The following is a 57,671-nucleotide window of genomic DNA, read 5'->3' on the forward strand; positions in this document are numbered from 1 at the left end:
TTTATCGGTTAAAGTCAAAAATACCTAGCCTCCGTTGAGGAAATGCTTGGGAATGTTCATCCAATCCTACGCACCCACGAAGTGACGAGCGGCGCTGCGCCTTGAAATAGATTGACTTTAGTGGGCTTTACTTTATAATCTTGCCTTCCGTTGCCCACGTGGCGGAATTGGTAGACGCGCATGGTTCAGGTCCATGTGCCTTCGGGTGTGGGGGTTCGAGTCCCTCCGTGGGCACCAGCAATTCAATAAAAAAGCCGTTGAGAAATCAGCGGCTTTTTTATTTATACCTGCCTCACACACCTCACCCCTGTTCAGATCTAGGTGTCTAGCCAGGATAACTGATCATCACAATGAATTTCATACGGTAAATTCCTCGTTCAGAGGAGCACCACCAACAAAAACTGTTGGTGGCCGATTTACTTATTTTGCCTTCAGTTCAGCAATTGTCAACGAATCATACACTTCAAACGGCTGATGAATCCAAGGAGAACCCTCAACGTAGTCAACGTAGTAATCAGGCATTAATTGTGAAACACTTTTTGCCCATAAGCTCGCCGACTTCATTTCGGTAATTCCTACATAGCGCTGACGCAAGCATTTATCGACTTCAACGAAAGTCAAACCGGAATCAGCAAGATCATCAAGCAATAATACTTTACCGCTCAACTCACCACTAAGTCCTGAAATATGACTACCGATCATTAGCTGCTGGTGATCCTGCCCAGTCTCACCACGATAGGAGCTCACCGTCAAAATGTTCAGCGATTTTTTGAACAGGCGAGAAAAAACATCGCCTATTCGCAATCCACCGCGCGCCAAACAAACCATATGATCGAACTGCCATCCTGAATCATGCACCTGAATGGCAAGTCGTTCGATTAATGCGTGATACTCATCCCACGACACCCACAAATCACTTGGCGTATTTTTTTGCATCAACTCACTCACAATGAATTACAGAAATGGGTGACGCAAAACGATTGTTTCTTCACGATCAGGACCAGTTGATACCATATCAATAGGCACGCCAACCAACTCCTCAATACGTTTGATGTAATTGCGTGCATTGACTGGCAATGCATCCATTGATTGTGCGCCAACGGTAGATTCAGACCAACCTGGCATCTCTTCATAAACTGCAACACAACGTGCAGCCTCTTCTGCGCCAACTGGGAAGATATCAACAGCTTTACCATCGATCGTATAACCAGTGCAGAGTTTCAAAGATTCGAGGCCATCTAACACGTCTAACTTAGTCAAACACATACCAGAAACGCCATTGATTTGAACAGAACGTTTCAACAAAGCAGCATCAAACCAACCACAACGACGGGCACGACCAGTCACCGTACCAAACTCGTGTCCCACACTCGCCAAGTGTTTACCAACGCCTTGGTCCGTCGGCAACTCTGATGGAAAAGGGCCAGAACCGACACGTGTCGTGTAGGCTTTCGTGATGCCTAAGATGTAGTGCAACATGCCTGGACCGACACCCGAACCCGCTGCAGCATTACCAGCAACGCAATTGCTCGATGTAACGAATGGATAGGTGCCATGATCGATATCCAGCAAACTGCCTTGTGCACCTTCAAACAGCAAGCTCGCGCCTGCTTTATAAGCAGTGTGTAAAGCTGTTGAAACGTCGGCCACCATAGGACGAATGCGCTCTACATCGCGCATTGCATCATCATAGGTTTTTTGGAAATCAACCGGTTCTGCCTTCAAGTAATTAACCAGAACATAGTTGTGATATTCCAAGTTCTCTTTCAATTTTTCAGCAAAGCGAACTGGATTGAGCAAGTCGGCAACACGAATCGCACGACGAGCCACTTTATCTTCGTAGGCTGGGCCAATGCCCTTGCCTGTTGTACCAATCTTCGCGGCACCGCGTGCAGCTTCACGCGCCGCATCCAAAGCTGTGTGATATGGCAAAATCACTGGACAAGCTTCGGAGATTTTCAAACGGGAACAAACCTCAACACCGTTTGCTTGCAACTTATCGATCTCACGTAACAAATCAGGCACAGACAACACAACTCCATTACCGATATAGCATGCAGTACCAGCACGCATAATCCCAGATGGAATCAACTGCAATGCCGTCTTTTGACCACCAATAACCAAAGTATGGCCCGCATTATGGCCACCCTGGAAGCGCACCACGCCTTGTGCGTGATCCGTCAACCAATCGACAATTTTTCCCTTACCCTCGTCGCCCCATTGTGTACCAATTACTACGACATTTTTTGCTGGTTTATTTTGTGACATCGCTCATCAACCTACAGTTTTTAAAATCCATTGACTACCATCGAAAACGACTGCCCGCGTGCATTCGAATTCGTCCTGTTCATTCTCATGGCCTGGCAAATTCTGGATAACCACTTCTCCAGCCAGGCGTAATTCATTGATCTTTTTACGCAAAGCAGGATCCTGACTCCATGGAGCCAAGATCGCATCTTTTCTTTCCGCTAAAGGCATTAGACGTGCCAACTCCCGCAGATCAAGCGAAAAGCCTGTTGCGGGACGTGCACGCCCAAATGCTTCACCCACGTGATCATAACGACCACCGCGAGCCACTGCGTTTGGCAAGCCAGGAACAAAGGCATTAAACATCACACCGCTATGGTAGTGATAGCCACGCAAATCAGCCAGATCCACAGTTACCTTAGCCGTGCCCGCCAAATCAACCAAATAAGACAACTCATCCAATGCTATCGCAATCCCATCCAGTTGGGGCAAAATTTCACGCGCTTTTTGAATAATCCCTTTGTCGCCATATAAATTTGGCAAATCCAGTAGAGCTTGACGGATCTCAGGTTGAAAGTCTTTTGTCAACACTTTCAACGCTGGCAAGTCTTTTGACTCCAGCAAGGCAAATAATTGCGCTTCATGTGCTTTCGCAGATGGATCAGAATTCAATAAGGCGCGAAGAACTCCGACGTGGCACAGATCCAGACGCACTTCGGAAATATTTGCAAGCGCCAAAGACGCCAACACCAACTCTTGGATCTCTGCATCAGCCTCCAAACCTGCGTGACCATATATTTCACCACCAATCTGTAAGGGCTCACGCGTCGCATGTAAGCCAGATGGGCGGGTATGTAAAACGCTGCCGGCATAACACAAACGGGTAACTGATTTTCGATTTAATAAGTGCGCATCGATACGCGCCACTTGTGTCGTCATATCGGCTCGAACACCCATTGTTCGACCAGAAATCTGATCTACCAATTTAAATGTTCGCAAGTCCATATCTTGACCTGCACCGGTCAACAATGACTCAATGTATTCCAGCAAGGGAGGCATCACTAGCTCGTAGCCATAGCAACGAAAATTATCTAGCAGCACACGACGTAATTCTTCAATCTTGCGCGCTTCCGAAGGCAATACGTCGGCAATATTCTCAGGTAAAAGCCAATTTGGCATGGGAATCCAACAATTCTGAAAGAGGGTAATTTATCGATCAGGCAAAAATCACAAAGACTGCAAGCCGCTAGGCGTGCAGTCTAAGAACCTACCCGGATTTTATATAACTATTTTTTTGCTGGTGCTGTCGCCGCAGCACCTGGTGCTTTGAAGTATTTAAAGAATTCAGAGTTTTGATCGACGATCATTACGTCGCTCTTAGTTTTGAAACTTGCTCTGTATGCTTCCAAGCTGCGATAGAACTTATAGAACTCTGCATTTTGGCTAAACGCTTGCGAATAAATTTTCGCTGCTTCAGCATCACCTGCACCACGAATCGTTTCAGCCTCTTTGTAGGCTTCAGCTAAAACAACAATACGTTGACGGTCGGCATCAGCGCGAATTTTCTCGGAATCAGCAAAACCTGTAGAGCGTAATTCATTAGCAACACGACTACGTTCAGACTTCATTCGATCAAAAACAGAATCGATATTTTCATTGACATACTCGACACGCTTCAAACGCACATCAACAATCTCAACCCCGATCTGCTTCGCTTCTTCTGTCACTTTCGTGCGAATCGCTTGCATAACTTTATCGCGTTCACCGGAAATTACATCACGCACGGAACGCTTGGTGATTTCTTCGTTCAAAGCCGCCTTTACGATTTGCGTGAGACGATCTCCAGCACGGGATTCAACACCACCAAAACTGACGTAGTAAAGTTTTGGATCGATAATGTGCCATTTCACGAATGTATCAACAAGAATGTTTTTCTTTTCGGCTGTAATAAACCGATCTGCCTCAGGCGACTCAATCGTCAATATGCGTTTATCCAAAAATATGACATTTTGGAATGGCGCGGGTAGCTTGAAGTGCAAGCCAGGCTCACTAATCACCGATTTCACTTCACCAAATGCAAATACAATTGCGTGTGATTTTTGATCGACGACAAAGGTTGTGGAGTTCAATGCAAACAAAGCGATCGCTATCGTAAGCAATGTTGAGAGTAATTTATTCATTAGCGCCCCTCTCTATCACGAGAATCACGGACTCGATTTTCTTTATTCGCACGCACTTCGACCGACGGAATGGCATCAACCGGCGTTACATTATTTGACACAGCTGGCGCACGATTCTGCGCAGCGTCAACTTGCCCCATAATTTTATCCAACGGCAAATACATCATATTGTTGGCGCTTTTTGCATCAATCATTAGCTTAGTGGTGCTGCTAAAAATTTGCTGCATAGTCTCGAGGTACATGCGATCACGAGTCACAGCAGGTGCTTTTTGATATTCGGCTAGAACTTGTTTGAAACGGGCTGTATTACCTTCAGCATTTGCAATCACACGTGAACGGTAACCCTCAGCATCCTGCAACATGCGAGAAGCCTCACCACGTGCTTTGGGAATCACGTCATTCGCATATGCTTGACCTTCGTTTTTCTGGCGTTCTTTGTCTTGCCCTGCTTTCACCGCATCGTCAAACGCTGCCTGAACTTGTTCCGGAGGTTGCACCGCCTGCATCGTTACGTTCGTGACTTGTACGCCAGAGTTATAACGGTCCAAAACCTGCTGCATCAACAGATTCACATCAAGAGCGACTTTTTCTCGACCTTCGTATAAAACAAAATCCATTTTACTCTTGCCGACGATCTCACGAATCGCAGTTTCCGCAACCTGAAGAACCATATCTTCTTTATTGCTATTGTTGTACAACCATTTCGCAGCATCTTTCAATTTATATTGAACAGCGAATTGAATATCGATGATATTTTCATCATCGGTCAACATTAAGGATTCCTTGGCAAGCTTATTCTTGGGACTATTACGGTAACCAATCTCGACTGTACGAACCTGCTGCACGTCAACGATCTCGTGACTTTGAATTGGAGAGGGCCAACGCCAATTAAAACCAGATCCCGTTTGATAGCTATACTTTCCGAACGTTGTAACAACTCCAGTCTGACCTTCTTGAACAATAAAGAAACCACTAATCATCCAAAAAAAACCAAGAACGGAGAGTAGAACAACAATGCCTAACTTCGCCATATCAGCGCCAGAACCACCTGGTCCAGAAGGGCCTCCGCCGCCTTGATCATTCTTGCCAAACATACGAGCAAGTGATTGATTAAAGTCTCGCCACAACTGGTCCAACTCCGGAGGACCATCGTCGTTTTTTTTATCATCACGTTTGCCATCCTTGGACCCGCGACCCCATTCCGGGTCATTTAGCGATAGCAATGGCTTAAATTTCTTTAAAAAGGGAATTCGCATTCGTTCATTACCCACAAGGTTATTGAATTGCTACAAACAACACCTGCTTTTAACAACAGCAGATAAGGATTCATCAGACAACAACTTGCACTGTTCACTGCAAAACTGATGGAAGACCATGAGTTTCATCATCAATTTCAGAAGTGTACGCAGCACTGTCCTGCATTAATTCAACAATTGCTGATCGCAAAATATCTAAACCAACACCAGTTTTGGCGCTCAAAAATACTCTTTCGATTTTACCATATTCGTCTCTGTCTAGCCCGGGGTCAAGAACTGTCTGATCGATCTTATTCCACACTAAGAGCTGTGGAATATGATCTGCACCAATTTCCTTCAAGACATGATTGACCTGTTCAATTTGATCATTTCTCACTGAACTACCAGCATCCACGACATGGAGTAGCAAATCGGCATGAATCGTTTCTTCCAGCGTCGCCCTGAATGATGCTACCAATTGATGTGGCAAATCACGAATAAAGCCAACTGTATCGGACACAACAATATTACCAACCCCCTCTAGATATAGGCGACGTGACGTTGTATCAAGGGTGGCAAACAATTGATTTGCAGCATAACTACCTGCTTTCGTTAGCGTGTTGAATAGCGTCGACTTTCCTGCGTTGGTATACCCAACCAAAGAGACGGAAAAAGTCTTATTACGCCCTCTGGCGCGACGCTGTGTTTCTCGCTGCTTATGCAACTTCTCCATCTTTGCCTTGAGCATCTTGACTCGCTCACCAAGGAGGCGTCGATCAGTTTCCAATTGGGTTTCACCTGGGCCGCGAAGGCCAATACCACCTTTTTGGCGCTCAAGATGAGTCCAACCTCTTACAAGACGAGTAGCTAAATGCTGGAGTTGAGCAAGTTCGACCTGAACTTTACCCTCATGACTCTTCGCCCTTTGCGCGAAAATATCCAAGATAAGACTTGTACGGTCAACCACACGAACTTTTAAATGCCTCTCCAAGTTACGCTGCTGAGCGGGTGATAAGGCATGATTGAAAATAATGATATCGAGAGCCAGATCGATCACTGCATGAGCTATCTCATCAGCTTTTCCTGACCCAACGAAAAGCGCCGCATCGGGACTGGAGCGCTTGCAGGCGATGCTTGTGATTGTCTCAGCTCCCGCTGTAAGCGCGAGCTGAGAAAGCTCATCTAAACTTGCAGCAAAATCACCTTTGCCGAAGTCCACGCCAACTAAACCGGCGCGCATATGAACCAACAATTACTAAAGCGATAAAAATTCAAACAAATTACTCAGTTTCAGAATCAGAGTTAATACTAACGGCACGAGCCGGAACAACGGTGGAGATCGCGTGCTTATAGACCATTTGTGTCACGGTGTTACGCAACAAGACCACATATTGATCGAAAGATTCAACATGCCCTTGGAGTTTGATGCCATTCACCAAATAGATAGAGACAGGAATATGCTCTTTCCGCAGTGCGTTTAAGAATGGGTCTTGTAACAATTGCCCTTTGTTGCTCATAACAGCTCCATTATGTTGTTGTGATTAGGAGTTGGGGACGCCTAAGTTTATTTCAAGTGTTCTAAAGATAATAACAATACCACGAGAAAACATTTTTTTAAATACTGCAACACAATTTAACGAACTAAAAAGTGCACTGAACTGAAAATTACTTAGCTTCTTTAGTGAAAGGATTTTTGCCAGAGCGAAATTCAATGCGAAGTGGCGTACCAGTTAAAGAAAAAGTCTCACGGAAATGTTTTTCCAAGTAACGTTTATACACATCACCAATCGCCTCCAAAGCATTACCGTGAATGACAATAATCGGAGGATTTTGACCACCTTGATGCGCATAACGCATCTTCGGACGAATCGAACCTTTACGCTTTGGCTGTTGATGCTCAACTGCCTCAATCAAAGCTCGAGTCAATTTTGGCGTAGACAAATTCACCATCGCGGCTTCATAAGCTGCATCGATCGACTTCATCAATGGACTAATCCCAGTCGATTTTAGCGCCGAAATAAAATGGAACTTGGCAAATGTCAAAAAGTTTAATTTACGTTCGATGTCCATCTTAATTTCATCGCGACGATCACTTTGGAGACCGTCCCACTTATTGACACCGACGACCAAGGCTCGACCCGATTCCAAAATAAACCCAGCGATATGCGCATCTTGTTCGGAGATATCTTGTTGGGCGTCAAGCAACAATAAGACGACGTTGGCCTCAGAGACCGATTGCAAAGTCTTGACCACAGAGAATTTCTCGATTGCTTCAAACACCTTACCGCGTCGACGAATACCTGCGGTATCAATCAAAGTATATTGTTGCCCGTCGCGTTCAAAAGGAATTTCAATGGAATCGCGAGTTGTACCTGGCATATCAAATGCGATTACCCGCTCTTCACCGAGTAAAGTATTGACCAAGGTTGATTTTCCGACATTCGGACGACCCACAATTGCGATCTTAATTCCCTTATTATTGTTTTCAGGCTCATTCAGTTCATCTGGACGGGACGCAAATGCAATATCCAACGCTTCTTCAACCAAATCCGCCACGCCATCACCATGAGCAGATGAGATTACGTAAGGATCTCCCAAACCAAGCTCATAAAAATCAGCTGTGACACTGGTATAACGCATACCTTCCGCTTTATTTACGACCAGCATTACCGAACGTCCAGATTTACGCAAAAAATCAGTGATCGTCTTGTCATGCGGCGTTAAACCTTGACGTCCATCGACCAAAAAAATGACAACGTCAGCTTCAGCCACTGCTTGCTTAGTTTGCTTCGCCATTTCGTGCATGATGCCTTCTTTGGCAACAGGCTCGAAACCACCAGTATCGATCACTAAAAATGGTCGCTCGCCGACTCGCCCCTCGCCATAATGGCGATCGCGAGTCAGACCAGGAAGATCTGCCACTAAAGCATCACGCGTACGCGTCAAGCGATTAAATAAAGTGGACTTGCCGACATTGGGTCGACCGATTAAAGCAATAACTGGTTTCATTAACTTATTCCGTCGCAAATGCGACAACAGCGCCCGATTTTGTCTGAACAATCAGATTATTACCAACGACCAAGGGAGTAGAAATAATCTTACTTCCATCAGTTGGCATACGAGCTATAAAAACACCATCTTCTCGAGACAAGAAGTGGACAAATCCAAAACGATCACCGACCGCGACAGCGCGACCAAAAGATGTCGGCGCAGACAAATCACGACGTGTTAATTTGTCATTCTTCCAAACATTTGCGCCGCCACTTAATGCGTAACCGGAAACTGCACCTTGATTGTCAGCCGCAAAAACAAACCGTTCATCAGCAGAGATCCCAACTTCGCTGGAAATCTCTTTATTCCATCGATTGGTCCCATTGGAGATATCAAAACATCCGACACGACCTTGGTAAGTCACGGCACAGACATTGTTATTGACGATAACTGGCGCGCCCGACATATCAACTACTCGCTCCAACTCAGTGGCCCCCTTTGGCTCCGCTGCATTCACTTCCCAACGCAAGCCGCCGTTCTGCAGCGCAACAGCGATCAATTTGCCGCCCGGGGTTGAAATATATGCCACCTGCTCCTTAACCGCGATACCCGTTGCAACGCGCAGAGTTAACAATGGCAATGGACGCTCGAGAGTCCACTTATTTACACCGGTCATTGCATCGTAAGCAGCGACTCGATTGTCGATGGTATGCACAAGAACTAAATTTCCAGCGACAACCGGTGAAGCAAGAATTTCAGAAGATGCTTGTACTTTCCATAGGGATTTCCCTTGTGCATCAAATGCAAACAACATCCCTTTTTGTCCACCAACAGCCACAAGCTTTTCACTTGCACCTATACCTGCAGTTAAGTTTGTGTCTGCACGCACTTTCCACTGGACCTGACCATTTAGCGAGTTAATCTTAACAATGGTGCCGTCAGCTGACGCCGCATAAACATTGGAACCAACGTTGACAGGGCTAAACATGTATTCGCCAGCACCGCCAACATTCACTGTCCATGCAGCTTTAACAGCCATTGTGGAACTAAAATTTTGCAACTCAGCTGGTGCGGTTTTCGGATCAGGCTTTGAGAAAGGATTCCAAGACCAAGTAGAACACCCACTGAGCAAAGTCAAAGCAAGTAACGCGGAGGTTGAAGCACGTAAAAACATATTCAGTCCCAGATTATTTTTTAGCAGGCGTAGTGTCGACTTTTGCTTCGAGCGGACCACCGATGGCATCCAACTTAATTTGCACCAGTTGTCGCCCCGTATGTTTTTCCGCCATTTTATCTAGCGCTGCCTTGTAAGAGGAGCGAGCATCGTTTATTTTATTTTGAGCTACAAAAAGATCTGCTTTACGATCCAATACGTCGGCAGCAAACTCAGAAGGAAATTCAGCATTCAAGAGCTTGAAACCTTCATCGTAATTCTTTTCATCGAGAGCAATCGCGGCAAGTCGTAAACGTGCGATTGCTTTGAATTCAGCCGAACTTCCTTTATCGGCCACCCAGTTCAACTTATCTTTCGCAACCTTAATGTCATTCACATCGTATGCACTCTTTGCCGCGGCCAAAGTCGCCATCGTCGCATAGCTAGTGCTACCGAACTTATCAACGACAAGTGCAGAAGCGGCTTGAACTTTAGAATTATCGTTCAATGACACCGCTCTTTGCACTTCATCGTACAAGGTAGATGCTTCTAGTGATTGCTTTCTCTGGTAGCTGTTATAAGCTGTCCACGCTGCAAATGCTGAGAGTGCGGCGATTGCCAACCACGTTACCAAGTTACCGTATTGCTTCCACCACGCTTTTAGGGTGTCTATCTGTTCTTGCTCTTCGAGATCGTATGCCATTTTTTAGTTCTTAATGATGAATGTGAATATGATTTGGATTATTACATTGCCCCTCTTCTTCGCCACCCGAGACAATCTGGTCGACCAGAAAGTCTACCGCAGCACTAAAAGGAACACTAACTTGATTATTTTCAAAATCTTCAGAACGCAAAGACTTTACGCTGACGGTTTCAGCTTTTGCCTCATCCTCTCCAATAATGACAGCAAAAGCAGCACCACTAGCGTCAGCCTTCTTCATCTGAGATTTGAAACTTCCAACACCAGTCGCAGATGCGCAATGTAACACAACATCTAGCCCAGCATCACGCAAACGCTCGCCTAAAACGAAGGATTGCATCCGCGCATCTTCACCTTGATGCACAAGATAAACATCGCATAGACTAGCAACGTTACCATCACCGTTCGCTTTCATAAGTTCAAGTAAACGTTCAACCCCCATGGCGAATCCACATGCAGGTGTTGGTTTACCGCCAAAGATACTGAACAATGAATCGTAACGACCACCGCCGCACACTGTACCTTGAGAGCCTAGTTCATCGGTCACCCATTCAAACACAGTGCGATTGTAATAATCCATGCCCCGCACCAATCGCGGATTGATTGTGAATGGAATGCTATTGTGGCGCAGAATTTTTTGTAGCCCCTCAAAGTGAGCCCGCGATTCTTCTCCTAAAAAATCTAAGAGTTTCGGCGCATTAGTGGCTATTTCTTGCAGCGCGGGGTTCTTCGTATCAAGAATACGCAAAGGGTTCGTGTACAGACGACGCTTTGCCTCTTCATCGAGCAGAGCCTGATGCTGTTCAAAGTAAGCAATTAATTCTGCCCTGTGCGCTTTACGCTCCTCAGCATCGCCGATGGAGTTTAGCTCCAAACGAATGTTTTGCAAGCCAAGATCGTCCCAAAGACGTTGACACATGACAATCAACTCAGCATCAATATCAGGTCCAGAGAATCCTAGCGCCTCAGCACCGACCTGATGGAATTGACGATAACGTCCGCGTTGTGGCTTCTCGTGGCGGAACATTGGACCGTTATACCAAACACGTTTTGGACCTTCATAAGTCAAATTATGTTCGATCGCGGATCGGACAATTCCCGCCGTATTCTCAGGGCGCAAGGTAAGTTTATCGCCATTCATTGAGTCCTCAAAAGAGTACATCTCTTTTTCGACGATATCAGTCACCTCACCCAAACCGCGTGCGAACAAAGGAGTTGCCTCGACAATCGGTGTTCTCATCTGTTGAAAACCGTAGCTTTTGAGTACAGATTGCACCGTATTTTCGAATAATTCCCACAGTGCCGACTGCTCTGGGAGAATGTCATTCATCCCTTTGATGCCAACAATCTTCTCAATTTTCTTTTCTTGAGCCATGCTCGAACTTCCATTTCTTTTTTCGATAACTACATGCAGCTAAATTCAAATCGCGAGTCAATTCTGATTATTTCGTCGAATAATGACTTTGGACATAGTCCAATACAATTTTTTGAAAATCTTTCGCAATATTCTCGCCACGCAGCGTCATCGCTTTAACTCCATCGATAAAAACTGGCGCCGCAGGCGATTCGCCGGTACCTGGCAGACTGATGCCGATATTTGCATGCTTAGACTCACCAGGGCCATTCACGATACAGCCCATCACGGCAACGTTCATGCTTTCGACTCCGGGGTATTCCGACTTCCACACTGGCATTTGCTCACGCAAATAGCTTTGAATTTGATCAGCAAGCTCTTGAAATACAGTCGACGTCGTACGACCACAACCAGGGCAAGCAATTACCATAGGCATGAATTTACGCAAGCCCATCGTCTGTAAAATCTCTTGGGCAACAAACACTTCCTTACATCGATCGCCACCAGGCTCCGGCGTTAAGGAAATACGGATTGTGTCACCAATTCCCTCTTGCATCAAAACAGACAAAGCTGCAGTCGAGGCGACAATTCCCTTACTACCCATACCAGCTTCAGTCAATCCTAAGTGCAAAGGATAATGGCAACGGGTTGCGAGTTCCCTGTAGACTGCGATCAAATCTTGAACACCAGAGACTTTACAGGACAAAATAATCTTATCGCCCGCCAAACCCAACTCTTCCGCACGTTGAGCACTTTCAATTGCCGATGTAATCAAGGCTTGATACATGACTGTTTGAGCACTTAAGGGCTGAGCGCGGCTGGCATTTTCATCCATTACTCTAGCGAGCAAGCTCTGATCAAGACTTCCCCAATTAACACCAATCCGAACTGGCTTATCATAGCGACAGGCCAACTCAATCATTTGAGCAAACTGAGTGTCACGTTTCGCTCCCTGTCCAACATTACCAGGATTAATTCTATACTTTGATAAGGCTTCTGCACATGCGGGATATTCACTTAAAAGAGTGTGCCCGTTGTAATGAAAGTCGCCAACTAGTGGCACGTCCACGCCCATCTTATCAAGTTGTTCGCGAATCTCAGGGACAGCTTTGGCAGCCTCAGGATTATTCACTGTTAAACGCACGATCTCAGAACCAGCGCGAGCCAATTCTTTAATCTGAATTGCCGTTCCAATAACATCTGCGGTATCAGTATTCGTCATCGACTGCACCACAACGGGTGCGTCACCACCGATTCTCACAATTCGACTGCCATGCACCACCGAGACGGTTTTCGTGAGACGCCTCAAAAGCGCTCCAGTGCGAATTTCGTTCAATTCAAATCCCATGTTATTTCACACTAACATTTGCGACTTTACTGTCTCGTTCTGGGGTAATGGCAAAGGGCTTTCCACGCAAGATTACCTCAACTCCGGCAGCATTTCCGATTTTCATGAATATGCCCTGCTTAACAGCAAAAGTTTCTTCTGTGCCTGCCTTTGCCAGATGCGAACTCAGGACTGCACCGCCATCTGCTTTAACAAAGATCCAAGAATCCTGCTTAAATCTCAAAGTGAGTGAATCATTTACATCCAGTTTTGCATCCGTTGCCGATGCCGCAGATGCGCCTGCAATGGGCACTGATGCCGTCGATTGCACTACTCGTTCAGCACCAACGACCGCAGATGCTGGCGCGGCGACCACTGGAGATGTTGTAACTCCCGGTTCCGCGCTCATGACATCTTGTTGCTGCGCAGTCGATGCGGCACTTCCTACTGCATCAAGCGGTGCGCTCGCGCCACCTTGAATCGCGTCGCTAGGTGGATTTACTGGACTCACCGGAACCTCAATTGATGGCGCTCCCGAAATACTTGATGAAGCCTTCACTCCTCCACCAAAAATCCAAGTTTGAAGACTCTGCCCGTAATCCGTTCGCTGAAAAAATAGAATTACTGCAACCACGAACAACAAGACTAGCATGCCGACCATGTATCTTCGGTTATTTTCTTGATGGCCTGACAACGAAGCTCGCGACTCGATAAATGGTGTTGAGAGTGCAGGACGTAATGAAGCCTCTAGGTGCACGGGCTCTGAGTCTTGAGGCAATAAGCTCATTAAAGGTTCAGCATCGATTCGCAGTAGTTTCGAATACGCTCTTACAAAACCACGCACTATTACAAGCTTTGGTAACTTATCTAACTGGTCCGACTCCAGCGCTAAGATTTGCGTTTGCGACAATTTCAATTGTTCAGCAACATATTGCACGGTCCAACCGCGCTGCTCCCTTGCCTGAGCCAAACGCCCGCCGACTGAGTTCACATTCATAATCAATGGCACTTGCGCATCGCTAGTTGCCTGCCCCATCGACTGACTTTCCGAAACCTCATTCATTAAATGCACCCTTCTGAAACAATGCGTACTCTTTTGAATTGGGATGACGTCGGCGTAATTGGGTCCCCAAATTCGCCACAGAACTTTGATCACCAAGCTTAGAATCAATCTTGATCGCTAACCACAAAACATCAGCCGCAAAAATCTCATCTTTGATCACACGTTGGATGTAAAATCGAGCCTTTTCAAATTGAGCACGATCGAAAAAAATCTTGGCCAAATTCGCGTTGATTGAAGGGTTGCCGGGTTGTATTTGGTACCCCATCATGAAATATCGCTCTGCGTTTTTAATATCCTTCAAACGCAAACTACAAACACCCGCATTAATCATTGCTTTTTCTGGCGTTGCATACATGCGATCCGCCATCACTTTTTCAAACAACGCGACAGATTCTCGTTCGCGGTTTGTCTGGCACAAGAACCAGCCATAATTATTGGTAATATCGGAATTTCGAGGCTCCAATTTCATCGCATATTGAAAGTTCTGCTCAGCATGCTCAACATCATTTAAGTCCATTTGAATCAAGGCACGCAAACTATATGCATTCGCAGTATTTGGTGCCGCCAAAAGAACCTGACGCACTTCTTCCAATGCAGACTGCAGCTGCCCAGCTTGGTAGTACTCGATTGCCAATTGCATGCGAAGACTGACTCGACGACGAAGTTCAGGACTATCAGCTGCAGCGCGGGCATCACTTTCACTCACAAAACGCTGACTTGAACAGCCAGTCGAGAGCAAAAGCAAAGCAGAGAAAGCCAAACAAAACAACAATCGCACGTATGTCATTTTTTGATCTCCACAATTTTCCCAAAATTTGGACCAAACTTCTTCTGATACTCCGCCATCTGCTGCATACGCTCTTGCACACGCGTTCGATCTTGCACCTCGCCAGCCAATTGTCCACATGCCGCATCAATATCATCACCACGCGTCTTACGAACCGTGGTCACAATTCCAGCATCCATCAAGATCTGAGCAAATACTTTAATACGAGCGTTATTAGAACGCTTCAAACCAGATTCTGGGAAAGGATTAAATGGTATTAAGTTGAACTTGCACGGCACCGTCTTGACCAAGTTCACCAATTCACGGGCATGCTGATCGGTGTCATTGACACCATCCAACATGCAGTATTCAAAAGTAATGAAATCACGTGGCGCGTAGTCCAAATAGCGGCGACAAGCATCCATCAATTCATGTAAAGGATATTTCTTATTGAGCGGCACCAAACCATCACGCAAAGCATCGTTCGACGCGTGCAAAGATACCGCCAACGCAACTGGACACTCTTTCGACAGCTTATCAATCATGGGCACAACGCCACTCGTTGACAAAGTAACGCGACGGCGCGACAAACCATAGGCATTGTCGTCGAGCATCAACTTCAATGCCGTCACTGTCGGCTCAAAATTGAGTAGTGGCTCCCCCATACCCATCATCACCACATTCGTGATTTGACGTTCGCCTTTAGGGCCGGGCTCTATGCCTTTAGTACGACGCAACTCAAACTCAGCCATCCATAATTGGCCGATAATTTCACCCACACTTAAGTTGCGATTAAATCCTTGTTTTCCGGTTGAGCAAAAGCGGCAATTTACCGCACAACCAGCCTGCGTCGACACACACAAAGTGCCACGATTTTCTTCAGGAATAAAAACGGTTTCAACGGCATTGCCGTTACCAACATCAACCAACCACTTACGTGTACCATCGGTTGACGTGTGATCACTGATAATGGCGGGTGCAGCGATGTGCGCACGTCCAGCCAACTTTTCGCGCAAAGACTTCGCTAGATCAGTCATCTCATCAAAATTACTCGCGCCGAATTGGTGAATCCAGCGCTGCAATTGCTTGGCACGAAACGGCTTCTCACCCAACTCGCCGCAATATGCAACCAGTTGAGCAGGATCAAAATCCAACAAATTAGTGAGAGCCGTCATGTCAATTATTCTTTCATGCCCAACCTAATCTAGGTCAGGCATTATTATTACCAAATCAGTTTTTCTCAGATTAACGTGAGTACACGTTCAAAGCTGGGAAGAAGTAAGCGATTTCAACTGCAGCTGTTTCAGCAGCATCAGAACCGTGAACCGCATTTGCATCGATAGATTCAGCGAAATCAGCGCGAATTGTGCCTTTTTCTGCTTTCTTTGGATCAGTTGCACCCATCAAGTCACGATTTTTCAAAATCGCGCCTTCGCCTTCCAATACTTGTACAAATACTGGACCAGAAATCATGAAGTCGACCAAATCTTTGAAGAATGGGCGAGCAGCGTGCACAGCGTAGAAGCCTTCTGCTTCAGCGCGGGACAATTGTGTCAAGCGAGCAGCAACAACTTTCAAGCCAGCGCCTTCAAAGCGACTGACGATTTGACCGATAACATTTTTTGCAACTGCGTCAGGTTTAATAATAGATAATGTACGTTCGATAGCCATCTAAAAACTCCAATAAAAAGAAAGGGTTAAGACAAAAAACTCAAGAATTCATCTAACCTTAGATTTTACCATGAAACCCCTTCCTCTAGGGAACATGTCAATAATCATAATGAATTGAAGAGAAAATTAAAATAAAAACATGAAAAATCATCTTATAACTCGGCTTCGAGGCGAATACACGCTAATTTCATAGAGATTCGTCAGAGCAACTGGTAGACTTCGCCCATTCCCTACTGCGCAAGCCGATTATGTCTAACCCAGCACTGTTTTCCAATCTTCCAATCAATCCAAGCCTACTTGAGAGTGTTACATCACTCGGTTACCTAGAAATGACAGCAATTCAGGCGGAAAGTATTCCTGTTATGCTGGAACATAAAGATTTAATCGCCCAAGCGAAAACAGGAAGTGGAAAAACTGCAGCTTTCGGCATAGGAATATTAAACAAGCTGAATCCAGCTTATTTTGCCACCCAGGCTTTGGTCATTTGCCCAACCCGCGAATTAGCTGACCAAGTATCAAATGAATTAAGACGTCTCGCTCGTGCTATCCCGAATATCAAAATACTCACCTTGTGTGGCGGCACCCCCATGCGCCCACAAATTGCGTCGCTCGAACACGGTGCACATATCGTCGTTGGCACCCCAGGGCGCTTACTCGATCATATCGGGCGCAGCTCCATCCGTCTCAGCACAATTCAAACTCTTGTGCTCGATGAAGCGGACCGCATGGTCGATATGGGCTTCTACGACGACATTGTAGGTATCGTCGCAGCCTGCTCGCCGCGCCGTCAAACTCTACTCTTTTCAGCCACTTATCCTGATGACATTCGTCAAGCCAGCCAGGGCTTTCTGCGAGATCCAGTAGAAATCAAAGTAGAGAGCCAACACGCGGACCAGCAAATCGAACAATATTTTTTTGAAGTTTCGTCTGAAGGACGCAACTCGGCGGTCGCTCAATTGTTACTACACTACCAACCGAAATCCAGTATTGTGTTTTGCAATACTAAAATACATTGTGACGAGCTTGCCTATGAACTACAACAGCAAGGCATTACTGCGCTAGCTCTCCACGGAGACCTCGAACAACGGGATCGAGATGAAATTCTCGTTTTGTTTGCTAATCAAAGTTGCTCCGTCCTAGTTGCTACCGATGTCGCTGCACGTGGGATCGATATTCAGTCATTGGGCGCAGTAATTAATGCTGATGTTTCAAAAGACACCGAAGTTCACATTCACCGCATTGGTCGCACTGGCCGTGCTGGGGAACGTGGTCTTGCCCTGACCTTGGCAGCGACGAACGAAAAAAAATGGGTTCGACTCATCGAAGAGTATCAAAATCGTGAAGCTACATGGAAGTCACTCGACGCACTCGATACAAACTCTGAACACCTAATCGCACCTAACATCAGCATCTGCATATCTGGCGGCAAGAAGGATAAACTGCGACCAGGTGATTTACTTGGCGCCTTGACTGGCGATGTGGGCTTACGCAAAGATCAAGTAGGAAAGATCAACGTATTCGAATTTAACAGCTATGTCGCTATCGAACGCAGTGTGGCTGACCATGCCCTAGAAAAATTAAGTCACTGCAAAATAAAAGGTCGACAATTTAAAGTTCGCGAGATCACTTAAATTTCATCGCCGATAGAAAAATTATAGAAACACAAACAAAAATCAGCACGCCTTAAAACAAATAGAAAATTATGATTCGAATCCTGATTGCAGACGACCATACCATCATGCGCGAAGGGCTTAAGCGCATTCTTGATGGGATCGAAGATATTCAAGTAATAGGTGAAGCAATCGATGGTCATGACACCATTACCAAGGTACGCTCTGAAAGCTTCGACGTTCTTCTACTCGACCTCTCTATGCCTGGACGTAGCGGCGTAGACTTAATTCACCAAATTAAAGATGAGTTTCCTAAGTTGCCCATCTTGATCTTGACCATGCATGAAGAGGAACAGTATGCGGTGAGAGCCATTCGCGCAGGAGCGAACGGCTATCTCACGAAAGAAAGCGCAGGCACACAATTAGTAACGGCCCTGCGCAAAGTAGCTTCTGGTCGCCCTTACATAAGCATGGAAGTCGCAGAACAATTGGCGATGTCCGCAATGCCTGCGAGCGGTGATGCTTCGCATACGTCACTCTCTGATCGTGAGTTTGAAGTTTTTTGCCATCTTGCCAAAGGCAAGTCGATTACAGAAATTGGCGACATGCTGCATCTGAGCGTCAAGACAGTAAGCACCCATAAGACAAGGATCATGCAAAAAATGGGTTTAAACTCAATCTCTGATCTAGTGCAATACGCCATTGCACATCATTTACTAAATTAAATCAGTGAAAAACTCTGCATTCCACCATCTCTATGACCTACAACGTCCAGCGTTGTAGGAATATTCCTAACACCCCCGCAGCAAACTCCCACACTTCAAATCAGGGAACCCTGATTTAAATCAACAACGCGACTGATCATAATGAACACATGCAAACAATGCTGTGTTCAATCAAATCAAACGCGCCATGAACCTGTTTATCATCGAAGACTCGCTGCTCATCCAAAACCGCTTAGTACGGTTCATCGAAGAATTGCCCGATGTCAGCATCGTCGGTGTTTCAGCGGAAATCGCTGGTGCCTACGACAAAATCGTCGATACGCATGCTGATGCCATGATCTTGGATATCCAACTCAGCGACGGCAACGGCTTGGGCTTACTCAAAAAAATAAAATCCTCGATCCCGGAAGTACGCGTAGTCGTCTTAACCAACCATTCGAATGAAGCCAATCGCATGCAGGCACTGCGTGCTGGTGCGGATAGCTTTCTCGATAAATCTACCGATTTCGAACAAATACCAAATATTTTGCAACGTTGGCAGACACATGGCCCAGCGCATTAAATTCCAGAGTTCTTATTTTTAATATTGTTTTAGTGTTTCAATTTCATCTTACAGAGGAAACATCATGTCGAATTTATCTATGCTCTCCCAACCAAAACGCAATGCAGATGTCGTTTCCCATACCGATACTCCATGGCGCCAACAGGGAAGTCTCTGGTCTAATCTTCGTCAAGTATGTGAGTTACTGACCATCCCTGCGCCAGTCACGGCCGATGAAGAAGATACACTGTTCCAACATGTACGCTACAAAGCTGGTCATCGCATCCACCGTATTGGCCAGGCATTCGACACCCTCTACATCGTCAATTCTGGTTTCGTAAAAACGATCCATATCGATGAATTCGGCAACGAACAAGTCTTGAGTTTTCCAATGAAAGGTGACATTCTCGGCATCGATGGTATCCACAAACAACATCACGCGTCTGAAGCGATTGCACTGACTGATTGTGACATGATTTTAGTACCATACAAAACCTTCGCAGCCTTAGGACGCATCCATGTTGAACTCGAACAAGCAATGTTCAGTGTGATGAGTCGTGAGATTGTGCGCGAGCAAATGATGATCAGTATGTTGAGCGCACTCAGCGCCGAAGCCAAAGTAGCCCGATTCCTGACCAACTTAGGTGAGCGTTTTAGCCAAATGGGTTACTCAGGTCGCAGCTTCAACTTACGTATGACACGTCAAGAAATTGGCAGTTATTTGGGCCTTACACTGGAAACGGTAAGCCGCACACTCTCAGCGCTAAACGAACTCGGTATGATTTCAGTCGAGCAGCGCGAGATTAATTTACTTGATACAGCTGCCTTAAAAACATTACGACGCTTGCCACCAGCTAAAGCAAAAATCAAGGTTGCCGAAAAAGTCTCCGCACTCGTCAACAAAAATTTGCTTCCACAGTGGAATTCTGAATTAAGTACAGCAATGAACTAAGCAAAAAAGCTTAACGGCACATTGGGGAGAGCAGAATGACCTACAAGAGCATACTCGTTCACGTCGAAGACTCTAAACATGCAACGCAACGCACGATTGTCGCGCATGAACTGGCAAAACAATTTGATTCTCATCTAATTGGTTTGGCTGTCACCGGTATTTCACGTTACGTCTTCGAAGGAAGCGACTTTAGCATTAGTGACCCCAATATTGGCCTACACCTCAATGACTTGCACAAACGTGCTGAGCGAGCAATCGAGCGCTTCAACTATGACTGCAATAGTTTAGGTGGCAATCAATTCGAAGCGAACATCGCAAATGATGAAGCCAATGGAGGCTTAGGCTTACGTGCCAGATACTGTGATTTAATTGTTATCGGGCAATCCAATCCTCACGAGCCCTCCCCTTCAGTGATGTCCGACTTTCCTGAGTTCATGGTGGTCAACGCTGGCCGTCCGACTTTGATCATCCCATACGCTGGGGCGCACACGAACATCAGCCGACGTGTTGTAATTGCGTGGGATGGCAGCCGTGAAGCGGCGCGTGCAGTCACTGACTCGATCCCTGTATTAAAAAAAGCAAACTCCGTTCAGATTTTAATTCTCAATCCCGGTGCAAATGCAGAAGCACACGGTGATGAACCAGGTGCAGACATTGCTTTGTATTTAGCGAGACATGGCATCAAAGTTGAAGTTTGCGTTCGTTTCAGTAAAAACGATATCGGCGACGCGATCCTGCAAATTTCCAAAGAACTTGACGCAAGTCTATTGGTCATGGGCGCTTACGGGCACTCGCGTTTTCGCGAGATGGTAATGGGCGGTGTCACTCGCCACATACTTGAAAATATGAACCTACCAGTGCTTATGTCGCACTAAGGCGAACTCGAAGAAAAGGCCATCAGTCAAATCCCAACAAAACACTGGTACTTCACGCAAGTGCCAGTTTTCGTTTACCAGTAAAACCATCGCTGCTCCTTTTTAAACTAAAGTGACCAAAAGCACACAGACCATTGTCTGATACAGCGTTGAATAACAAAACTAGGTAAAATCGAGTGTCGTCTTTTTTGCCAAATGCATATGCTACATCACACCTCTATTAGCAGTCGGGACTTCAAACTCTTAGGCTTAGCCAGCGTATTTCTGTGCATCGTTTCAGTGATGTTATGGTTAAACCACGCCTCCCTCGCCAGCATTAAAATTAGTAATGCGCTTGCTTTTCATACTGCACTTGAAACAACCACCATCGTTCTGTTCATTTCGGTTTTCATTGTTTGCTGGAACGCTTTCGGTGAACGACGTAATCGCAGTAGCCTGATACTCGCCGTTTCTTTTTTGTGTGCAGCCATCCTAGGCTTCTTTCATGCGCTCTCGTTTCAAGGAATGCCTGGCTTCTTGCATGCGATAGACATGCATAAGTCACTGAGTTTCTGGCTCATATCCCGTCTCATCATTACCCTCACATTACTTGGACTTGCTCTGCGTCCGAGCGACAAACTAGTCAGCAATATCCGCTCAAATATTAGTGTCGCGATTGGCCTTACTGCCACAGTCGCATCTACCGTCTTAATTTTTAAATACCCAGAAATTCTGCCTACGACTTATCTTGAACAAAGTGGGCAAACAACTTTTAAGATAGCGTGCGAGATTGTTTTGGTTTTACTCAATATTTGCAGTGCTTATTATTTTTATCGTCAGATCAAAACTGTTAATCCGGATCGGCTAAACGATTTACTCGAAATCAATCGCGGCTATTTATGTTTCGCTAGCCTAATGTTGGCAGCATCAGAGGTGTATTTTTCGCTATATCGTTTTGCTGATGAAATCTTTGTGTTGATAGGCCACAGCTTTCAGTTAATGGCCGCGATCGCCATTTATCGTGGCATGGTAGCAATTAACATCCATGCGCCATACGCCTATCTCATCAAAAGTACGCGAACACTGCAAGAAACAGCGAACGAACTTCTCATTAACAAACAGAGGTTAGTTGGTGTCATTGAGACCGCAATGGATGGCATTCTGACGATTGACGATCAATATAAAATTGTTCTGGTGAATCCTGCTGCGGCAAAAGTATTCGGCTATGAAGTTGAACAAATGCTTGGACAGCCAATCGACGTGGTCATTCCTATGCGCCATCGCCATGTGCACTCGAAGCATGTAGAGACATTCGGTCAACATGGAACCACACGCCGACAAATGGGAACCAGTTTCGAAGATTTCTATGTCACCGGCCTACATGCGAACGGCAGTGAATTTCCAATCGAAGCTTCCATTTCTAGCCTAGTCGAAAATGGGAGACGCTTTTATACGGTGATCTTTCGCGATATCAATGAACGCAAGATTGCTAAAGAAAAATTAGCGCAGTATCACACGCAACTAAGCCAACTTTCTTCTGCTTTACAGAGCATACGTGAAGAAGAACGCAAACACATCGCACGTGAATTACATGATGACCTTGGCCAGCTACTCGCCGCATTACGGATGGATTTATCGCTTTTACAACGTGACCAATCCATGACTGAGAAGTCAAGAATGACGCTGAGTAGTATGGATCAGCTATTACTGACGTCGATCACCACGCTACGTCGTATCGCCACCGATTTACGGCCGAGAGCTTTGGATGAAGGCGGCTTGTTCTTTGCATTACAAACCTTGCAGAAAGAGTTTTCACAACGTCACGGTGTTCATTGCGATCTGATCGCTGATGAGGAACAACTGATTCTCAATGATGAGAAAAGCACAGCTATCTTCCGTATCGTTCAAGAGTCGCTCACGAATGTTGCTCGCCATGCGAAAGCGAATCATGTGAAAATAAGCTTTGAGCGCGACGACAATAGTCTCTATCTTCGCATCAAAGATGATGGCCGAGGCATTGAAGAAGGCGCCATGAATAAAACGCGCTCTTTCGGCTTAGTTGGCATGCGTGAACGAATCAAGGCACTCAATGGTAGCTTCCAACTTGAATCTGCCGTTGGTAAAGGCACGCAGATCGATGTCAAAATACCAGTAAATGATGCAAGCTGATTAATATTCACCCCATCAAACTTCATTGAGCACAATTAACGTGATTAAAATTTGTGCAGAGCGTATCGAAAAGGGCTATGCTAACTATATGTGACGATCTGTGGCTCACGGTGAAAGGAGATTTTTATCATGGCAATTTCTGCACTTAATTCGGGGATCTCAGGGATGCGTGCATTCGAAAGTGCACTTGAAAGCTCTGCGCACAATGTTGCCAATGCCAGCACGTCCAATTTTCAACCGCAAGTAAATAGCTTTCAAGAAGGTGTGAATGGCGGCGTAATTGTGAACATTAGCCAAGCAAGCAAAGCCTTATCCGCGCAAGTCAATGGCGAGACATCAAATCAAGCTAGCGGCACTGATCTCAGCACGGAAATCACTAACTCCATCCAATACAAATTTGGTTTCCAAATGGCGGCCAAATTGGTCAAAACCAGCGACGAGATTCTCGATACATTGATTAATATGAAGAAATGACTAAGGACGCACCGGCGTAATGCATAAAAACGCTGGCATGGACTGCATGTCATAGAAAACTAAGCCCAGTATAGCTAGACCAATCAATACCAATCCCACAACGATACGTAAAACGTAAGTCACTGCAGAAGCTCTAATCTGCTGTGACACAAGTTGTGTCACTAGTAAGTGGGGCAATGCAGCGAGACCAAAAATCAACATCAAGATCGCACCTGACCAAGCTTGTCCTGAGAGAATTGCGAATGGTGCAACGGCATAAGTCAAGCCACATGGAAGCGCGCCCCAAGCTAAACCCAATAAGATTGGATGTCGACTTCCTTTTCGCATAGATGGCATTAAAGCTTGTGAAATCGAAGCAAAAATCCGATTACCAGACCTCGGCCACGGCAAACTCACGCCAACTAACCTCAGACCAAGCAAAAGCAAGAGTATATTGGCGAAGAAAAACAAATACGGTGTTGCCCCCCTCATCCAAGTCCAAGACATCGTGACTGCGCCCACTCCACCGAATACGGCGCCAATTAAACAATATGTTGTGATACGGCCTGCATGCAAGAAAACAAGATACGCAATCTGTTTGCTAGGGTTCGGGCTGCGATGTGCTTGAATTGGGATTATGTGTTGCGCCGTTAATTGCACGGCAGATTTTTCTGAAGGAAAGCTTGGCAACTTCGCTAAGAGGTGGGAGATACCACCACACATACCAACGCAATGAAAGCCGCCGATCAAGCCGGCGGAGATCACCGCAAAAAGCATAGGCCAAGTTAGCATGAAAGCGTGCTCGGATCAGATAAGTTTTGAATACTTCGCTTCGGTCTGGCGAGATAAGTATTGATCAAATACCATACTAAAGGCCCGTACAAACATCCGTCCCTTAGAGTTAACACGAACAGAATTATCATCAATACTGATTAACTCTTCTTCAGTGTAAAACTGAAGGCGATCTAACTCGGAAGAAAAATAGTCTTTAAAACGAATTTGATGTTTGGCTTCTATATCTGCCATATTGAGCGTGCTACTGCACATCAAATCCATAATGATTTCACGTCGCATTAAATCGTCTTCGTTAAGATCAAAGCCTTTTTCGACAGGAAGTATGCCTTGATCTAAGGCTCCATAATATTCATCCAACGTACGGAAGTTTTGACCATAGGATGCCCCTATTTTGCCAATCGACGACAAACCTAAAGCGATCAGATCGCAATCTGCGCGTGTCGTATAGCCCTGGAAGTTACGATGCAAGCTTCTATCTTTCATCGCTAAAGCCAAGCTATCATCAGGTTTTGCGAAATGATCGAGCCCGATGTAGACATAGCCAGCATCGAGTAGGCGACGTATCGACATCAAAAAAATCTGGAGACGTTGTTCAGCCGAAGGTAAATCGATTTCGTTAATTCGACGCTGCGGTTTAAAGCGGGTCGGTAGATGTGCGTAGTTATACAACGCTATACGTGCAGGCGACAGTTCGATTACTTGATCTAAAGTTTTCGAAAAACTCGTAAGATCTTGTTTAGGCAAGCCATATATCAAATCGAAGTTAATAGATTGGAACCCTGCTGCCCTACTCTCCTTAATGCATTTCTCGACCATCTCATACGGCTGAATACGATGCACAGCGATCTGCACTTGCTCATCAAAATCTTGCACCCCAAGACTGGTTCGATTGAATCCAAGTTCCGCAAGAAGATTTAAGTATTCCGTCGTCACGGTACGCGGGTCTATCTCAATCGAGATTTCTGCGTCTGCAGAAAAAGTAAAATGCGAATGCAGCATTATCATTAGTTGCCGCATTTCGACTTCGCTTAAGAATGTTGGTGTGCCACCGCCTAGGTGTAACTGTGACACCGTTTCTGGTGTGGTCAAATGCTGCTTAATGAGTTGCAGCTCTTTTTCCAAATAAGTCAAATATGTCGCGGATTTACTTCTATCTTTGGTAATAACCTTATTGCATGCACAGTAGTAACAGAGCGACGCACAAAAAGGGATGTGAATATAGAGGGACAAAGGTGGACGATTCGCGTTGCTACTACGCTGTTCCAAATATCGAATATAAGATTGCGCTGTAAAATCCGCGTGAAAACGATCCGCAGTTGGGTAAGACGTATAACGAGGCCCCAATGAATCAAAACGACGAATCAACTCTTCCGAAATTTCTAAATTATCACTACGCGTCACGACTCTTGTATCCATGTAATTACCGTATTTTTTGTAAGAGAAAAGTCGTAATCCAACTGGAAAGGCAACCCAAAGCCCAAAACATCAAAAATCCGATGGTATAGGCGCCAAGCATGTGTACCTGAACTTTCTCGTCGAGAATGATTAACTCCATCGGATCAACCAAGCTGAAGAAAATACCAGTGGCCACACATGCCATCAAGAAACCAGGCCACAATACGACCATCAGTTTCATACCTAGTGAAAATCTTTCTTCTTTTTTAATGCGATTTTCCAAACCTATCTCCTCTTTTTGTACTAACTTTTGAAGCACTCACCTGAGGATTACGTGCTCTTAGTTTGCCACAGACAAAACTAAATTTCTTTGCAGTGGATCATACCAATCGCCTGTTAGACGCCAGTCATTTGTCTCAAGTTTGACATGCAACAATTTTACTGCACTTGTATCAAGTGCGTTCTTCCCTTTCATCGCATCACGTAAATCTGCCTGATACTTTCCAGCACCAACAAGTTTTAATGGAACCCGACGCACAATTTCCTCGACCGAACCATTTACCGCTCCCGAGGTGGCGATACTGAGTTGAACGGTCTCTGGTAAATCGGCGCGGGATTGCAGATCTAACTGTATTGATTGTGATTGCACGTTCAATTGCATTTTTGCGTTTAAATGAAGTTCGCGAGCCTTAGCATCGCGTTGCAAGTTGGTATTGATCATCAGACCTTGCTTATAATAGTCTTTGGCAACGACTTGATCGGCCCCGCGCATAGCAATGAAACCCGTAAAAAGACTAGCACATACGACGATCAAAGGGCCACCGACTACCAGCAATAACCAAGGCTCTTTGTACCACGCATCTTTTTTCAGCGGTTGAGTAAGGATTCCTGAATTCATATTCATTCCAATTATCTAGGTACAATAAACACGGCTTTTTCGGTCACCGTGACATTCGCTTTTTCTTTATCGGTAATCGTAAACTTAATACGATTCGATCCCGTACTTGCTGATCCTGCTGGCACCCTCACCCTCACTGGAAAAGCCTTAGAACTGGCCGATGGAATCGCCACACTATTTTCATTAACGATCTCAGCTCCGACCAAACCTTTAACAGAAATAATATACCCACGCGGAGATTCTTGGGTATTCATTATTTGCAAGCGATAGACGTTCTCAACACCACCTGTCTCAGTAATTTTAGGCATTGCTCTATCCCGCAACACGTCGACCTTCAACGGTACACGATAAGCCAAGGACGCTGCTGCCACCAAAATAATGAGACACAAAATTCCGGTATAAACCAATGTACGCAAACGAAACACGCGTTTCCACATCGCTTCGCTATTCATTTTGCGTTTGAGTGCATGTTCAGTGGTATAACGTACCAAACCTCGTTCGTAACCCATCTTATCCATGACTTGGTCGCAGCCATCAATACAGGCGCCGCAGGCGATACACTCATATTGCAAACCATTGCGAATATCAATTCCGGTTGGGCATACCTGGACACAGATACCACAATCAACGCAGGCACCAAGTCCCTGCTCTTTATAATCGACCTTCTTATTGCGAGAACCGCGTGGTTCACCACGTTCGGTATCGTAAGTCACAATTAAAGTGTCTTTATCAAACATCGCACTTTGGAAGCGCGCGTAAGGACACATGTATTTGCAGACTTGCTCGCGCATAAAACCAGCGTTACCGTAAGTTGCGAACGCATAGAATAATAACCAAAAGGTTTCCCATGGCCCCAAACTAACATCGATCACCTCGTGGGCGAGAGTACGGATTGGGGTAAAGTATCCAACAAATGTAAATCCTGTCCACAGCGCGATTGCGATCCATGCGCTATGTTTGATAGATTTTAAGCGTAGCTTTCGTGCCGACATCGGAGCTTCATCAAGCTTCATACGAGCACCACGATCACCCTCAACCTTTGCCTCGATCCAAAGAAAAATTTCTGTGTAAACAGTTTGTGGACAAGCATATCCACAGAATAGCCGCCCTGCGATAGCGGTAAAGAGAAAAAGAGACAGCGCAGAAATAACTAAGAGCACTGCCAAATAGATGAAATCCTGTGGCCACAGAACCAGCCCGAAGATGTAAAACTTACGATTGACCAAATCAAACAATATCGCTTGACGATCATTCCAGTTCAACCAAGCTGCACCATAAAAAAGGACTTGCGTAAAAAATACCAACACCCAGCGCCACGACTGGAACCATCCTTTTTGTGTACGCGGATAGATCTTTTTCCGCTCCTCAAATAAAGCGAGTTCAGCTTCTTCAATGGCAACTGGAATGATTGGTATTTTCTTCATAAACTAATCCTAGATACTGCCTTTTTGTTGGCATCTCTCGATGCCAACTTTGAAATTACTTTGATGCTGCGGTGCTCTCTGTCGCACTTTCAATTTGCTTCAGTGCACCAGCATCTGCAGCGGAAACAGTGTTGCTACCGCTATTTGACAAACCCCAAACATAAGCAGTCAACAAATGTACTTTTGCATCGGACAACAAAGTCTTATGCGCTGGCATTTGGTTTGCACGGCCTTTGTTGATCGTCTCCATGATGGTGTCAATACCACCACCATACAACCAAACTTTGTCTGTCAAATTAGGTGAGCCCAAGGCTTGGTTGCCTTTACCATCTGCACCATGGCACGCCGCACAAACGCCAAACTTCGATTTACCCAATGCAGCTTTGATTGGATCATGCGCTGTGCCGGATAAACTCAAGACATAGTTGGCGACGTTGCGTACATCGTCATCCGAGCCCAAGGCCGCGCCCATTGGAGGCATTTGACCTTGACGACCTTCCATGATCGTAGTCTTGATAGTTTGTGGATCGCCACCATACAACCAGTCACTGTCAGTCAAATTTGGATAACCTTTGCCGCCTTGGGCATCAGATCCATGACATTGTGCGCAAGTATTGAGAAACAAACGCTGACCAATTTCATGCGCTTGTGGATCCTTTGCAACCAGAGCGACGTCGGTGTTCAGAAACTTGTTGAACAATGGGCCATACTGCGCTTCACCGTCCTTCATTTCCTTATCATAGGCGCCTGTTTGAGACCAACCGAACTTCCCTTGATATGCGCCGAAACCTGGATAAACAACAAGGTATCCAATGCTGTAAATTAAAGTTAGGTAGAACAACCACATCCACCATTTTGGTAATGGATTATTCTGTTCCATCAGCGTCTCATCCCAGACGTGACCGGTAGTTTCAGCTGGCAAAGGCTTGCCATCAGAACCAATTTTCACTTTTACTTTTGATTGGGACCACAACAATATCGCACATACCAAGATACTGATTGCAGTGACAACTGCAATCGCTGTGCCCCACCATTCGCTAATAAAATCTGCCATGGCTATTTTCCATTCTCTTCATCTTGTGGCAACTTCGCCAATTCTTCGAAACGGGCTTTATTGTTAGAACTAAAAGCCCAGTACAGGATGCCAATGAATGCAATCATGCTGATCAAGGTCATCACACTACTGACGATAGTAAAGTTCATACTAAGTTCCTTTCACAAAAGACCTAGTTCTTGTTTTTGATCGCAGTACCCAACACTTGCAAATAAGCGATGAGTGCATCCATTTCAGTTTTGCCAGTCACATCGGCTGCGGAGCTGCTGATCTCCTCTTCTGTATATGGCACACCGAGAGTGCGCATTGCACGCATTCTTGGCGCAATGCCTTGAGCATCAACATTTGCTTTCGCCAACCATGAGTACGATGGCATATTCGATTCCGGTACCACAGCGCGTGGATCCATTAAATGATCACGGTGCCAGGTATCACTGTAACGACCTCCAACACGTGCCAGGTCAGGACCTGTACGTTTACTACCCCATTGGAATGGATGATCATAGACAGATTCACCCGCTACAGAATAGTGACCATAACGTTCAGTCTCTGCACGGAAAGGACGAATCATTTGTGAATGGCAGCCATAGCAACCTTCACGCAGATACACATCACGTCCCGCCAATTGCAGAGCTGAGTAAGGCTTAACACCTTGCACTGCTTGTGTCGTCGATTTTTGGAAGAACAAAGGAACGATCTCAACTAGGCCACCGACACTAATTGTTAAGATCACCAACACTAACATCAGACCGATATTTCTTTCGATCAAATCGTGAGTAAATTTACGCATTCTATTTCTCCTAATGGCGTCTTAAATTAAGCGTGCGCCGCTTGCGCTGGCAATGCAGGAATCGCATCGTTTGCAGGCTTCGCCATCATGATCGTTTTCGCCACGTTATAAACCATCAATAACATGCCGCTTAAGTACAACAAGCCACCAGTTAAACGAATCACATAGTACGGATAGGTTGCTTTTACAGACTCAACGAAGGTATAAGTCAGAGTACCGTCTTCGTTCACTGCGCGCCACATCAAACCTTGCATCACACCTGCAATCCACATTGCAGCGATATACAAAACGATACCGATCGTCGCAATCCAGAAATGCATCTCGATCAAACGTTTGCTATACATTTCTGTTTGACCAAACAAACGTGGCACTAAGTAGTACAAGCTACCAATAGAGATGAAACCAACCCAGCCTAGAGCACCAGAGTGAACGTGACCTACTGTCCAGTCTGTGTAGTGCGACAAGGCATTGACTGTTTTGATCGCCATCATTGGGCCTTCAAAGGTAGACATACCATAGAAAGACAATGAAACGATCAAGAAGCGCAAAATAGGATCAGAGCGCAATTTGCTCCACGCGCCAGACAAAGTCATGATGCCGTTGACCATACCGCCCCAAGATGGCGCTAGCAAAATCAGCGAGAACAACATACCTAATGATTGCGCCCAATCAGGCAATGCGGTGTAGTGCAGATGATGTGGGCCCGCCCACATGTAAGTGAAAATCAATGCCCAGAAGTGAACGATGGACAAGCGATAAGAATAAACTGGACGACCAATTTGTTTTGGTACGAAGTAGTACATCATACCCAAGAAACCTGCGGTCAAGAAGAAACCCACTGCATTATGGCCATACCACCATTGCACCATTGCATCTTGCACGCCAGAATACGCAGAGTAGGATTTCATGAAGTTGACAGGCATTGCAGCGCTATTCACGATGTGCAGCACTGCAACCGCGACGATGAATGCACCGAAGAACCAGTTTGCAACGTAAATATGCTCAACTTTGCGCTTAACCAGCGTACCAAAGAACACGACCGCATATGCAACCCAAACCAAGGCGATCAAAATATCGATTGGCCATTCCAGTTCCGCATATTCTTTACCTTGTGTAAAACCAAGAGGTAAAGTGACCGCAGCAGCAACAATCACCAATTGCCAGCCCCAAAACACAAAATCAATCAAGGGACCACCGAACAAGCGAGCATTCGTTGTACGCTGCACCACGTAGAAAGAGGTCGCAAACAGTGAACAACCACCAAACGCGAAAATCACCGCGTTAGTATGCAAAGGACGCAGACGTCCATAACTTAGCCAGGGAATACCACTAATCAAATCAGGCCAGGCTAGCTGAGCAGCAATCAACACGCCAACTAGCATGCCGACCACTCCCCAAACTACGGCCATGACAGAAAATTGGCGAACAACTCTATAGTTGTAGGTGTTTTCATTGTTTATTGTCATGATCTCACTCGGTTAAAAAAAGATACAGATGCAGGATAACAACCGTTGTTACTACTCACATTGATACAAATCAAAGACTACATTTATTGCAAAGCAACTTTTACGAGTTTAGAGAGATTTATCCAAAGCACTCTCGAAGTCGACCTAAAAACAACTGTTTAGACGAAAAAAAAGACAGCTACTTGAGCTGTCTTTTTATTTGAAGGTGATTAGATCTCACCAAAATCACTTTACTGAACTGGTGTATCTGTCGATGCTTTGCTATTCAGAACCGATTGATTTACAACCACTTTCGCGCGCTGCTTCAATGCCTCAATATAGCTAAACACCTCCTGCTGAGCGATTGCGTTTTCGAGTTGTTTAACCTCGTTAGCGCGACGAGCCAAATCAGGTGTGCCTGCAGCAACTTTAGCAATACGGTATACCTCATAACCAACACCCGGCGTCTCTACTCCGACGAATGCGGGCAATTTTTGCGTATCCGCCTTCATGACGGCAACAAAAGCTTCAGGTGCAATTTCGGCTTTTTTGGCGCGCGATACTGTCTTCAAAGTGGAGAATCCTACACTCGAATCAGCAAGCTTAAGCGCCTCAATTTTCGCTTCGCCAGCTTTCTTCGCGAGGGCTTGGGATTCTGTTTGCACCAATTGCATTTGGATACCAGCTTTTACTTCATCAAAAGCACGTTTGCTCTTTGGTTTGTAGTCCAAAACGCGCGCAGACACCAAGGTGCTTGCTGCTACTTCTGTCGGGTCTATATTGTGCTTCTTCTTCAAAGACTCATCTGAATAAATCGCCTTCAAGAACTTGGCATTATTAGTCACCAGTGATGGTGGCAACGCGGGGTTCGGCTGGCGAGATAGATTATTGACCTTCTCGAGCTTTAGCTTCAATTTATCGGCGACCGTTTGCAAATTATCAGACTGTTCTACCAAATTTGTAAATGTTTCCGCGGCCTCAGCAAAAGCCTTTGACGCTTTTTGCGTTTTAATATCCGCCATTAGTTCGCCCTTTACTTCTTCAAGTGGCTTGACAGAAATTGGCTTAATTGCAGTAAGTTGAATGATATGGATACCATATTCACTTTGAACCAATCCGCTTATTTCGCCTTCTTTGAGTTTAAATGCAGCGTCATCAAAGGCTTGCACCATCGCGCCACGGGCGAAAAAGTCGAGATCGCCGCCGCGCTCTGCAGATCCTAGATCTTGTGAATTTTCTTTCGCCAACTTGGCGAATTGTTCCGGTGATTTACGCACTTGTGCCAACAAAGCTTCTGCTTTCGCCTGCACAGCTTTCTTTTCTGCATCGCTAGCATCTTTCTTCAAGTTCAGCAAAATATGGCTCGCACGACGTTGTTCTTTAGTCGTATAACGATCTTTATTCTGATCATAATACGCCGCAACATCTGCGTCAGATACAGTAATTTGTTCTGTTAATGCGTCTGCGCTCAAAACGACATATTCAGCACTTAAGGACTCCGGCACTTCGAACTGCGCACCATTCTTGTCATAAAATGCTCGCAACATCGCGTCAGTGATTTTCACTTCAGCGAGAAAATCTTTGGACTTAAAGGAAATCGCTTGAACATCGCGCTCTTGCTCTGAGATCAAAGCAATACGCTCTGCAATTGTTTTTGGTGTGATAGCAGAATACTGAATTGCATTCACCAATTGTTGCGTTGCCAAATCTTGACGCAAACTCGCCTCATAAGCTGCTGGAGTTAAACCTTGCATTGCCAACAGGCTTTTGTAACGATCTTTATCAAAGCTATTATCTGGTTTTTTCAGGCCTGGAATTTCAAGAATATTTTTTTGCAGTGTTTCGTCGGTGACTGCGAGATTGGACTTACGCGTTTCCATACTAATGGCCTTACGCGAAATCAAATCATCCAAAATACCTTTTCGCATTTCAGGAGTATTGAGCAGCTGCGCATCAAATTCTGGGCCATAAGCTTGCTTCAATCGATCCAGTTGATTGCGTAAAGCCTGATTGAACTCCTCCATTGGGATGGATTCCGATCCGACTTTAGCGACTTCAGCTTGTTTGCCGGAAAAACTCGAAAAGCCGACTACCCCACCGACAACAAACGATGGAAAAATAATCAGCAAAAGTAAGAACTGCATTACGCGCTGATGTGTACGAATATACTCAAACATGTTGCACCGACCAATTCACAAATTGCATTTCGTAATAAGAAAAAAGGCGAACATATGTTCGCCTTTTAGATGTTGGCGGAGCGGACGGGGCTCGAACCCGCGACCCCCGGCGTGACAGGCCGGTATTCTAACCAACTGAACTACCACTCCAAATACAGCTTCATAGATAACTGGTGGGCGCTGAGAGGCTCGAACTCCCGACCTAAGCCTTGTAAGGGCTCCGCTCTACCAACTGAGCTAAGCGCCCAATTACCTACAAACAACAATTTAGTTACCTAAATTGCGAAGAGCATTAGTTTACCGCATCTTTCAAAGCTTTGCCAGGCTTAAATTTAGGAACCTTGGCAGATTTGATTTTAATTGCTTCTCCAGTACGTGGATTGCGACCTGTGCGAGCAGCACGTTTACCGACTGAGAAAGTACCAAAACCAACGAGGGTCACTGTACCGTTCTTTTTCAGAGTTGTTTTCACCGCGCCAATCAATGCATCTAATGCACGAGCAGAAGCAGCTTTCGACAAATCAGCACTCTTAGCGATATGGTCGATCAATTCAGTTTTATTCACTTATGGTCCCCTCACAAAAAAATTAATACAACGATGATATCTTTCGGCTTCTATTGAGTCCGTGCATCTTCCACGGCCTAGCGGAAAAATTGCATCCGGTATTAGATCAAGCGCGTCTACATTGTGTCAAGCGGTTTGCATGCTTTTTTGGAATCCTTGTTTAAAAAACAGGGAAAACGACAGTTCTATCTCGATGACTCATTCAAAAAGCATCTTTCGATAAGGGGTAAATCTATACTCCACGCTTCCATGACTCAGTATTTCTAGCGATAAGTTCACAACGATAGAGAACCAAGGTGGCACATTGATTAAGCAAAATCGCATATAGTTGAGCCCTTTATTGAAAATCACACGCTTTAAAGCACTAAAGCACCACTTTCACGGTTTATTCTAATGATGAAATTTGATGTCGCCATCGTAGGCAGCGGTTTAGCGGGACTCTCAGTTGCACTTCATTTAGCCAAGACACATAAAGTCGCAGTCATTTCCAAAAGAACGCTGTTGGATGGCGCTAGCAACTGGGCTCAAGGGGGAATTGCCGCAGTGCTAGATTCGCATGATAGTCATGAACAACATATCGCTGATACCATCATTGCCGGCGGTGGCCTATGCGATGAAGTCGCGACAAGAAACATCATTGAGCAAGGTCGCGCAGCAATTGATTGGCTGATCGAACAAGGTGTTCCTTTCACCAAAGATCATGAAGCAGAATTGGGCTTTCATCTCACACGAGAAGGTGGGCACAGCCAACGTCGCATCATTCACGCAGCCGATGCCACTGGGCATGCCGTGCAGGTGACACTTGAACAGCTCGTGCGCAATCACCCCAATATTTCTTTGTTCGAACACCACTACGCCATTGATGTCATTACCTCAGGTAAGGTCGGCGACACTTCTGCGACACCAAAGTGCCTAGGACTGTATGTTCAAGACGTCAAAACAGGCACGGTACACACTTTTAGCGCTCAGCATACTGTCATGGCCACTGGCGGTGCAGGAAAAGTCTATCTCTACACCACCAACCCCGATACAGCGACAGGTGATGGCATAGCTATGGCATGGCGCGCGGGTTGCCGAGTAGCGAACATGGAATTCATGCAGTTTCATCCTACTTGTCTCTACCACCCCTATGCCAAATCGTTTCTTATTACAGAAGCGGTTCGAGGCGAAGGTGGTGTATTGAAGCTACCAACTGAAGCTGGTGCTGCTGCAGGCACTCGCTTCATGTTAAGTCATGATGATCGTGCTGAATTAGCGCCCCGCGATGTGGTGGCTAGGGCTATCGACTTCGAAATGAAAAAACGTGGACTTGACTATGTGGAACTTGATATCAGTCATCAAACTCCTGAGTTCCTCAAAGAGCATTTTCCAACAATCTATGCACGATGCTTAGAACTCGGCATCGATATCACAAAACAAGCAATTCCTGTTGTGCCAGCTGTTCATTTTACCTGTGGTGGTGTGGTCACCGACACTATGGGGCGCACAGACATCCCTGGTTTATATGCTGTAGGCGAAACAGCATATACCGGCCTACATGGTGCTAACCGACTTGCAAGCAACTCTTTACTTGAATGTTTGGTAGTTGGCAAAGCCGCAGCGCATCACATCGCCGAACAATCGCGCACCGAGTTACCAGAACTTCCAGCCTGGGATGAGAGCCGTGTATCAGACGCAGACGAGGAAGTAGTGATCGCCAATAACTGGGAAGAATTACGCCGCTTTATGTGGAATTATGTGGGCATCGTACGAACAACAAAACGTCTAGAACGCGCAAAACATCGCATTCAATTATTAAAAGAGGAAATTGATGAGTATTACGCCAATTTCCGCATTTCCAATAATTTACTGGAATTACGTAATCTCGTCGAAGTTGCGTCTCTGATCGTCAACAGTGCATTATCGCGTCGCGAAAGTCGTGGCTTACATTACAGCAGAGATTACCCAGATACCCTTCCCAAAGCATTGGCAACTGTAATGACCCCAAGAATTCGAAATAAGCTGACAAAGAAATAAACACAAAAGGCTCCGAAAATGGAGCCTTTTCCTCTCATAACGAATGACGTGCCGCTGAATTAATCATCAACACTATCAACGTCACGAATCTTGTTGAGAGCTTCATCAATTCTATCGACAGCGATAATTTTCAAACCTTCTATTTTCTGTTTAGGCGCATTCGATTTAGGAATCATCGCCACAGAAAAACCAAGTTTTGCAGCCTCACGCAACCTTTCTTGACCACGTGGCGCCGGTCGAATTTCACCAGCTAGCCCAACTTCACCAAAAACTACTAAACCACGTGGCAACGGTTTATTTCGCATGGAAGAGTTAATCGCCAAAAGTACTGCGAGATCCGCTGCGGGCTCTGTGATTTTTACACCACCAACTGCATTGATAAAGACATCTTGATCAAACGCTGCAACACCTGCATGGCGGTGTAATACAGCTAGAAGCATCGCTAAACGATTCTGTTCCAACCCCACCGACAAACGTTTCGCATTGGGCGCATGCGAGGTATCTACCAACGCTTGAATTTCAACCAATAAAGGGCGAGTTCCCTCTTGCGTCACCATCACACAAGAGCCGGCCACTTGAGCGTCATGCTGAGAAAGAAACAAAGCTGATGGATTGGAAACTCCCTTCAGCCCTCGCTCTGTCATCGCAAACACACCCAGTTCGTTGACTGCACCGAATCGATTCTTAATCGCTCTTACCAAACGATAACTCGAATGCGTATCTCCCTCAAAATACAAGACAGTATCAACAATATGTTCGAGTACGCGAGGTCCGGCCAGAGCCCCTTCCTTCGTCACATGACCTACCAAAATCATAGTGATATTGCTCGACTTAGCAACACGTGTTAATTGCGCAGCGCATTCACGCACCTGGGCCACAGATCCCGGGGCTGAACTAAGTGCGTCGGAATACATGGTTTGAATAGAATCTATCACTACCACCTGAGGCTTATGATCGGCCATGGTGTTGAGGATTTTTTCCAACTGAATCTCTGCCTGCAGAGAAACTTGATCCGTTTCTACCATTAGACGCTTAGCACGTAGCGCAATTTGCGCCCCTGATTCTTCGCCGCTGACGTATAGTACTTTTTTGATTTTTGCGAGACTAGACAGCGCCTGCAACAACAGAGTTGACTTACCAATACCTGGATCGCCACCAATCAACACCACACCACCAGGCACTAATCCACCACCAAGGACGCGGTCAAACTCCTCAATCCCAGTGCCAAATCGCGGTACATCTTCCGCCTCAATCTGTCCCAGATTCAATACTGGTGCCGTTTGAGCAATTCCTTGATACTTTTGAGAGAATCGATTTCCTGCTTCTTCCACGACAGTTTCGACCAAGGTATTCCATTGCAGACAAGAGGGGCACTGTCCCGCCCATTTGCTTTGAACTCCGCCACATTCGGTGCAGGTGTAATTTGTTTTTTGTTTTGCCATTATGAATAGAGACTGCAATAGTTAAAAAAATCAGCCAAAACTACTGATATTTTACACAGTATCAAGCAAAGAGATTGTCGTATTTCAAAGTAAACGACAATGTTTCGTGGTATAAAGCAAGCCTGCAATAAAAAGGCACAGGTCATCTGAACGAATGAAACGCGGTTTTTATACAATTATGGCGGCGCAGTTTTTCTCTTCGCTGGCCGATAACGCATTGCTCATCGCAGCGATGGCATTACTCAGTACGATGCACGAACCCGCGTGGATGACCCCACTCCTCAAATGGAGTTTTGCGTTATCTTATGTGCTGCTTGCTGCGTTCGTCGGCGCTTTTGCTGATTCCCGCCCGAAGGGCAAAGTGATGTTTATTACCAACTTGATCAAAGTTGGGGGTTGCGCACTTATGTTTTTCAACGTTCACCCTGTAATCGCTTATGGCGTAGTCGGATTTGGCGCTGCGGCCTATTCACCGGCAAAATACGGCATTCTTACCGAACTGCTTCCAGCAGAAAAGTTAGTTGCAGCCAACGGTTGGATAGAAGGTCTGACGATTAGCTCCATTATCCTTGGAGTACTTCTCGGCGGCAAATTGATCGACCCCGCCATCTCTGCCAAACTACTTTCATTCGACTTTCCGATGATAGACATTGGCATAGACACGACCAATGAAGCGGCATTATGCGTGATCACTTTTTGCTACATTCTCGCGGCTATCTTTAACCGCCACATTCCAGATACTGGAGCGGTTTACAAAAAACAGGAATCAAATCCGATTTGTTTATTGCGCGATTTCGCCCACTGTTCCGTGAAACTTTGGAAAGATAAATTAGGCCAAATCTCGCTTTCTGTGACAACTTTGTTTTGGGGAGCTGGCGCCACTTTGCAACTTCTAGTCTTAGAATGGGCTAAAGTGAATTTAAACATGCCACTGAACAAAGGCACTGAACTGCAAGGTGTATTCGCTCTAGGAATCGCACTAGGCGCACTATTTGCTGCGCGCATCATTCCACTTAAGCGCTCTCTCTCTGTCATGCCTTTAGGCGTATTGATGGGGCTGGTTGTTACCTCAATGATTTTCGTGAAAAGCGTATGGCTTGCCTACCCTCTGCTCATTTTTATCGGTGGCTTAGCTGGCTTCTTCGTCGTACCTATGAACGCCTTATTGCAACATCGCGGTCATGTTTTGATGAGTGCAGGACATTCCATTGCTGTACAAAATTTCAATGAGAATCTCTCCATACTGGTAGTATTGGCAATCTATAGTTTTATGGTGTCGCTTGCACTGCACACCAGTGTAATTATTGTCATTTTCGGACTGTTTGTCGCCTCCACCATGTACGCAGTGATCTTAAAGCATCGTGCTAATCAGAGACAATTCGATTCTGTGGCCCTGATTGGCGAAGAAAAACACTAAAGCATCTCGATGGTCCGTTGCAACTGCGATGCTTGCAAGGGCCACTTGTCTGGCACCACAAAGCCTCGACAGAATTCTTGCATCAAATCGCCATTGCGCTTCATGACGGCCACCATTACCGGCCGGTCTTCGATCTGAAAGTGTCGGATCAAAGAATCCATCGTCAAATCTTTGTCCATGACATCATCTGCACATGCTTGTGCGGGTGCCAACCATTCCAATCGTTGCAAGATCAAGCCAAAAGGTATAGCAAGCTTTTGGAACTCCGACAGTGTCCACCAAAACCCCATACAGTGATCAGCTGAAATACCTTTAACAGCGTTTACATCACGTTCAGTACTACGATAAAAAAGCCATCCTTTCACCAAAGCTTTTGCTGCCAAAATGCCTTGTGGGATTAATCTCTGTGCAGCTTCATGCTGAGAGAGAGCCAACTGCTTACCTAGGATTTTTTGCATTTTTGCTCCCAAGGTGTCATTTAATCCGGGGCCCAAATAATCATAGAGAGAAGCTTGATGCCGAGTATGTCCGGGCCGATGAAACAAATAGAACTTTGTCGCCAATTCCAAATGAATCAAGCCACTACCACCGAACAATAAATAATCAAACTCGCCAATTGTGTGGTTAGCTCGATCAAAAACCTGTATGCCTTTACCGAACAACAAACCTTCATGCTGAAAAAAGAATGCTAATAGATTCTCCGCGTAATGTCCCAAACGTAATGCATCATGCAAATGCAGCGACTCATGCAGCAATGTGGGATGTGCATCAAGTTCAAACAGCCAACGCTTTAGATTCGATCGATCAGGTAAACTGAGGTGCGTCAGCTGGCGATTCCAAACGCTTGCTCTCTCATCAAGAACTTCTGGAGATAACAAGAGCCAAGCTAGCGCTCTGACATGTTTATCTCGCAGTTGGAAAAACTCTTGATGAAATTGACTCTGATAAGTTTGCATACTTTCATCTTCAAAGAGGGTACGTTGAATCCAACACTTTTAAGAAATTATTGCAGAATGAAACTGGCAGATATCTCTCCACACCACCCTCTTTAGTGAGGGCTCGGCCAACAAATGATAAGGACTGTAAGTAACAACAACAGGTACTCCTGCGAAATTCAATAGTGAAGAGCGAAGTTGTTCGATGTCCAGAGTGTTTTCGAGCAAAGCATTTGCAGCCCTTGCCCCCAAAACCAGCATTTTTTTGGCTTTACCAAGTGCAACTGCTCGTCGCAGAAAATCCCCGCAAAAATCTGCGGATGAAGCAGAAGGAATAGACAAACTCGACACTGGAAAATTCGCATTCAACAGACTCAAAGATGCGATCCGACCTGGCTCAACCGCCATTGACTTAAGGATATTCACTAATAATTTCTTGAAGTCTGCACCGAGTTGCACATCAAAATTTTCTTGCTCAGACCAGTCATAAATAACAAGAATCTCGGCATTAAATATTTGATCAGATTGAACGAGCTTACCACTGGAAGAACATAGGGTACATTGATGGCAACTTGAAATTGCCTCACGCAATCCTTCAACTCCATCGCCATTGACCATTTTAGCAAGACTGGAACCTGCATTTGAATCCGCCGACAAACCAGAATCAGCAGTCTCAAGAGGCAATTCGCTCTTCCGCAAAATCCATTGCTCTCCAATCGCCAAATGACGCAAAAAATACTCGCGATGTGAATTCATAAGGACTCCTGAGCGACATTAATTCGCATTACGATAGCATCTTCCCGGCTCGTATTGTCTAGGGGATAATAGCCCTTGCGACGGCCAATTTCAACAAAGCCAAACTTCTGATAAACCTCAATCGCTCTTTTGTTACTAACCCGCACCTCCAACATAACGGAGCTAAATGCGTTCTGAGTAGCGTAAGTGATCATCTCCTGCAATAATAATTTCGCGTACCCCAACCCTTGATATTTTTCAGCGACGGCGAAAGTCAAGAGATGCAATTCATCAACGATAGGCATTAAGAAAAAGTATCCCAGCAATTCTCCCTCGGCATTGCGCAAACCACGAGCGTGATGCCCACCGTAAAACGAATCCAAAAAATTACCGCGAGTCCATGGATGTGAATACACCGCCTCCTCAATCTCCAACACTGCCTCGAGATCGGCAACGGCCAACACTGAAATTCGATGATCGAAACTAGAACTCATAGGCAAGTATCCATTACTCAGACTTCGCATGCAGACGTTCAGCCGTAGTTAAGGCGACCTTGTTCCGTAAATAAACCGGCTGTGCTTCCTGCGCAATCACGTATTGAGCCGAAGTTGCGCGATCTGCGATATTTAATGAATACTTAGCATGCGGCATTGCTAAGACAGCCGAAGGAGTCCCCTGCCATTCCAATTGAGTTCCACACACCACAGGAAGCCTAGTCTGATCTACGTATGCCCTCACCTCATCCATGCGAGCAAGACTTTGTGGCACCAGCTCTATCCACCCACCGTTTTGGCGCTTTAGATGAGTCCAGTAGACCTCGCCCATACGTGCATCAAGGATGCAAATACATTCGTCTATAACCTGCTGTTCAAATGCGGCTTCTGCTTGAGAATGCAAACTTCCAATCGCGACAACCGGGATATCAAGCCCGTACGCAATACCTTGAACTACGCCACATGCCGTTCTGACACCGGTAAATGCGCCAGGACCGCATCCATAAGCTATAAGTTCTACCTTACTTAAATCGATCTTGAAAGCCTCAAGCAATTCATGAATCGCGGGAATCAAGCCATGAGAATGAGTATTCACGCCAGAAAGTTCAACACTTTTCTGTTCGTTATTATGTAACAAGGCGACCGATGCAATTTCGGTCGACGTTTCTAAAGCTAATATTGTCTTCATCTCTCTATTTTACCTTGCATCAGAAGTCCCTCGAAAGGAATAAATCGGATGCTGAGCTGCTCGGGATCTGAACATGATGAATGTGGCCACAATTGATCCACAGGTTCGGTTAAAATAAGCCATGACTTCCTCATTACCTACTATTGAAGATTTAGCCCTCGTTGCAAGAAAACTTGACCAGAGTCCATGGTTGATCGCTTGCCTCTGTGCCGCTTGGTGCGACACTTGCCAAACATACCGTAAGAACTTTGAAGCAGTACAACAGGCACACCCAGATAAAATCTTTACCTGGGTTGATATTGAAGACCAATCTGCACTCGTTGACGAACTCGATATCGAGAATTTCCCGACCATCCTCATCGAGTACCAAGGAAAGGTCCTATTCTTAGGGACTATGCTACCTGATGCAAATTTAGTTCACAAATTGATCAATTCTTATGCCGAAAGCATAGAACAAAAACCAATCGATACAATACAGCGGTCGATCCAAGCGTCGAACCAAGGCCTACCAAACGAATGGAGTTTAAGGTTGCAACTTAAAAAGCATTTTTGCGCTAAATGAAAAACGCACTTTAAAGTGCGATGAAAAACAAAAAAGGCTTAGATTTTCATCTAAGCCTTTTTTGTTTTCGCAATTTGGTGCGGCTGGCAGGAATCGAACCCACGACCCCTTGGTTCGTAGCCAAGTACTCTATCCAGCTGAGCTACAGCCGCGAAGAAAAAGATTATAGCAGATTGAACTCAAAAAATGAAGCCCCAGCTGTAAATTATCACAAACACAAATGCGAGATCGACTCATAAATGAAAAAAGGGACTAGATTTTCATCTAGTCCCTTAAATCTGGTGCGGCTGGCAGGAATCGAACCCACGACCCCTTGGTTCGTAGCCAAGTACTCTATCCAGCTGAGCTACAGCCGCGAAGAACGAAATTATAGCATAGCTATTTCCATTTGATAAGGTTTTTTGCTTTGCCAGCAAAAACACTATTCAAAGCATGTCGATCATTTCCAAACTTGCAGCATGCGCGATCAAATCTCAACTTGAGCACCGACCTCTATCACCCGATTACTTGGAATCTGATAATAGTCCGCCGCATCACGAGCATTTCGCGACATAGTCACAAACAGTCCTTCGCGCCAACTCGACATTCCACTACCCGGACTTGAAATAATAGTTTGACGTGAAATGAAATAGGATGTTTCTAACGCCTCAAACTCAAGACCAAACGGTTTGCAAAGCTCTAGAGCGTTTGGGATATCAGGTTCATTCTTAAAACCGTAGAACACGTCAACTTGAAAACAATTATTCTTAAGATCTGTCACGCGTATCCGTTCAGAAAACGGCACCCATGGAATTTCTTTGTTATGCAAAGTAATAAATATGACACGCTCATGCAACACTTTGTTATGCGATAAATTATGCAATAAGGCATGCGGCACACCATCAGCCTCGCCACGCAAGAATACCGCGGTACCTGCTACGCGCACCGGAGGCGAAACAAATAAAGACTCCAAAAATTCTTCCAGAGGGATCGCATGTTTTTTCAAGTTATCAAACACCAATGAACGGCCGCGCTTCCAAGTCAACATTACAGTACAGATCGCTGTACCAAGCGCGATCGGAAACCAACCGCCACTGAAAAATTTCATCGCATTTGACGAGAACAAGGAAATATCAATGAAGAAGAAAAAGCTAGTCGCACCAATACACAAGGCAAGGTTATATTTCCATCCAAATCGAATGACAAAGAAAGTCAAAATAGAGGTCACCAACATAGTTCCAGTGTTCGCGATACCGTATGCAGAAGCAAGATTACCAGCCGAACCAAAACCTATGACCGCGCCGACAACGGCTGCCAATTGCATCCAATTGACCACTGGAATATAGATCTGACCAATTTCTTTCGAAGAAGTATGAATAATTTTCATACGTGGCAAAAAGCCTAAAGATATCGCCTGCTTAGTCATGGAAAAAGCACCAGAAATTGTCGCTTGAGATGCGATTACAGCAGCCATCGTGGACAAGACTACGAGCGGGTAAATGCTCCAATCACCAAGTTGATTAAAAAACGGATTCACCACCGCATCAGGCTCGACCATCAATAAAGCGCCTTGACCTAGATAGTTCATCGCTAGTGCAGGAAATACGATAAAGAACCATGCAGCGCGAATAGGCTTAGGACCGAAATGTCCCATGTCTGCATATAAAGCTTCCGAACCCGTGAAAGCCAATACCACTGCACCAAGCGCGATGAAGGCAGCAAATCGATGCTCAAATAAAAAACTCACTGCATGCAGGGGATTAAACGCCTCCAATACACCGGGAAACCGCACAATATTATAAATCCCCATTGCTGCGAGTACAGCAAACCACAAGACCATCACGGGCCCAAATAACTTGCCAATGGCCGCGGTCCCGTGCGATTGCATTGCATATAAGCCAACCAAGATCACCAAAGTAATTGGCACAACAAAAGGTTTGAGCGCTGGGGTCGCAACCTTAATACCTTCAATCGCCGACAAGACCGTCATTGCGGGTGTAACAACGCCATCTCCATAAAATAGAGATGCTCCGATAATGCCCAAAACGACAAGAGGGAAAAACAGTTTCGATTCTTTCCCAACGGACTCGAGGGTCAACGCCGTAAGCGCCATGATACCGCCCTCCCCCCGATTACTAGCACGTAGTACCAAGGTCACGTATTTGAGCGATACAATAAAAATTAAACCCCACAGGATAAGTGAAACGATCCCGAGGATATTTGTTTGATTCAAAACAAGACCATGCTTTGGATCAAAAACTTCCTGCATAGTATAAAGAGGACTAGTACCGATATCACCATAAACGATACCGATTGCAGCAAGTGTCAATGCTGACAAGCTGCTTTTTGAGTGTTCGTGAGCCAATTGCAATCCTTGTTATTATTGGTGCATTGCACAATAGTCGAAGAAAATGCCAATTTCAAGCAGCATTTCCCAAAAAAAGACAGCGTACGCCAAAAAATTTCTTTACGTAAGCCCCAGATACGAAACCACGACAACATAAACGAAAAATGCCCGCTTAATTTGCATTAAGCGGGCACCAATTCTTTTGGCGGAGACGGTGTCTGCTTGAAATCATTCCAACAGAATCCAATAAATATAAAAAACTTCTTTAACTTCAACAAGTTAAATTAGTTAGAGTCCAAATCATTCCAATACAAGCTATCAAAACCCACACAAAAATGGCATACTACCTGGCATACTGAACGCAACAACACTATATTTGAGTGACATACAAATGGCTATACTCACAGACGCCAAAGCGCGCTCTATTACTCTCGAATCAGGAGTTATTGCCCATGGAGGAGTGACTGGATTAACGTTACACCCATCCAACACAAAAGGGTCAGGAAAATGGGTCTTGCGATACGTAAGTCCTGTTACTCAGAAACGTCGAAATGCAGGACTGGGGAGCTATCCCGAAGTAAGCATTTCCAGAGCCGCTAAAGCCGCTCTAGAAATGCGGTCGCAAATCGAGCAAGGAATCGACCCCCTCACTGAAAAAGCAAAGATCACCAAAATACAGAAAACTCCTTCATTTGAAGATGCATCTAGAGCTCTTCATGCCGAGCTCCTCCCGAGCTGGAAGAATGAGAAACACGGACAACAATGGATTAACACGCTTGAACAATATGTGTTCCCCCAAATTGGAGAAATGCTTCTCGATCAAATTCAGCCGAGACATATCGCCGATACACTTCGTCCAATTTGGTTAGAGATTCCTGAGACCGCCGGACGTGTGAAACAGCGCATTCATGCCGTCATGGCGTGGGGCTGGGCCCATGAGTACTGTCCATCCAATCCGGTCGATGTGGTACAACACTTACTCCCTCCGCAGCCGAACAAATCTATTCGAACGACGCACCAACCCGCGATGCATTGGGAGGAAATTCCTAACTTTATTAGAGAACATCTTAGAGAATTTGAACAGTATGATGTAACACGTCCTATGCTTGAATTTCTTATTCTGACTGCTGCCCGTTCCGGAGAAGTTAGAGGTATGACATGGTCCGAGGTAGATTTCGTAAAAAAAATCTGGACCGTTCCCGCAGAACGGATGAAAGCAAAGATACTACATCGAGTTCCACTTTCTGAACGGGGGCTAGAAATCCTAAAGTCGCAAGTTGGACTCCATAAAGAATTGGTATTTCCTTCTCCTCGAAAACAAGTTGAATTGTCCGATATGGTCCTTACTTCTTTTCTTCGAAGAACGAAAGCCAAGAGTGACACTCCAGGGCGACTCGCCACCGCTCATGGATTCAGGTCCAGTTTTCGGGATTGGTGTAGTGTGAAGGGATACGCGCGAGATCTAGCTGAACGATCGTTAGCACACACTATTCAGAATAGGGTTGAAGCCGCTTACCACAGAACAGATTTACTAGATCAAAGGCGCGTCCTAATGGACGCGTGGGAAGCTTTTTGTTGCTCGATTTAATTTACGAAAAAAATTTCGAGCACGATGAGTTCGATTCCCATCAGAAAAATCACAGGTTCGGACCTAATAGAGTCATGCTACCAGAAGTGTCGGGTTTTTCTATATGAATACCCTTTCACCAACTCGATTTGACAATATGACCGCTAGTGTCACTTTGCTTCTTCGCGCGTTCTAAAAGCAACTTATTCAACAACCAGTCTCGGATCACCAAGCAAAAATAAAATCTCGGTTTATTCATCTGAGACTGCGCATTTGCCCTTTCACTCAATATCGAGGTCGAAGATTCCCCATTCTTCTTCTCACTTCCGACACTTTCCAGCCGGTTTCCTCATGGATTCGTACTATCAACGTCGCACCGATCGGAAGGTGCCTGTGTCGAATTCTGCTCATCGTTTACGGTGTAACACCGAGCAAAACGCAAAGCGCTGCATCACTGGATATATCAAAGTGAGTACGAAGCGAATCTAAAAGTGGCGCCGGATCATACTGAAAATTTGAAGTGTCTGGTAACTGTAATAAATTCATCTACTTATCCATTTATCAATGAGATATTTCATCTTACTGAGTGGTGCAGGAGACTCCTCAGGACTTGTCGCAAGTTTAATTAACCGTGATCATTCTATTTATTTTGATTGGCTGCACAGCGCTCTCTTCCAACTTAAAGACAGCGATTGAGCTAACGAGTTGTTTAGCTTCATCAAGCAAAGAAGAAGCGGCCGCTGCCGCTTCTTCGACTAAGGCAGCGTTTTGTTGCGTCACCCCATCCATGTGAGTGATTGCCTCATTGGCTTGGCCTATACCTTGACTTTGTTCACGGCTCGCAGAAGAAATGTCAATCATGATTTCAGAAACGCGTTGAACACTATTGACGATCTCTTCCATAGTCACACCAGCTGCGTCCACTAACTTGGTACCAGAATCGACTTCTTCTACCGAAGCATCAATTAGGACTTTAATTTCTTTTGCAGCCGCTGCGGACCTTTGGGCTAAACTTCGAACTTCAGATGCAACAACAGCAAATCCTCTACCTTGTTCTCCAGCTCTAGCGGCTTCAACCGCTGCATTCAATGCCAAAATATTGGTTTGAAAAGCAATCCCATCGATAACGGCAATAATGTCCACAATCTTCTTCGACGAGTCGTTTATGGATCGCATGGTCGTCACGACTTCAGCCACCACAGCGCCACCTTTGCTCGCGACTTTCGAGGCTTCTAATACTAGATTTTTCGCGGATTCTGCATTCTCTGCGTTTTGCTGCACAGTACCATGTAACTGTTCCATCGCTGCGGCAGTTTCCTCTAAAGAGCTCGCCTGTTCTTCTGTTCGGGAAGAGAGGTCTAGGTTGCCAGTTGCGATTTGATTCGCCCCCAATGCTATTACATCGCTGCCAGATCTGATTGTCCCGATAATGGAACGTAAATTGTTTCGCATTAGCCTCACTGAATAGAGGATGCTATTGTCATCCTTGGGGTGAATGTCAATCCTCGAATTAAGATCGCCCTCCGCTATTCTTCGAGTAACCTCATTGACATAGGTTGGCTCCCCCCCGATTTTTCGAATGACTAGTCGAGAGATGAAATGAGCTCCAATCAGACCAACGACTATGCTCAATCCCCCAGCTATCCAAAGGAAGTAGATCAGGTTTCTAATCTGCTTCTCAACCTGAAGGTTAGATTCAACAACGATGGAGTCTTGCAGCACCGCCAAATCGTCGAGAGTACCCCTCAACCTTAGTAACTTTACGCTTATTTCTTTATTTGCTAATGAATTTGCCTCATCGCGTTGACCACTCGAAACCAAAAGTACAACCTTTGAAAAGGTCTCTACATACTGCGTTCTCGCCTCGACAAATGAAGCGAGTAAATCGCGCCCTTTTTGTAAGTAAATTAGTTTCCGCAAAATCTCGATTTGATCTGTAATTAGCGTCTTATTCTTAGAAATATCTGCTTGAATTGCAGAAATTTGCTCCGGACTGTTTGCGATCAACAATTGATAAGTACTTGCGCCATTTGCAATTGTCGCAGCACGAATCTTTGCGACAGCATTGGCTTTTACCCAATCTTTTTGAATGATTCTCGAGTTCGTTTCCTGCAAGCTATATAGCTCAATTGAAGCGACAATGATTGATACGATAAATAAAACTAGGATTGAACAAACACCGAAGAACAGCAAATTTTTTAATTTCATCATTTTCATAATCAAGTACCTTCCAATGTTTTTCATTCAGATTCAAACAGTTTTGCCTGCGATTCCAAATTGTCGACAGTTATCAATACGTAATGGTAATTTTCAGTATTTTCTTCAATCCATTTTTTTGCCGCCTTCAATTTCATTGGAGCGCCACATCAAAATCATAAATTAAAAGCACGTCAACCCAAGTCAAAGAACAGGAACCCTTCATTGAAGTCTTGTCGAGCACTTCGACGGATGCGGCAATTTCGAAGATTCAGGGCCGACGTTTATTCATTTCCACTGAATTCAAAGATACGAGTTTTACTCGAAATACGAAATTTAAGTATCCTGTCAGTCAACCCTATTAAGAATATTCAATGCATTTCCAAAATTTAGTTCTTCAATAGAACGTTCAAGGACTATAAATTCGTCCACTGGAAATTTAGTCCTTACAGAATCTTTGATTTGTTCGAAAAGTGTGCACGCCTCCATATTCGAGGACGTAAGCAATACTTTCAGCTTAGGTATCCCATCATTTTGGTCGAGCAGTGGCTGGTTGTTCGCAACAATCTCATTCTCGGCAATCCATTTTTTAGCCGCAAAGACAGTTAAACTCAAAACTTCGATTGCAGAATCAAAAAGGCCGGGAATATGATCGAGCTCTTTTTTTACTATTGCATTTTCGAGGACCAAACTTATGTCTGCAAACTTCTTTGCACCTAAGGTCCCAATCGAACCTCGCATTTTATGTAACTGTGCCGCAGCATCAAGAGTTTTCCCATTTTCCCAATCGAATTTTGTTTGTCGAAGTGTGCCTTCGCTTGAATTAGCTATATTGCGAATTAACTGCACCAAGATCTCTTTACTCTTAGCATTTGTCGCACTCAACGCTATTAATCGACTCACATCGAACACTTGATTTTCCAATGGAACTTCGGGCTGTAAACTTTGCTCGCGTTGATCAATTACTTGCTCCTTAGACCTTTGATGCATTTCTCTTTTTTTTGCGTCCGATAAATTTCTCGATATAGTCGAGAATAGCTGCTCAATTTCAATCGGCTTCGCAACGAAATCGTTCATTCCAACTGAAAAACATGCTGCTTTTTCGGTTTCCATTACCCCAGCAGACATCGCGATAATTGGTAATTCCAGCTTCAGTTGATTCCGAATGAACTTCGTTGCGGTAAATCCATCCATGATGGGCATCTGTACATCCATCAACACAAGATCGATATGAACATCCTTTTGCAACTGATCGATGGCTTCCTGTCCGTGATTTGCAATACTTATGCGTGCACCGCTCTTTTCCAAAATCCCCTTTGCGACGATCTGATTGAGCAAGTTATCTTCGACAAGTAAGATGTTTAAGCCGTGAAGGCTAGGCTGGATATCGTGTCTGTTTAAGTTCGCAGACGCTCTGGAACTTCGACCTTCCTTTTGTAAAAGTAAAGATTGAACTGTATCGAAAATATCGGATGGAGTAGCGGGCTTTTGCATTACTGACGCAACGGCGTCGATATCTTTTTCTTGCATCAATTTAACTCTGCTGTAGGCGCCCACTAACAATACAAAATGAGATTCCATGTCGGCAAACTTGGTCTTAAGAGCCTTTGTCATCTCTATGCCGTTCATCAGTGGCATATCCCAGTCGACTAATATTAAGTTATAGCCAAGCTTCAAATTTTGCATTGACGACAAGCGTGCAACTGCTGCTTCGTAGCTATCAGCATCTTCTACCGACCAATTCCAGGAGCGTAGAGTTCTGCATAAATAGTCTCTACTTGTATCGTTATCATCGATCACCAAAATGCGAAGTTCTTGCATCGAGGTGTCTGCGAATTGTTGACTTTCAGGTGCAGCTATCTTTAAAGGAAGCACCACCTCAAATTTCGATCCCGCTCCAAATTGACTTTCAACTGAAAATTCGCCGGACATCATATCTACTAGTTGCTTTGAAATCGTGAGCCCTAGACCCGAGCCTCCAAAGCGACGTGTCGTCGAGCTGTCAGCTTGTGAAAAAGCATGAAACAAGTTGGATACTTGTTCAGGCGTCATCCCAATTCCCGTGTCAATCACGGAAAATCGAATTCTTGAAATGTCTTGGTCTCGCCCGATTTCTTCAATCAAAAGAGATACCTCGCCGTCTTCCGTAAACTTTATCGCGTTCCCGACTAAATTTACGAGAATTTGTTGGATTCTAAGCGAGTCACCAAACAAAAAATGCGGGACACTTGGATCTACACCGATCGCGAGTTCTAGAGGTTTGTCTCCACCGTATACCGACATGATTGATGCAACTGCGCCAACGACTTCGTTTAATTCAAACTTGATAGGAACTATTTCTAATTTTCCTGCCTCAATCTTCGAAAAATCGAGAATGTCATTCAAAATTGCGAGTAGAGATTTACCTGATGACTCAATCATCGTGAGATACTTATGTTGCTCATCATTCAGTTTTGTTCCAGCCAAGAGATGTGCCATTCCCAACACAGCATTCATCGGCGTTCTTATTTCGTGACTCATATTTGCTACAAATTCACTTTTTGATCTGCTGGCGGATTCCGCTTTCGTCAATGCATTTTTCAGTGCTTCCGAGCTCTTCTTTTCCTCGCTAATATCTCGGGCGACCCCTAAGAATCCAGAAATTTCTTTCACTTCGTTATAGATGGCGGTCACAGTTAAATGGACAGGAAATTTTTTATTTGTTTTTGTAACATAAGTCCATTCTGCAGTTTCTGGTTCACCCTTTTTCGCTCGTCTAACCAATGCGTCTAAGGCATCGATGGTTTCACCAAACTCCCGTGATAAGATTTCTACACGCTCGTTTATTTCGCTTTCCACATGAAATTTTAGGAATGAGTGACGACTTACAAGCTCACCTGCCCTATAACCAAGTAACTTCTCCGCGCCAGCACTAAAGGAAGCGACCGTTCCTTCTCTGTCGGTAGTAATGATCGCGAACTCGCTTGCTGCATCGAACGTTTCCTGAAGCTGCTTGAGAGCTTTCTGCTGACCAAATTGTGCTTCTTTTAGAGGAGTAATATCACTAACGAAGCCGTAAATACCGACCACTTTTCCATCGTGAATATCGGGGCGGTAAGAAAACAAAGCATGGCGCACATCACCATTCTGATCAACAATCGATCGTTCAAAGATCTCAATGTTTCCCTCTAAAACAGAGCGCAACGCATCAGAAATAGAAAGATACCTTTCCTCTCCAATAACTTCCCTTATATGTTTCCCATTCATGCTCTCTGGGCTTTGCCCGAACCATTTTAGGTAAGCACTGTTCGCGAATTTGTTCTTTAATGAAGAGTCCCAATACGCGACCAGAGCAGGAATGTTATCGATTGTGGTCTGCAAGAGATCTTTTGTAGTAGACAATTGATCTAGCGTTTGGCGCAGCAACAATTCGGATTTTTTTCTATGAGATATATCAGTATGCGTGCCAACAACTCGCAATGGTCGCCCTTCCACGTCTCGCTTTACGACTAAGCCGCGATCATGAATCCATAGCCAAGTTCCATCTTTGCATTTGAATCTGTGTTCGTCAGAGAAGTATGGAATCTCATCAGCGAAATGACGATTCACAACGAGCAAGAGTTTTTCTAAATCATCTGGATGAACTCGCGTCGACCACTCTTCAACGCTATCTCCAATTTCATCTTCGCGATAGCCAAGCATTTGCTTCCATCGCGCTGAATAACTTACGGTGTTCCCCAGAACGTCCCAATCCCAAACACCATCACCCGCCCCCTCAATCGCAAATTTCCACTTTTCTTCACTATCAACAAGTGCGGCCATCGTTCTCTCTCGGAGCGTTATGTCCCGAATGATAGCGACATACGAGCTGCTACTAGAAATTTCTAACTCGCTTACAGTTAGTTCGATAGGGAACTTTTCATCTCTATTTCTCAAACCGATTGATTTCAACTCTAGTTTTACATTCGAAGGCCCATCGCGTGAAGATTCTAAGTTTTTTACCTTCGCTCTCAGTGTATTTGAAAGCTCTGGTATGAGTCGGTCGATACTAAAGCTAATCAACTCTTCTCCGTCGCATTTAAACATCTCTAAAGCAGCCGGATTTAAAGATTCGATAAATCCATTCTGATCAAACACGATGATTCCATCGAAAATGTTTTCCCAAACCGAATGAAGTTTTGCTTCGTTCTCGTTATTTTTTAGTGTTAGCTGAGCCACTCTTGAATTCCCAAGAGATAGATCGACTAAGCATGCCAGTTCATGTAATGTCTCGATATCCGAACTTGACATCGACCTCGGCTTATCATCAATGATGCATAAAGTACCAATCAAAAAACCGTTAAAGCTGTGGATCGGAACGCCGGCATAAAATCGAATGTACGGGCTTGATGTCACTAAACGGTTTTCGCGGAACCTGTAATCAAGATGAGTGTCCTCTACGATAAAAATGCGATCTTCTAAAATCGCGTGCGAACAAAATGAGCTTTCTCTATCAGTTTCGTTCACATCTAGGCCTTGCTTAGATTTGAACCATTGACGGTCTGAGTCAACCAAGGACACAAGTGAAATTTGTACCTTGAAGTGATGACGAGCGATTCTGGTAATACGATCGAACCTCTCATCGTGTGGCGTATCTAAAATATGCATACAGTAGAGCTCTTCCAACCGGAGAAGCTCATTCGAAGGCTTAGGTATTGGCATACGCAACTCCCTATTCTACGCACGAGTGATTTACATACATTTTGAAGCGATCTCGCCCTTCTGTTTTTGCCTCATATAAGGCGCGATCAGCTTGCCTCGTAAACTCAATGGCACCCACATCTTTAGTTGGAATTCCAGAGCACGCGCCGACACTTATGGTGACTCTTTCTCGGTTGATTAGATTGTCTGAGCCAAACTCTAGCCCTCGCACGACACTACAGACTTGCTGGCAATATTTCTTCAAATCGGTATCAGCAACGTAAGGGAGAATTGCAATAAATTCCTCTCCGCCATAGCGAGCGAAAATCTCACCTGGCCTTCGGGTTACAGCATCGATCGCACTCACTACATTAATCAAGCATTTATCTCCTTCAAGATGGCCGTATTTATCGTTGTAGTCCTTAAAATGATCGATATCCATGATGACCACCGATAAAGGAAGCTTCTGACGAAGATGTCGTCCATATTCTTTCTCGAGTTGATGATCGAAGTACCGCCGGTTATACACACAAGTCAAAGGATCTTGATTTACCAATAACTCTAATGAAATCGCATTCTGACGTAATGTGAGATGGGTACCAACACGCGCGGCAACTACAGGCGGATTCAAAGGCTTACTGATAAAATCTACAGCCCCGGCTTCTAACGCACGGACTTCCGCGTCCATGCTTGTTTCACCTGTAACGAAAATTATTGGGATATCTTTTGTGATGACGTTACTCTTAAGGTTTTTACAGACTTCATAGCCATTCTGACCCGGCATATTTACATCTAACAGAACAAGCGTTGGCTGTTGCTTATTCGCGAATTCAATTCCACTTTTTCCGTCTAAAGCAAACACTACGTCTGCCATGCCAAGAACGATCTGCGATAGCATTTTTATCACTTCAGGACTATCATCAACTATCAGTATTAGTGGTCTTGAAGTCCGCGTATTACCATTGATCTTCATACTTTTATACAAGAAACCTTATAAATGCGAAATACTAAATTGCTTGGGTTCGCTAGATTCAATTTCTCACTCATGTCTGAGAGAGCCAAATAGAATCTGGAGGCATTCGTCAAATTGATTACTCTTATCGAAGAAACCTGATATCCCGAAGCTTCTGCACTCACGTTCAATCGCACTATCTGTATTGTTCGTGACAACAAGCACTTTACTTTCAACTTTGAAGCATCTTATTCTACGGAGTACATTCAGCCCACTACCCGGTGAAAGCGAAAGATCTAGGATTACAAAATCAGGATTTAGTCGCCGTATCTCTTTGACCGCAAGATCTTCTTCCTCGCAAAGACAAACAACGCGAATTCTTGGTTCGTTCGATATGGCTCGAAGAATTTGATTTCTGACGAGTTCAGAGTCTTCAACGATCATCAAATTCATGACTTCCCTCTGCTTAATGGCACTTAAGTATCGACCATAAGAATAGAGGACTCTAGTGGAGAAACTAGGAGAAATAAGGAAGGTTAAGCTGAAACAAATGTAGGGTTTCGCCTACAATTGTAAAACGTTTTGTTCAGTTCAATTTATGTTCTGTGCAATACTTGGCCAAATCCAAGTTACTTGTAAGTCCCATTTTTTCAAGAATTCTCATTCGGTAGGTGCTTATGGTTTTTGGCGAAAGACTCATGTCTTTTGCTATCTGAATGATTTTCGTACCGCTTGCAATTTGAAGCATCACTCGATACTCTTGCACCGCCAAAGTCTCATGCGGCAACTTTGCATTTCTGTCTATTAGAAGGTGCGTCATGTGTTCAGCCAAGGATGTTGAGATATAGAGTTTTCCGGATATCACCTTTTGGATCGCGTCAATTAGCTCTTCGGTGGCGTTTTCTTTATTTAAATAACCTTTTGCCCCGATCCTTAAAATTTGAGTCGCGTAGGCACTCTCAGTATGTAAACTCACGACTAATATTCGAAGGTCTGGAGCCACTCGTTTCAAGCGTGAAACTGACTCAACGCCTTGTGTATCTTGTAAGTTTAAGTCTACTAAAGCGATATCCCAGTTATCACTTTTGATTTTTGGATACGCCTCGATTAGCGACGATGCCTCTCCAATTTTCGCATCGGGCCATTTTTCCAGAATTAGATGTCTTAAACCGAAACGAAAAATAGGGTGATCTTCAAGAATTAATATTTTCATTGAACACGCTTGTAAAAGTAGCTGACTCAACGAGGAATCAAGATGGTAATTGTAGTGCCGACATCGAATGTCGAGCGAATAGTAGCACTTCCACCGATTACCTCAGCACGTTCCCTGATCCCGATTAGTCCAAGTGAACCATGAAATTCTCTTGTCGTATCAAATCCAATGCCATCGTCATGAATTTCCAATTGAAAAAATGACTGTTCGTGACGTCCTCGAATAGTAATTACTTTCGCGTTCGCATATCGAACCACATTAGTTGTCGCTTCTTGTACAATTCTAAATAACTGAGTCGCTTCCTCATTTACTAGTCCATGGTCGTCAGGTATGTCAATGTTAAAGCGAGTACTGCTATTCGACAATTGAATACTCAAGTAGTGATTCAATGCAGGCGCCAATCCTAGATCATCAAGTAGAGGTGGTCTCAATTCTGCCGCAATCCGGCGCGAAATTTGAATGCCGGATTTAATCGCTTCTGTAAGAGCATCATTCTGATCTTTGGCTAGACTCCCAGGCGCAAGTGTCTTAATAATCATTTTTATCGCAGTAAAAATTTGACCGATTTGATCGTGAACTTCTCTTGAAATTCTTTTTCGTTCTGACTCTATCGCATTCACTGAACCAACCGAAAACTGCCTAATTTTATCCTTTGCGACCTGTAAGTCCACGGTACGCACCAATACCCGCTGTTCCAAATTCAAATTACTCTCAAGCAGTTCATAATAGAGAGTCTTGCGCCTCCGCCGCTCTTTTAGCCAGAAGAAAACAGAGAAAAAAGTTAATGATCCAGCCGCTAGCGAAGCAAGCCATTCAAGTTGTATTGTCCGCTCGCTCTGTAAGTTAAGTTGCTGTCCCAACTTTTCAGTTCGCATTTTCAATAAGTTATCGACGGCCCGAAGTTCAATTCTAATCTTCTCACCGGCAAGCTTTCCGGCCGCTAAAAGCTCTTTAAGATCCCTTGTACCGACATCTTTATGGACGTTCACTCTAGAAATTTTATCGACTATTTGTCTAAGTACGCTAGTTTGATTTTCAAGTTCAATCAAGTTGAAGGCTTCAATATCTGTCTTTATTAACTCTCCTTTCAACTTATTCAAAGATTGAAAAATTTCTTCTAGTCTGGTACCTGTTCGTAAGGTCTGCACTCGATCGTTGCCATTCAAACTTACTTGCTGTGAATCATCTAAATGGTCAAATCGGGTCACCAACTCTGCAATATGCGCTCTCTCAGCACTCGCTTTAAGTTGATGATCGGCAGTTTGTCTAATTTTTTCAATACTTGAATGCGTTAGCGACGCGACAGATGTCGTTATCAAAAGCGCGCAAATCAATAGAAACAATGACGGCCAAAGTTCAAAAATATCTCGTCCTAAGATATCGTTTTCTCTCAAATTCGAATTGGAAATTGACAAAGTCTTCGGTAACCAATAAGTCAGAATTGCACCTAAACTTGCAACTGAAAAACCAAAAAGGAGAAGCAGAAGGTAAGTTCTTTCCTTCGAAACGTTAAGCTGCTCTATAGGAGCACCGATCGCAATGTACCAATCCCAATTTGGCACTTTAACGACCAATCCTTTCACCAGAATTCCATCCAAGGTCTTACCATCGAACAGATTTGTATTTTGCTTTCTGATCGCTGTCACCAGCTCTGGGGCCGCGAGCTTCCCCACGAAAACATCTGGCAGTCGGGAGCGAGCAACAACACGCCCGTCCTTGAAAACAATTCCTATGGTCCAGTCGGGTGGCAAGTTCTGCGCCAAAAGCATTTCGTTTAGTGAGTTTGTAAGAAAAATCAAACGCAAGCAATAAATCACCTTACCATCTCTAATTATTGGAAAACCAAGTGAAGTTACACTATTCAAACTCACTGGTGAGATATAAGGGCCAGAAACGGCGGGCTTTCCAGTTTCAAAAACTTCTGCCAAAACTGTT

At 44.8% G+C, this 57,671-nt stretch carries 50 protein-coding genes and 5 tRNA genes (1 of these 55 running past the window's edge); 12 read left to right on the plus strand and 43 right to left on the minus strand.

All coding sequences use genetic code 11. The features are described 5' to 3' along the window. Positions 1-152 precede the first annotated feature (152 nt). Positions 153-237 (plus strand) — tRNA-Leu (locus H8K36_RS02235). Positions 238-420: 183 nt separating this feature from the next. Here H8K36_RS02235 and H8K36_RS02240 read toward each other — a convergent pair. The 16 genes from H8K36_RS02240 to ndk form a co-directional block, all read right to left on the minus strand. Then, positions 421-936 (minus strand): phosphoribosyltransferase, encoded by a 516-nt coding sequence (locus H8K36_RS02240; protein WP_186915284.1) that lies wholly within the window; start codon positions 934-936, stop codon positions 421-423. 18 nt (positions 937-954) lie between these two features. After that, on the minus strand, positions 955-2,268 hold the full coding sequence (locus H8K36_RS02245) for an adenylosuccinate synthase (RefSeq protein ID WP_186915283.1): 1,314 nt from the start codon (positions 2,266-2,268) through the stop codon (positions 955-957). A gap of 6 nt (positions 2,269-2,274) precedes the next feature. Further along, positions 2,275-3,426 carry an ATP phosphoribosyltransferase regulatory subunit gene (locus H8K36_RS02250; protein WP_186915282.1) on the minus strand — a complete coding sequence of 384 codons (1,152 nt, stop codon included), beginning with the start codon at positions 3,424-3,426 and terminating at the stop codon, positions 2,275-2,277. A gap of 107 nt (positions 3,427-3,533) precedes the next feature. Further along, the gene (gene hflC, locus H8K36_RS02255; RefSeq protein WP_186915281.1) at positions 3,534-4,427 is read right to left on the minus strand and encodes a protease modulator HflC; all 894 of its coding nucleotides are present in this window, start codon (positions 4,425-4,427) and stop codon (positions 3,534-3,536) included. Continuing rightward, complete coding sequence (hflK, locus tag H8K36_RS02260) at positions 4,427-5,683, minus strand: FtsH protease activity modulator HflK (protein WP_186915280.1); 1,257 nt, start codon at positions 5,681-5,683, stop codon at positions 4,427-4,429. The genes hflC and hflK overlap by 1 nt, the downstream gene beginning before the upstream one ends. 94 nt (positions 5,684-5,777) lie before the next feature. After that, the gene (gene hflX / locus H8K36_RS02265; protein WP_186915279.1) at positions 5,778-6,902 is read right to left on the minus strand and encodes a GTPase HflX; all 1,125 of its coding nucleotides are present in this window, start codon (positions 6,900-6,902) and stop codon (positions 5,778-5,780) included. Positions 6,903-6,942: 40 nt separating this feature from the next. Continuing rightward, positions 6,943-7,179: an RNA chaperone Hfq gene (gene hfq, locus H8K36_RS02270; protein WP_186915278.1), complete on the minus strand. Its 237-nt coding sequence runs from the start codon at positions 7,177-7,179 to the stop codon at positions 6,943-6,945. Positions 7,180-7,327: 148 nt separating this feature from the next. Beyond that, on the minus strand, positions 7,328-8,671 hold the full coding sequence (gene der, locus H8K36_RS02275; RefSeq protein ID WP_186915277.1) for a ribosome biogenesis GTPase Der: 1,344 nt from the start codon (positions 8,669-8,671) through the stop codon (positions 7,328-7,330). A gap of 4 nt (positions 8,672-8,675) precedes the next feature. Then, complete coding sequence (bamB, locus tag H8K36_RS02280; protein ID WP_230404272.1) at positions 8,676-9,827, minus strand: outer membrane protein assembly factor BamB; 1,152 nt, start codon at positions 9,825-9,827, stop codon at positions 8,676-8,678. 13 nt (positions 9,828-9,840) lie between these two features. Continuing rightward, on the minus strand, positions 9,841-10,509 hold the full coding sequence (locus H8K36_RS02285; protein WP_186915275.1) for a YfgM family protein: 669 nt from the start codon (positions 10,507-10,509) through the stop codon (positions 9,841-9,843). Positions 10,510-10,519: 10 nt separating this feature from the next. Continuing rightward, positions 10,520-11,881, minus strand: coding sequence for a histidine--tRNA ligase (gene hisS, locus H8K36_RS02290; RefSeq protein ID WP_186915274.1), 1,362 nt, complete (start codon positions 11,879-11,881; stop codon positions 10,520-10,522). 67 nt (positions 11,882-11,948) lie between these two features. Beyond that, complete coding sequence (gene ispG, locus H8K36_RS02295) at positions 11,949-13,208, minus strand: flavodoxin-dependent (E)-4-hydroxy-3-methylbut-2-enyl-diphosphate synthase (RefSeq protein ID WP_186915273.1); 1,260 nt, start codon at positions 13,206-13,208, stop codon at positions 11,949-11,951. Between the two features lies 1 nt (position 13,209). After that, entirely contained in the window at positions 13,210-14,250 is a 1,041-nt protein-coding gene (locus tag H8K36_RS02300) for a helix-turn-helix domain-containing protein (protein WP_186915272.1), read from the minus strand. Continuing rightward, the gene (gene pilW / locus H8K36_RS02305) at positions 14,243-15,037 is read right to left on the minus strand and encodes a type IV pilus biogenesis/stability protein PilW (RefSeq protein WP_186915271.1); all 795 of its coding nucleotides are present in this window, start codon (positions 15,035-15,037) and stop codon (positions 14,243-14,245) included. Before pilW ends, H8K36_RS02300 begins: the two co-directional genes overlap by 8 nt. Beyond that, entirely contained in the window at positions 15,034-16,191 is a 1,158-nt protein-coding gene (gene rlmN / locus H8K36_RS02310; protein WP_186915270.1) for a dual-specificity RNA methyltransferase RlmN, read from the minus strand. Before rlmN ends, pilW begins: the two co-directional genes overlap by 4 nt. A 70-nt stretch (positions 16,192-16,261) precedes the next feature. Continuing rightward, on the minus strand, positions 16,262-16,687 hold the full coding sequence (gene ndk, locus H8K36_RS02315) for a nucleoside-diphosphate kinase (protein ID WP_186915269.1): 426 nt from the start codon (positions 16,685-16,687) through the stop codon (positions 16,262-16,264). Positions 16,688-16,935: 248 nt separating this feature from the next. Between ndk and dbpA the strand changes: the two genes are divergently transcribed. From dbpA to H8K36_RS02350, 7 genes are all read left to right on the plus strand, one after another. Next, complete coding sequence (gene dbpA, locus H8K36_RS02320; protein WP_186915268.1) at positions 16,936-18,318, plus strand: ATP-dependent RNA helicase DbpA; 1,383 nt, start codon at positions 16,936-16,938, stop codon at positions 18,316-18,318. A gap of 71 nt (positions 18,319-18,389) precedes the next feature. Continuing rightward, a complete protein-coding gene (locus H8K36_RS02325; protein WP_186915267.1) occupies positions 18,390-19,022 on the plus strand; it encodes a response regulator in 633 nt (210 codons plus the stop codon). Positions 19,023-19,209: 187 nt separating this feature from the next. Further along, positions 19,210-19,584, plus strand: a complete 375-nt coding sequence (locus H8K36_RS02330) for a response regulator (RefSeq protein WP_186915266.1) — start codon at positions 19,210-19,212, stop codon at positions 19,582-19,584. A gap of 79 nt (positions 19,585-19,663) precedes the next feature. Further along, the gene (locus H8K36_RS02335; protein WP_186915766.1) at positions 19,664-20,515 is read left to right on the plus strand and encodes a helix-turn-helix domain-containing protein; all 852 of its coding nucleotides are present in this window, start codon (positions 19,664-19,666) and stop codon (positions 20,513-20,515) included. A 35-nt stretch (positions 20,516-20,550) separates the two neighbouring features. Next, positions 20,551-21,390: a universal stress protein gene (locus H8K36_RS02340; protein ID WP_186915265.1), complete on the plus strand. Its 840-nt coding sequence runs from the start codon at positions 20,551-20,553 to the stop codon at positions 21,388-21,390. 201 nt (positions 21,391-21,591) lie between these two features. After that, the gene (locus H8K36_RS19145; RefSeq protein WP_222611098.1) at positions 21,592-23,538 is read left to right on the plus strand and encodes an MASE3 domain-containing protein; all 1,947 of its coding nucleotides are present in this window, start codon (positions 21,592-21,594) and stop codon (positions 23,536-23,538) included. A 129-nt stretch (positions 23,539-23,667) separates the two neighbouring features. Continuing rightward, entirely contained in the window at positions 23,668-24,012 is a 345-nt protein-coding gene (locus tag H8K36_RS02350; protein WP_186915264.1) for a flagellar basal body rod C-terminal domain-containing protein, read from the plus strand. Here the strand turns inward: H8K36_RS02350 and H8K36_RS02355 are convergent, their stop codons facing one another. The 13 genes from H8K36_RS02355 to H8K36_RS02415 all read right to left on the minus strand — a co-directional run bounded on the left by H8K36_RS02355 (position 24,013) and on the right by H8K36_RS02415 (position 34,534). Continuing rightward, positions 24,013-24,783 (minus strand): sulfite exporter TauE/SafE family protein, encoded by a 771-nt coding sequence (locus tag H8K36_RS02355; protein WP_186915263.1) that lies wholly within the window; start codon positions 24,781-24,783, stop codon positions 24,013-24,015. Between the two features lie 15 nt (positions 24,784-24,798). Continuing rightward, positions 24,799-26,202 carry an oxygen-independent coproporphyrinogen III oxidase gene (gene hemN / locus H8K36_RS02360; RefSeq protein WP_186915262.1) on the minus strand — a complete coding sequence of 468 codons (1,404 nt, stop codon included), beginning with the start codon at positions 26,200-26,202 and terminating at the stop codon, positions 24,799-24,801. A gap of 4 nt (positions 26,203-26,206) precedes the next feature. Continuing rightward, positions 26,207-26,422: a hypothetical protein gene (locus H8K36_RS02365; protein WP_186915261.1), complete on the minus strand. Its 216-nt coding sequence runs from the start codon at positions 26,420-26,422 to the stop codon at positions 26,207-26,209. 99 nt (positions 26,423-26,521) lie between these two features. Then, on the minus strand, positions 26,522-27,079 hold the full coding sequence (locus tag H8K36_RS02370; RefSeq protein ID WP_186915260.1) for a FixH family protein: 558 nt from the start codon (positions 27,077-27,079) through the stop codon (positions 26,522-26,524). A gap of 11 nt (positions 27,080-27,090) precedes the next feature. Further along, the gene (gene ccoG, locus H8K36_RS02375; RefSeq protein ID WP_186915259.1) at positions 27,091-28,503 is read right to left on the minus strand and encodes a cytochrome c oxidase accessory protein CcoG; all 1,413 of its coding nucleotides are present in this window, start codon (positions 28,501-28,503) and stop codon (positions 27,091-27,093) included. A gap of 55 nt (positions 28,504-28,558) precedes the next feature. After that, on the minus strand, positions 28,559-29,557 hold the full coding sequence (gene ccoP / locus H8K36_RS02380) for a cytochrome-c oxidase, cbb3-type subunit III (protein WP_186915258.1): 999 nt from the start codon (positions 29,555-29,557) through the stop codon (positions 28,559-28,561). A 2-nt stretch (positions 29,558-29,559) separates the two neighbouring features. Next, positions 29,560-29,706 carry a cbb3-type cytochrome oxidase subunit 3 gene (locus H8K36_RS02385; RefSeq protein ID WP_186915257.1) on the minus strand — a complete coding sequence of 49 codons (147 nt, stop codon included), beginning with the start codon at positions 29,704-29,706 and terminating at the stop codon, positions 29,560-29,562. Positions 29,707-29,729: 23 nt separating this feature from the next. Beyond that, complete coding sequence (gene ccoO / locus H8K36_RS02390) at positions 29,730-30,347, minus strand: cytochrome-c oxidase, cbb3-type subunit II (RefSeq protein WP_186915256.1); 618 nt, start codon at positions 30,345-30,347, stop codon at positions 29,730-29,732. A 26-nt stretch (positions 30,348-30,373) separates the two neighbouring features. Beyond that, entirely contained in the window at positions 30,374-31,813 is a 1,440-nt protein-coding gene (gene ccoN, locus H8K36_RS02395) for a cytochrome-c oxidase, cbb3-type subunit I (RefSeq protein ID WP_186915255.1), read from the minus strand. A 230-nt stretch (positions 31,814-32,043) separates the two neighbouring features. Continuing rightward, positions 32,044-33,969, minus strand: coding sequence for a SurA N-terminal domain-containing protein (locus H8K36_RS02400; protein WP_186915254.1), 1,926 nt, complete (start codon positions 33,967-33,969; stop codon positions 32,044-32,046). Positions 33,970-34,042: 73 nt separating this feature from the next. Continuing rightward, positions 34,043-34,119 (minus strand) — tRNA-Asp (locus H8K36_RS02405). A gap of 21 nt (positions 34,120-34,140) precedes the next feature. Then, positions 34,141-34,216: transfer RNA gene (locus H8K36_RS02410), tRNA-Val, on the minus strand. Positions 34,217-34,261: 45 nt separating this feature from the next. Then, positions 34,262-34,534, minus strand: a complete 273-nt coding sequence (locus tag H8K36_RS02415; RefSeq protein ID WP_186915253.1) for an HU family DNA-binding protein — start codon at positions 34,532-34,534, stop codon at positions 34,262-34,264. 396 nt (positions 34,535-34,930) lie between these two features. On the opposite strand from H8K36_RS02415, the gene nadB reads away from it, so the two are divergent. After that, positions 34,931-36,550 (plus strand): L-aspartate oxidase, encoded by a 1,620-nt coding sequence (nadB, locus tag H8K36_RS02420; protein WP_186915764.1) that lies wholly within the window; start codon positions 34,931-34,933, stop codon positions 36,548-36,550. 59 nt (positions 36,551-36,609) lie between these two features. Here the strand turns inward: nadB and radA are convergent, their stop codons facing one another. Next, positions 36,610-37,992: a DNA repair protein RadA gene (gene radA, locus H8K36_RS02425; RefSeq protein ID WP_186915252.1), complete on the minus strand. Its 1,383-nt coding sequence runs from the start codon at positions 37,990-37,992 to the stop codon at positions 36,610-36,612. Between the two features lie 154 nt (positions 37,993-38,146). Between radA and lplT the strand changes: the two genes are divergently transcribed. Continuing rightward, positions 38,147-39,409 (plus strand): lysophospholipid transporter LplT, encoded by a 1,263-nt coding sequence (lplT, locus tag H8K36_RS02430; protein WP_186915251.1) that lies wholly within the window; start codon positions 38,147-38,149, stop codon positions 39,407-39,409. Here lplT and H8K36_RS02435 read toward each other — a convergent pair. From H8K36_RS02435 to tsaB, 4 genes are read right to left on the minus strand one after another with little or no spacing between them, the layout of a single operon-like run. Next, positions 39,406-40,365: a DUF1853 family protein gene (locus tag H8K36_RS02435; RefSeq protein ID WP_186915250.1), complete on the minus strand. Its 960-nt coding sequence runs from the start codon at positions 40,363-40,365 to the stop codon at positions 39,406-39,408. The two genes, lplT and H8K36_RS02435, sit on opposite strands and share 4 nt — an antisense overlap. A gap of 39 nt (positions 40,366-40,404) precedes the next feature. Then, positions 40,405-41,100, minus strand: coding sequence for a uracil-DNA glycosylase family protein (locus tag H8K36_RS02440; protein WP_186915249.1), 696 nt, complete (start codon positions 41,098-41,100; stop codon positions 40,405-40,407). After that, the gene (gene rimI / locus H8K36_RS02445; RefSeq protein ID WP_186915248.1) at positions 41,097-41,573 is read right to left on the minus strand and encodes a ribosomal protein S18-alanine N-acetyltransferase; all 477 of its coding nucleotides are present in this window, start codon (positions 41,571-41,573) and stop codon (positions 41,097-41,099) included. The genes H8K36_RS02440 and rimI overlap by 4 nt, the downstream gene beginning before the upstream one ends. A gap of 13 nt (positions 41,574-41,586) precedes the next feature. Further along, positions 41,587-42,261, minus strand: a complete 675-nt coding sequence (gene tsaB / locus H8K36_RS02450) for a tRNA (adenosine(37)-N6)-threonylcarbamoyltransferase complex dimerization subunit type 1 TsaB (protein WP_186915247.1) — start codon at positions 42,259-42,261, stop codon at positions 41,587-41,589. A 121-nt stretch (positions 42,262-42,382) separates the two neighbouring features. Here tsaB and H8K36_RS02455 point away from each other — a divergent pair, with 121 nt between their 5' ends. Next, positions 42,383-42,823 (plus strand): thioredoxin family protein, encoded by a 441-nt coding sequence (locus tag H8K36_RS02455; RefSeq protein ID WP_186915246.1) that lies wholly within the window; start codon positions 42,383-42,385, stop codon positions 42,821-42,823. 75 nt (positions 42,824-42,898) lie between these two features. Here the strand turns inward: H8K36_RS02455 and H8K36_RS02460 are convergent. From H8K36_RS02460 to H8K36_RS02470, 3 genes are all read right to left on the minus strand, one after another. Next, positions 42,899-42,975, minus strand: a tRNA-Arg gene (locus tag H8K36_RS02460). Between the two features lie 127 nt (positions 42,976-43,102). Then, positions 43,103-43,179, minus strand: a tRNA-Arg gene (locus tag H8K36_RS02465). A gap of 110 nt (positions 43,180-43,289) precedes the next feature. Then, positions 43,290-45,167, minus strand: a complete 1,878-nt coding sequence (locus H8K36_RS02470) for a potassium transporter Kup (RefSeq protein WP_186915245.1) — start codon at positions 45,165-45,167, stop codon at positions 43,290-43,292. A 373-nt stretch (positions 45,168-45,540) separates the two neighbouring features. Between H8K36_RS02470 and H8K36_RS02475 the strand changes: the two genes are divergently transcribed. Beyond that, complete coding sequence (locus H8K36_RS02475; RefSeq protein WP_186915244.1) at positions 45,541-46,737, plus strand: tyrosine-type recombinase/integrase; 1,197 nt, start codon at positions 45,541-45,543, stop codon at positions 46,735-46,737. A gap of 600 nt (positions 46,738-47,337) precedes the next feature. On the opposite strand, the gene H8K36_RS19560 is transcribed toward H8K36_RS02475, so the two are convergent. From H8K36_RS19560 to H8K36_RS02505, 6 genes are all read right to left on the minus strand, one after another. After that, positions 47,338-48,927, minus strand: a complete 1,590-nt coding sequence (locus H8K36_RS19560) for a methyl-accepting chemotaxis protein (RefSeq protein ID WP_186920436.1) — start codon at positions 48,925-48,927, stop codon at positions 47,338-47,340. 333 nt (positions 48,928-49,260) lie between these two features. Continuing rightward, positions 49,261-53,592, minus strand: coding sequence for a PAS domain S-box protein (locus tag H8K36_RS02485; RefSeq protein WP_186915242.1), 4,332 nt, complete (start codon positions 53,590-53,592; stop codon positions 49,261-49,263). Between the two features lie 10 nt (positions 53,593-53,602). Further along, positions 53,603-54,544 carry a GGDEF domain-containing response regulator gene (locus tag H8K36_RS02490; RefSeq protein ID WP_186915241.1) on the minus strand — a complete coding sequence of 314 codons (942 nt, stop codon included), beginning with the start codon at positions 54,542-54,544 and terminating at the stop codon, positions 53,603-53,605. Positions 54,545-54,610: 66 nt separating this feature from the next. Further along, the gene (locus H8K36_RS19695) at positions 54,611-54,976 is read right to left on the minus strand and encodes a response regulator (protein ID WP_186915240.1); all 366 of its coding nucleotides are present in this window, start codon (positions 54,974-54,976) and stop codon (positions 54,611-54,613) included. 133 nt (positions 54,977-55,109) lie between these two features. After that, positions 55,110-55,736, minus strand: coding sequence for a response regulator (locus H8K36_RS02500; protein ID WP_186915239.1), 627 nt, complete (start codon positions 55,734-55,736; stop codon positions 55,110-55,112). 26 nt (positions 55,737-55,762) lie between these two features. Continuing rightward, positions 55,763-57,671, minus strand: partial view of an ATP-binding protein gene (locus H8K36_RS02505; protein WP_186915238.1) — the 3' portion only. The gene runs 383 nt beyond the window's last position; the window shows 1,909 of its 2,292 coding nt (coding positions 384-2,292); the start codon falls outside the window, past its right edge; its stop codon occupies positions 55,763-55,765.

This window comes from Affinundibacterium nitidum, assembly GCF_014284155.1.
GTDB classification, from domain to species: domain Bacteria; phylum Pseudomonadota; class Gammaproteobacteria; order Burkholderiales; family Burkholderiaceae_D; genus Undibacterium; species Undibacterium nitidum.

Coding starts and splice junctions, on each gene's coding strand:
- tsaB (WP_186915247.1), bottom strand. CDS start 42,261: ATGAAGACAATATTAGCTTTAGAAACGTCGACCGAAATTGCATCGGTC.
- H8K36_RS02500 (WP_186915239.1), bottom strand. CDS start 55,736: ATGAAAATATTAATTCTTGAAGATCACCCTATTTTTCGTTTCGGTTTA.
- H8K36_RS02400 (WP_186915254.1), bottom strand. CDS start 33,969: ATGTTTGAGTATATTCGTACACATCAGCGCGTAATGCAGTTCTTACTT.
- H8K36_RS02285 (WP_186915275.1), bottom strand. CDS start 10,509: ATGGCATACGATCTCGAAGAGCAAGAACAGATAGACACCCTAAAAGCG.
- nadB (WP_186915764.1), top strand. CDS start 34,931: ATGAAATTTGATGTCGCCATCGTAGGCAGCGGTTTAGCGGGACTCTCA.
- H8K36_RS02485 (WP_186915242.1), bottom strand. CDS start 53,592: ATGCCAATACCTAAGCCTTCGAATGAGCTTCTCCGGTTGGAAGAGCTC.
- H8K36_RS02350 (WP_186915264.1), top strand. CDS start 23,668: ATGGCAATTTCTGCACTTAATTCGGGGATCTCAGGGATGCGTGCATTC.
- H8K36_RS02250 (WP_186915282.1), bottom strand. CDS start 3,426: ATGCCAAATTGGCTTTTACCTGAGAATATTGCCGACGTATTGCCTTCG.
- pilW (WP_186915271.1), bottom strand. CDS start 15,037: ATGACATACGTGCGATTGTTGTTTTGTTTGGCTTTCTCTGCTTTGCTT.
- H8K36_RS02325 (WP_186915267.1), top strand. CDS start 18,390: ATGATTCGAATCCTGATTGCAGACGACCATACCATCATGCGCGAAGGG.
- ccoP (WP_186915258.1), bottom strand. CDS start 29,557: ATGGCAGATTTTATTAGCGAATGGTGGGGCACAGCGATTGCAGTTGTC.
- lplT (WP_186915251.1), top strand. CDS start 38,147: ATGAAACGCGGTTTTTATACAATTATGGCGGCGCAGTTTTTCTCTTCG.
- rimI (WP_186915248.1), bottom strand. CDS start 41,573: ATGAGTTCTAGTTTCGATCATCGAATTTCAGTGTTGGCCGTTGCCGAT.
- hflC (WP_186915281.1), bottom strand. CDS start 4,427: ATGAATAAATTACTCTCAACATTGCTTACGATAGCGATCGCTTTGTTT.
- H8K36_RS19695 (WP_186915240.1), bottom strand. CDS start 54,976: ATGAATTTGATGATCGTTGAAGACTCTGAACTCGTCAGAAATCAAATT.
- bamB (WP_230404272.1), bottom strand. CDS start 9,827: ATGTTTTTACGTGCTTCAACCTCCGCGTTACTTGCTTTGACTTTGCTC.
- H8K36_RS02240 (WP_186915284.1), bottom strand. CDS start 936: ATGCAAAAAAATACGCCAAGTGATTTGTGGGTGTCGTGGGATGAGTAT.
- ndk (WP_186915269.1), bottom strand. CDS start 16,687: ATGGCTATCGAACGTACATTATCTATTATTAAACCTGACGCAGTTGCA.
- ispG (WP_186915273.1), bottom strand. CDS start 13,208: ATGGGATTTGAATTGAACGAAATTCGCACTGGAGCGCTTTTGAGGCGT.
- H8K36_RS02340 (WP_186915265.1), top strand. CDS start 20,551: ATGACCTACAAGAGCATACTCGTTCACGTCGAAGACTCTAAACATGCA.
- H8K36_RS02300 (WP_186915272.1), bottom strand. CDS start 14,250: ATGAATGAGGTTTCGGAAAGTCAGTCGATGGGGCAGGCAACTAGCGAT.
- radA (WP_186915252.1), bottom strand. CDS start 37,992: ATGGCAAAACAAAAAACAAATTACACCTGCACCGAATGTGGCGGAGTT.
- hflX (WP_186915279.1), bottom strand. CDS start 6,902: ATGCGCGCCGGTTTAGTTGGCGTGGACTTCGGCAAAGGTGATTTTGCT.
- ccoN (WP_186915255.1), bottom strand. CDS start 31,813: ATGACAATAAACAATGAAAACACCTACAACTATAGAGTTGTTCGCCAA.
- hfq (WP_186915278.1), bottom strand. CDS start 7,179: ATGAGCAACAAAGGGCAATTGTTACAAGACCCATTCTTAAACGCACTG.
- H8K36_RS02335 (WP_186915766.1), top strand. CDS start 19,664: ATGCTCTCCCAACCAAAACGCAATGCAGATGTCGTTTCCCATACCGAT.
- H8K36_RS02455 (WP_186915246.1), top strand. CDS start 42,383: ATGACTTCCTCATTACCTACTATTGAAGATTTAGCCCTCGTTGCAAGA.
- H8K36_RS02245 (WP_186915283.1), bottom strand. CDS start 2,268: ATGTCACAAAATAAACCAGCAAAAAATGTCGTAGTAATTGGTACACAA.
- H8K36_RS02370 (WP_186915260.1), bottom strand. CDS start 27,079: ATGAATTCAGGAATCCTTACTCAACCGCTGAAAAAAGATGCGTGGTAC.
- H8K36_RS02435 (WP_186915250.1), bottom strand. CDS start 40,365: ATGCAAACTTATCAGAGTCAATTTCATCAAGAGTTTTTCCAACTGCGA.
- H8K36_RS02490 (WP_186915241.1), bottom strand. CDS start 54,544: ATGAAGATCAATGGTAATACGCGGACTTCAAGACCACTAATACTGATA.
- H8K36_RS02365 (WP_186915261.1), bottom strand. CDS start 26,422: ATGAAACTGATGGTCGTATTGTGGCCTGGTTTCTTGATGGCATGTGTG.
- hisS (WP_186915274.1), bottom strand. CDS start 11,881: ATGGCTCAAGAAAAGAAAATTGAGAAGATTGTTGGCATCAAAGGGATG.
- dbpA (WP_186915268.1), top strand. CDS start 16,936: ATGTCTAACCCAGCACTGTTTTCCAATCTTCCAATCAATCCAAGCCTA.
- ccoO (WP_186915256.1), bottom strand. CDS start 30,347: ATGCGTAAATTTACTCACGATTTGATCGAAAGAAATATCGGTCTGATG.
- H8K36_RS02440 (WP_186915249.1), bottom strand. CDS start 41,100: ATGAATTCACATCGCGAGTATTTTTTGCGTCATTTGGCGATTGGAGAG.
- H8K36_RS19560 (WP_186920436.1), bottom strand. CDS start 48,927: ATGATGAAATTAAAAAATTTGCTGTTCTTCGGTGTTTGTTCAATCCTA.
- rlmN (WP_186915270.1), bottom strand. CDS start 16,191: ATGACGGCTCTCACTAATTTGTTGGATTTTGATCCTGCTCAACTGGTT.
- H8K36_RS02330 (WP_186915266.1), top strand. CDS start 19,210: ATGAACCTGTTTATCATCGAAGACTCGCTGCTCATCCAAAACCGCTTA.
- H8K36_RS02475 (WP_186915244.1), top strand. CDS start 45,541: ATGGCTATACTCACAGACGCCAAAGCGCGCTCTATTACTCTCGAATCA.
- H8K36_RS02355 (WP_186915263.1), bottom strand. CDS start 24,783: ATGCTAACTTGGCCTATGCTTTTTGCGGTGATCTCCGCCGGCTTGATC.
- ccoG (WP_186915259.1), bottom strand. CDS start 28,503: ATGAAGAAAATACCAATCATTCCAGTTGCCATTGAAGAAGCTGAACTC.
- der (WP_186915277.1), bottom strand. CDS start 8,671: ATGAAACCAGTTATTGCTTTAATCGGTCGACCCAATGTCGGCAAGTCC.
- hemN (WP_186915262.1), bottom strand. CDS start 26,202: ATGGATACAAGAGTCGTGACGCGTAGTGATAATTTAGAAATTTCGGAA.
- H8K36_RS19145 (WP_222611098.1), top strand. CDS start 21,592: ATGCTACATCACACCTCTATTAGCAGTCGGGACTTCAAACTCTTAGGC.
- hflK (WP_186915280.1), bottom strand. CDS start 5,683: ATGCGAATTCCCTTTTTAAAGAAATTTAAGCCATTGCTATCGCTAAAT.
- H8K36_RS02385 (WP_186915257.1), bottom strand. CDS start 29,706: ATGAACTTTACTATCGTCAGTAGTGTGATGACCTTGATCAGCATGATT.